We start from the raw sequence: 56133 nt of genomic DNA on the forward strand, positions 1-56133 counted from the left end.
GATGGAAAACGCACTGCGCGAGGCGAGGGCGTCGAAGTCGTGGGCGAAGTCATCCATGTCTGCCGAGGCGAGTTTCAAACGGCGCAGGAAGAAGTTGTAAATCAGTACCGCCGGTACGGCGACAGCGATACCGACGCCGGTGGCGATCAACGCGTGACCGATGGGACCGGCGACCGCTTCAAGGCTGGCCGAGCCTGTTTCGCCGATGCTTTTCAGCGCTTCCATGATTCCCCACACGGTGCCGAACAAACCAATGAACGGCGCGGTGCTGCCAATACTGGCGAGGATCGCCTGACCGTTTTCCAGGGAGCGACGTTCCTTCTGGATCTGCTGGCGCAGGTTGCGTTCCAGGCGATCCGAACGGTTGATGGTGTGCGCCAATTGCTGGGTGGTACGCGGCGAATCTTCCACCAGCAGCGCTTCGAAACCGCTGCTGGCGATACGCGCCAGCGCGCCCGGATACTGGCTGGCGTGTTCGGCGGCGGTGAGCAGATCCGGCGCGCCCCAGAAGGCTTTGCTGAATTGTTTGTTCTGCGCTTTCTGCCGCAGGTACTGCGCCGACTTGACCAGCAGGATCGCCCAGCTGACCACGGAAAACAGCACCAGACCCCAGAGCACGCCGGGGACAATCATCGAAGACAAATCGTTCATGGTGACACCTCGCTTGCGTTATTCGGTTGTGCGTTGATTGAGCGTTCGGTTATTGCGGCAATTTGAAATCGATGGTCTGGGTGGCGAAGCCGTCAATCGGCGTATCACCGCGTTTGGCCGGAATAAATTTCCAGTTCTTCACGGCGGCAACAGCAGCATCATCCAGTTGCGGTTTGCCGCTGGATTTGGTCACCGTCACCGTGCCGGCGCGGCCGTTGGCGAGTACCTGAATGCGCAGCACCACGCTGCCTTCCCAGTTGCGCCGCAGTGCTAGCGACGGGTATTCCGGCGGCGGGTTGCCAAGGCTGGCGAGACCGGAAATCGCTGCCGACTCCTTGACCGGACCCGGCGCGGCGGCAGGAGCCGGTGGCGCGCTCGGGGTGGCCGGGGCAGCAGGAGCCGCCGGTTGTGCCGGCGCCGGTGGCGCTTTCGGTGGCTCGACCTTTTTCACCGGTTTCGGCTTCTCGACCGGTTTCGGTTTTTCGATCGGCTTGGGTTTCTCCACCGGTTTCGGCGGTGGTTTGACCGCATCCTCGTCTTCCACCGGTTGTTCCGGTTCCGGCGGAGGAGGCGGTGGTGGCGGTTCCGGTGTGGGCGGTGCCGGTGGCGTCGGGCTGGTCAGCTCGACGGTCATTTCCGGAATCTGCGGTGGCGTTGGCAATGGCTCTGTTTTGGATTGCTGGAGAAACCACCAGGCGCCACCATGTATCAGTGCCGACACAGCGACCAGCAACACCATCTGCTGTTTATTCAGACCGCCGGGTTGCGAAGTGTTGGCTTTAAACGCCGGCCTGCCCGGAGGCGGCGGAATTGGCGCTTCCCGCAACGACCCCGGCAGGGTTCTGTGCTTTACCGCATCGTTCATTAAAGCTCCCTCGGGTTGATGAAGGGCAATAAGGTGCCGTCCGAACATCCAGGAGATGTTCGAGTGGGTGGGTGCAACTTTCTTCAAGGTGAGCAGAAGCCGATAGTTGAACTATCCGGTTAACAAGGCTTGTGCAAACTTACTGGCTTAGCGCCATCGACTTCGAGTGTTCATTAGCCATTCCCTGGTTGTTCTTCTATTACGCAAGACAACGGTCGGTGTCTCATGCTTGTTACACATAGCAACCGCTGTGCCACATGTTGCTGAAATGTAGAGTGCGTATTTCATGAGTGTTACCCATGTCGCATTTATATAAGTTTTACCCTTGTCGTGGTTTTTCCATGGCGCGCAGATTGCCGTTACTCCGGTCGAGGGAGCTTTTTCACAGGCGAGTCAGGCTGTGCGCCATATCACGCTGATCGGCGGGATAGAGCGGCGGCCTGGCTTGCGGCCAGGGCACTTGCTGGTGCGCGGCGGACCGAATTGGTGCGGGTCAATGTTTTAGCGGCTCACGGGGCATGTTCCTTGTTGTTGTTTAAATGAAATCACTGTTTGAACTACTGAATAGTTAAAAACTGTGGAGCAGTTTTGGTGCACTTGTAATGATGCTGAAAGTTATTGTTCGACAATCCTGCTGTCGTTCAATGCACACTGCGCTTGTGCAATAACTGTCCGAGTCTTATTTAAAAAATAAATAGCACGCTGCCGTCGGCCAATAACTCATTGCCGAACGCAGTGCGCTGTCGAAGTGTCAGGTAATAAAGTAAGTGTGAAGGCAGCCGGGACTGTTCGGATGAACTCGGCGGCGAACGGATAAATGCAAAGAGGCTGTGATGCGGCAGAGCGTTTGAAGATTCACGCGGTGAACTCCTGTTGCCAGCTCGGATACGCGAACTTTTGGTTCGGTATCGCACCTTACAAGAACGCGGATAACGTTCGATGATTGCTCTTGGTGCGGGATGGGCACCGCAAGCGCTGTTTTGCGAGGTTTGAATTCGCAAGTCGCGAGTGCATGGGAAAACCGTGCCAAAGCCGATACACAGGCAGATTATTTCTACATCCACGCTACAGCCATCTACCCTGTGGCAATGGTCTTTTCGGGGGGATTGGATATGTACCAGCTCTATGGGCACAGAAATTCAGGCGCGGCGGCCATCGAAGCGGCGCTGGAGCTGTGCCAGATCGCTTACCGTTTCATTGATGTCGAAGCCAGCACCGAAGCTGCCGAGGCGTTGGCGCAGCTCAATCCGCTCAAGCAGATACCGACCTTGCAACTGCCCGATGGCGGCGCCATCACCGAGAGCGCGGCGATCCTGATTCATCTGGGCCTGACGTTTCCCAAGTCCGGCCTGCTGCCGACCAAGGCGGATGACCGTGATCAGGCGATTCGCGGTCTGGTCTACATCGTCAGCAACTGTTATGCGGCGATCGGCGTCATCGATTATCCGGAGCGCTGGCTGCTGATGCCTGACGAAGCCTCGCGGCAGAATCTGGTGGCCGGAGCGCGTGAGCGATTGCATTGGAGTTGGGAGGTGTTTGCCGACCAGTTTTCTGCCGAGCTGTATCTGGATGACGAAACGCCGGGGGCACTGGATGTGCTGGCGGCAGTGGTGACGCGCTGGGCGGGCAGCCGCGAGCATTTGCGTCAGACGCGACCGGGGTTTTATGCGTGGTTGCAGCGGATTGACCGGCATCCGGTGCTGGCACCGGTCTTCGCCCGGCATTGGCCGTCCTGACCGACGATGATCGTTCCCACGCTCCGCGTGGTAATGCAGCCCGGGACGCTCTGCGTCCCAAAGCGTGACGCAGAGCGTCACAGGAGGTATTCCTTTGCTGCGCGTGGGAACGATCATGAGGAGGACGGGGATTATTCCCCGCGGATATACTGCTCCAGTTGCTTGATCAGCTCTGCCTGTTCGGCAATCGCTTCCTTGACCAGGTCACCGATCGACAGCAAACCGATCAGCTTGCCGTTCTCCACCACCGGCAAGTGGCGCAGGCGTTTGTCGGACATGATGCCCAGGCAGGTGTCGACAGTTTGGTGGGTGTCGACGGTGATCACGTTCGCCACCATGATGTCGCGCACCGGCGTGCCCACGGATGAGCGGCCATGCAGCACCAGTTTGCGTGCGTAATCGCGTTCACTGATGATGCCGACCACCTTATCGTCTTCGACCACCAGCAAGGCGCCGACGTTTTTCTCGGCCATCTTCATCAGCGCTTCGAGCACCATGTGATCAGGCTTGATCTGGTGCACTTCCTGATTTTTCTGATCTTTGAGCTTGAGCAGTTGGGCGACGGTCTTCATGGTGGTTACTCAGGTGTTGTCGTTGTTCTCCAAGCATCGTAGACGCAAGCGCGCAGGGCAAGGTGGCAAAGCGGCAGATAACACGCAAAAAACGTCATTCGCCGGTTTTTTCCGTGGTTGACGCCGATTTATCGCCAGGGTCATCCCACGCAATGCCGCGTAGAATGCCCCTCTGATTCAATTCCTGAGGTTGCAGTGGTGGATTTACCGCAGGGCTTCGTCCTGACCCGGCATTGGCGCGATACCCCGGCCGGCACCGAAGTCGAGTTCTGGCTGGCGACTGACGCCGGGCCGCGCCGTGTGCGTTTGCCGCATCAGCCGTCGGTGGCGTTTATCCCCGCTGAGCAGCGCGAAGCGGCCGAACGCCTGCTGCATGGCGAGAAGAATGTCGAACTGCGCCTGCTGGCCCTGCAGGATTTCGAGCATCGCCCGGTGCTCGGTCTGTATTGCCAGCAACACGGCCAATTGATGCGCCTGGAAACCGCGCTCAACCGCAATGGGGTCGACGTCTACGAAGCCGATGTACGCCCGCCGGAACGCTACCTGATGGAGCGCTTCATCACTGCGCCGGTGCAGTTCAGCGGCACGCCCGATGCCGACGGCGTGTTGTTCAACGCCCAGCTCAAACCTGACCCGGATTACCGACCGAAGCTGCGCCTGGTCTCGCTGGACATCGAGACTACCGAAACCGGCGAGCTGTACTCCATCGCGCTCGAAGGCTGTGGCGAGCGTCAGGTGTACATGCTAGGCGCGCCGAATGGCGACGACAGCATCGTCGATTTCGACCTCGAATACTGCGACTCGCGCACCATCATTCTGAAGAAGCTCAACGACTGGTTCGCCCGCCACGATCCCGACGCGATCATTGGCTGGAACGTTGTGCAGTTCGATTTGCGCATCCTCCACGAACACGCACGGCGCCTCGGCGTGCCGCTGAAGATCGGCCGTGGCGGCGAAGAGATGCAATGGCGCGAACATGGCAGCCGTAATCACTACTTCGCCTCGGCGGCGGGGCGGCTGATCATCGATGGCATCGAGTCGCTGCGTTCAGCGACCTGGAGCTTCCCGTCGTTCAGTCTGGAAAACGTCGCGCAGACCCTGCTCGGCGAAGGCAAGTCCATCGACAACCCGTACCAGCGCATGGACGAAATCAACCGCATGTTCGCCGAGGACAAACCGGCGCTGGCCAAGTACAACCTCAAGGACTGCGAACTGGTCACGCGGATCTTCGCCAAGACTGAATTGCTGACCTTTTTGCTCGAACGCGCCAGCGTCACCGGGCTGCCGGCCGATCGCAGCGGCGGCTCGGTGGCGGCGTTCACGCATCTGTACATGCCGTTGATGCATCGTCAGGGGTTTGTCGCGCCGAACCTCGGCACCAATCCCCCGCAGGCCAGCCCCGGCGGCTTCGTCATGGACTCACAGCCGGGCCTGTATGAATCGGTGCTGGTGCTCGATTACAAGAGCCTGTATCCGTCGATCATACGCACCTTTCTGATCGACCCGGTGGGCCTGATCGAAGGCCTGCAACACCCGGATGACGCCGATTCCGTGGCGGGTTTCCGTGGCGCACGTTTCTCGCGTACTCGCCATTGCCTGCCGGCGATCGTCTCACGTGTCGCCGAGGGTCGTGAGACCGCCAAGCGTGAGCACAACGCACCGTTGTCGCAAGCGCTGAAAATCATCATGAACGCCTTCTATGGCGTGCTCGGCTCCAGCGGTTGTCGCTTCTTCGATACGCGGCTGGCTTCATCGATCACCTTGCGTGGTCACGAGATCATGCTGCGCACGCGCAAGTTGATTGAAGAGCAGGGCCACGCGGTGATTTACGGCGACACTGACTCAACTTTCGTCTGGCTGCGTCGTCCGCACGGGCAGGAAGAGGCGGCGAACATCGGTCATGCACTGGTCAAGCACGTCAACGATTGGTGGCGCGAACATGTGCGGGAGGAGTACGGACTGGAAAGCGCCCTCGAACTGCAATTCGAAATTCACTACAAACGCTTCCTGATGCCGACCATTCGCGGTGCCGAGGAGGGCAGCAAGAAACGCTACGCCGGCCTCGTCACCCGCGCCGACGGCAGCGATGAAATGGTCTACAAAGGTCTGGAAACCGTGCGCACCGATTGGTCGCTGCTGGCCCGGCAATTTCAGCAGGAACTCTACGAGCGGATTTTCCAGCGCAAGCCCTATCAGGATTACGTGCGCGACTATGTGCGCAAAACCCTTGCCGGCGAATTCGATGATCGGCTGGTGTACCGCAAACGCCTGCGCCGCACCCTCGACGATTACGAACGCAACGTACCGCCGCATGTGCGTGCGGCGCGGCTGGCCGACGACTACAACGCCCAGCACGGGCGCCCACGGCAATACCAGAACGGCGGTTGGATCAGCTACGTCATCACCCTGGCCGGCCCGGAGCCTTTGGAAGTGCGCCGCGCCGCCATCGACTACGACCACTACATCACACGGCAACTGCAACCGGTGGCGGATGCGATTCTGCCGTTTGTCGACGACGATTTCTCAACCCTGATCGGGGGGCAACTGGGCCTGTTTTGAGTCGAGCAATTGCAGCGTCCATTCATCGAGAATGCCGTGAAAATAGCGCTCCAGCGCTTGAGTGAACACGCTGTCTTCAGCGGCAAACTGGGCGAACAGGGTCATCGAGGAATGAAACTTCAGGTCATCGGGATGGCCGAAAATCTCCGCGATCGAGCGCTGTTTCACCTTCAGCACTAACTGCGTGCAGGTACGCAGGCGCGCGCCGAGCAGCTCGTGGGCCAGATAGGCCCGGGCTTCTTCGGCTGAACCGATGGCGAAGCGCCGGGACATTTCACTGCCGCCCAGGCCGGCGAACTGCGGAAAGACAAACCACATCCAGTGGCTGCGCTTGCGGCCATCATCAAGTTCGCGTTGCACGCGCTCGAACACCGGGTCCTGGGCCTGGACAAAACGTTGCAGGTTGAACGGGTCGTACTGATCTGTGCTTCTCATCGCGAAGCCCTCGCCAGTCGGCGGCTCAGACCATGGCCAGCCGCTGCTTGCGTTGTGGCGCTTTAAAAACCTGGTCCAGCGCCGCCAGATCCCCGGCCTCCAGTTGCAGTTGCGCGGCTTGTGCATTGAGTTGCACGTGTTCCGGTCGCACAGCCTTGGGAATCGCAATCACACCATCCTGACGCAGAATCCACGCCAGCGAAACCTGTGCGGGGGTTACGCCATGACGAGCGGCAATCTCATTCAGCAGCGGTTCAGCCAGCATCGCGCCGCCTTGGCCAATCGGGCAGTAAGCCATCAGCGGCATGCGCTGGTGTTGGCACCACGGCAGCAGATCGAATTCGATACCGCGCTCTTCGAGGTTGTAGAGCACCTGATTGGTCGCGCAGACCGAACTGGAGAGTTCTTCGAGATCGTCGACATCGAAATTCGACACGCCCCAACGGCCGATCTTGCCGTCCTCGCACAGGCGTTCAAAGGCTTCGACGGTTTCTTCCAGCGGATACTGGCCGCGCCAATGCAACAGATAGAGGTCGATGTAATCGGTGTCGAGCCGCCGCAGACTGCGCTCGCAGGCCTGCGGGATGCCTTTGCGGCTGGCGTTGTGCGGGTAGACCTTGCTCACCAGAAACACCTGATCGCGCAGACCGGCAATGGCTTCGCCAACCACGCTTTCGGCGCCGCCCTCGGCGTACATTTCCGCCGTGTCGATCAGGGTCATGCCCAGCTCGATCCCCGTGCGCAGCGCCGCCACTTCACGCTTGTGCGCCGAGCGGTCTTCACCCATGCGCCAGGTGCCTTGGCCAATGATTGGAACCTGGACGCCGGCCAGTTCGAGGGTACGCATGCAAACCTCCTTGCTGAATGTGTCGATACCTTTTAGTGGGCAGCAGGATAGACCAGATCGTTCCCACGCTCTGCGTGGGAATGCAGCCCGGGACGCTCCGCGTCCCTTCGCGAGCTGGAACGCGGAGCGTCCCTTGAGGCATTCCTTTGCTGCGCGTGGGAACGATCAGGTACGGCGGGGCGAGTTATTTTGCGGAGAACTTCAACACCACGCTGTGGCTGTAAGCCTGCCCCGGATCAAGCCGAGTACTCGGGAAGTCCGGTTGATTCGGTGAATCCGGATAGTGCTGAGTCTCCAGGGTAAACGCGCCCCAGTGCGGATAGACCTTGCCACCCTTGCCCTTGACGGTGCCGTCGAGGAAGTTGCTGGTATAGAACTGCACACCCGGCTCCGTGGTGAACAACTGCAGCACACGACCGGACTGCGGGTCACTCACCTCAGTAGCAACTTTGCCGATATCGCCCCTGGTATCCAGCGCCCAGTTGAAATCAAACCCACCCTGTTTCGGCTCAGCGAATTTTAGCTGCGGATGATCCGCTTTGATGTGCGTGCCGATCTCCGTCGGTTTGCTGAAGTCCATCGGCGTGCCCGCCACGGGTGCCAGTTCGCCGGTCGGGATCAGTTTGGCGGTGACCGGGGTGTAATGGCTGGCGTGCAGGGTGGCGACCTGTTTGAGAATGTCGCCATTACCAGCGCCGGCGAGGTTGAAATAGCTGTGGTTGGTCAGGTTGAGCACGGTCGGTTTGTCGGTGCTGGCCTTGTAGTCGATGCGCAGCTCGTTGTTGTCGGTGAGGCGATAGGTCACCTCGGTGGTGAGGTTGCCGGGGAAACCCATTTCGCCGTCCGCCGACAGATAGGTCAGGGTCACGCCGACCGAATCCTTGTCCTTGGTTTCCTGGGCTTTCCAGACTTTCTTGTCGAAGCCCTGCGGGCCGCCGTGCAGCGCGTTGGTCTTATCGTTCTGCGGCACTTGATAGCGCTTGCCGTCGAGTTCGAAGGCACCTTCGGCGAGGCGATTGCCGAAGCGGCCGATGGTTGCGCCGAAGTAGGCGGTGCCTTTCTGGTAACCCTGGACATCATCGAAGCCGAGCACGACGTCGTCGAACTTGCCGTGCTTGTCGGCGACTTTCAGCGATTGCAGGGTCGCGCCGTAGGTGATGACGGTGGCTTGCATGCCGTGGCTGTTGCGCAGGATGTATTGCTCGACGGGCGTGCCGTCATTGGTTTTGCCGAAAGCTTTGTGTTCGGCGCTGAGGCCGGCCGCGTTGGCGGAAAGGGTGGCGATCATCAGGGACAGTCCGAGGCCGGAGAGCAGGTGACGGGATTGAAGCATGGTTGACCTTCCTTTTTGTTGTTGTTTTCAAAATGGCGCCGATGCCGTGTAGGAGCTGCCGAAGGCTGCGATCTTTTGATCTTGCTTCTAAACCCCAACGTCAAAAGATCGCAGCCTTCGGCAGCTCCTACAGGATAACTAGTCATGCTATTTGTGTGTGCAGTGAAGATTTATAGTTGATTAATCGTTTATTTCAACAATAAAGACAGACTAATTGGTTGGGCAGACATTGCCGAAGGTCGGCTGGTCGTGCGCACCACTGCACTTTTTCGCAATCGGCGGCTCTATCCATGGCCAGGATGCGGTGACTCCCGCCGCACAGGAATGTGCCTGTTCGAGATTTCATGCCGAGAGCTTTTGCCCTGATCGCCGCTTTTTTCCGCCGCCCGTGCCTGTTGCTGGCCTGTTTGTCGTCGCTGCTGTTCAGCGGTTGCAGTCACCAGGACGGCAATGGTTTCTTCAATCAGATGCGTGAAGGGAAGCCGCAGGAGTTCCTGCAGACCAGCGTCGACCGCATGGCCACGTTGGCGATGCGCGACAACCTCAGCAGCCTCTATCGCTTGCAAGCCAAGCTGTACCTGCGCAACCCGGACGAGCTGCGCAAGTCAGGGTTTCTCAACATCCATGCCGCTGTGAAGCAGGTGCGGATGGCCGTGGAGCAGCAACAGCCGTTGCCGGTGCTTGGCGGTCGAAAAGATTTGGCGGCGCTCAGCTATGCGATGAGTCCGGAGTTTCTCGGCGACCGTGTCGGCGCGTTCATCTATGCCATCGGCAGCATGCTGGTCACCGCCCATGGCAATCGCACTGAGTTCTACATGACCGATGCGATCAACCCGACGTTCGTTCACAACGCTGCACGCAATATCGAAAAAGCCACGTGGATTTTGTCCCAGCGGCAGAACAAGGAAGGGCAGCCGCTGCTGTTTTCCAATGAGATCTCGGAGGAGGGCAGCAACCTGAGCTTCGCCACCGAGTTCGGCAAAATCGTCGCGCGGCTGGACCTGATCACGCAGATGCTTGATGAGCGTTACCGGCGGATCGGCCTTAACTACGCGCAGAGTTTGTTGTTCCTGAATTTCTTGCCGGTGCAGTGAGTTCGGTTGGGGCGGTGATCATCAATGCAGCACAAAACCTGTGGGAGCTGGCTTGCCAGCGATGGCGGTGGGTCAGGCAAAACTATGTTGCCTGGCCTGGCCTCATCGCTGGCAAGCCAGCTCCCACAAGTTTTTGTGGTGTGCAGAGATTCAATGTGGGAGCGAGCCTGCTCGCGAAAGCGTTCCTTCAGGCGCTGAAGAGTTGACTGGTCCACCTCATTCGCGAGCAGGCTCGCTCCCACATTGATCAAATGGTGCGCCTATTTTTTGTATACAATCCGACGCCGCTATTGATCAAAATGGAGCCGCTCCCGTCATGACCGACCCTGCAAGCGCCGATTTCAGCCGCGTCGACCGCACCGCCCGTGCGGACAAACTACCCTATGCCGCGTTGCTGGCGTTCGCCATGACCGGGTTCATCGCCATTCTCACCGAGACCCTGCCCGCCGGGCTGCTGCCGCAAATCGGCGCCGGGCTCAACGTCAGTGAAGTACTCGCCGGGCAACTGGTGACGCTGTATGCACTGGGTTCGATTGTCGCGGCGATTCCGCTGACCGTCGCCACACGCGGCTGGCCGCGACGGCGGGTGTTATTGATGACGGTCGGCGGGTTTCTGTTGTTCAACACCGTCACCACGTTCTCCAGCCATTACGGTTTGACCCTCGCCTCGCGCTTTCTCGCCGGGATGGCGGCGGGGTTGTCGTGGGGGATCATGGCCGGGTATGCGCGCGGCATTGTGCCGGTGCATCAACAGGGTCGAGCACTGGCGATTGCCATGCTTGGCACCCCGGTGGCGCTGTCACTGGGCACGCCGGCGGGGACGTGGCTGGGCAATCTGATCGGCTGGCGTGCGTCGTTCGGGATCATGTCGGCGCTGGCTCTGGTGCTGGCCGCGTGGATCGTGATCGCCGTGCCGGATCGTCCGGGGCAGGCCAGTGACGAGCGTCTGCCGCTGCTCGAATCGATGCGCCTGCCGGGCGTGCGGCCCGTGTTGTTTGTGGTGCTGACGTGGATGCTCGGGCACAACATTCTCTACACCTACATTGCACCGTTTCTGATGCAGGCCGGGCTCGCCGATCGGGTCGATTTGGTGCTGCTGGTATTTGGCCTGTGTTCGCTGGTGGGGATCTGGATCATCGGCATGCTGGTGGATCGCTGGTTGCGCTGGCTGACGTTGATCAGCCTTGCGGTGTTTGCGTTGACCGCGCTGGTGTTGGCAGTGGCAGCGCCGTCACCGCTGATCATGTATGCCTGCATGGCAGTGTGGGGCCTGTCGTTTGGTGGCTCGGCCACGTTGCTGCTGACCTCGGCGGCGGACTCGGCCGGTGAACATGTCGATGTGGTGCAAGCCATGCTCACCACGTCCTGGAACGTAGCGATTGCCGGCGGCGGCTTGTTTGGCGGGTTGTTGCTGGATCGGGCGGGGGCAATGTCGTTTCCGTGGGCGCTGCTGATTCTGTCCCTCATCGCATTGGCCACGGTGTGGATCAACAAAAACCACAGCTTCAAACCGGGCCGAAGGGTGCACTGACCTATCAGCCACCCCATAACACCTGTGGGAGCGAGCCTGCTCGCGAAGACGTTGTGTCAGTCGATAAATGTGTCGGATGACCCACCGTATTCGCGAGCAGGCTCGCTCCCACAGTGATATGGGTTGGTGAGTTCGATATGGCATAACGATAGACCGCATCGATATATGTGGTTATAAGAAAAATCGCTATGCTGCGGGCCAGATTTTTCCTGTCGTTTTTCTGGACGGTTTAATGGAATTGGCAAATTTCGGCCTGGTGATTGCCGGGCTGGTGGTGGGTTTTATTGTCGGCATGACCGGTGTCGGCGGTGGTTCGTTGATGACGCCGATCCTGCTGTGGTTCGGCATCAACCCGGCAACGGCGGTGGGCACTGACCTGCTGTACGCCGCCATTACCAAATCCAGTGGCGTACTCGTCCATCGCAAAAACAAGAACATCGACTGGGCCATCACCGGTTGGCTGACCCTCGGCAGCGTGCCGGCGGTGGCTATGACCTTGTGGTTCCTCAGCACCCTGCACACCGCGCCGGACGCGATGAACGCCATCATCAAACAGGCATTGGGCTTCGTCCTGTTCGCCACGGCGCTGGCGATCTTCTTCAAGAAACGCTTGCTCGACTTCGCCCACAAACGCGCCGGCGGCAACTACAACCCGAGCGGTTCGCGCCTGAACGTGATGACTGTGATCACCGGTCTGATCCTCGGCACCATGGTCGCCCTGACCTCGATCGGTGCCGGCGCCCTCGGCACTGTCGCGCTGTTCATCCTCTATCCGCTGCTGCCGACCCGGCGTCTGGTCGGCACCGAAATCGCCCACGCCGTGCCGCTGACCCTGGTTGCAGGCCTCGGCCACGCGAGCATGGGCAACATGGATTGGGGCGTGCTGGGCTTTTTGCTGGTGGGTTCTCTGCCAGGCATCTGGCTCGGCAGCCACCTGACCGGACGCATCTCCGATGAAGTGCTGCGCCCGTGCCTGGCGACGATGCTGGTGCTGATCGGCTACAAACTGGCGTTCTGATCTGGCCCCGCCAAATACGGTCTCATGTAGGAGCTGCCGCAGGCTGCGATCTCTTGATGTTGTTTTTAAAGATCAAAAGATCGCAGCCTTCGGCAGCTCCTACGGGTGTTCTTACTGGCGGGTGGCGTATTTCATCACCGTCACCGGCAAATCGTCGTAGACCAGCTCTTCAACCACTTCCCAACCCAGTCGCGCATACAGCGACTGCGACGTGTCGGTGTACAGATACAACTCGGGCACGCCTAGCGCCGCCGCTTCTGCAACCACTCGATCGACCAGTTGCGAAGCAATCCCGCGACCGCGCTCCTCAGCCTTCACATAAACCCCCGCCAGCCATGGCGTCAGGTTCGGGCGCAGCTTCAGATCGCTTTCGATCAGCAGCGCGCCGCCCAGCAAACGTGAACCTTCAAGCGCCACCACCACGCTGGGCACTGCGCCTTTGCCGCAGGATTCGCGCATGTGTTCGATGCGGTGTTCGACGGTTTGCCCGGGGCGAAACTCGCCCCACTCCTTGAAGTTGAGCGTGGCCAGTTCTTCGATCAATTCGGGGTGATCGCACAGGTAATCGATGTGCATGCGGGTGAACTCCATTTCATGGGCAGAACTACCACCCTAATGCGGTCATAAAAGGTAATCAAATCCGCGTTGCGATCACCTCGGATATGTTGCGCAATGTCGCGCCTGTCCTAAGCTTCTGACTAGGCGGAAGATATTTGCCGGGTTGTCCCGGAACAATCGCCACGATGCGCAATCATTAGAGCGTGGATATCAAAAGGAGATGCGCATGCTCATCAGGTCATTGACCCTGACACTCTTGCTGGCGATTGCCGGCCCCTTGTTCGCCGCTGACAACGATTCGCCCATCGCCGGGGACATGGGCCGCGCCCGACCGCTGATCGTGATCGCACAAAGCACGGTCGACCCCGTGTGGGTAAGCCTGAAAAAGTCGCTGGAAGACCCCGCGAACAAAAAAGGCGTAGCCGACCGCAACATCAAGGTCTACACCATCCTCAACATGTCCGGCCAGCTCGACGGCAAGGACATGGGCCAGCAAGACACCATGGCGCTGATCCGCGCATTGAAACTTGGCGCCGGCGCGTTGCCCAAAGTGATTTTGGTGGGCAAAGATGGCGAGAAGAAACTGGAAAGCTCCGGGGACGAATCGAAGTCGGTGGATTTGAAGAAGATCTTTGACACCATTGATGCCATGCCAATGGCTGAGAAGGAAGCGGCCGCTGCGGCTCAGGCGCCAGTTGCTGCCGAGCCTGAACCGGCCAAAGGTACGAAAGGCGCAAAGCCGACCAAGCCTGCAAAACCGTCTAAGCCGCCGGAAATGCCGGATGATTGATGGCATGGCCTGATTAAAAAAAGGGCGACCTCAGCAGGTCGCCCATTTTTTGTCCGCGAAAAGATCGCAGCCTGCTGCAGCTCCTACAGGATCGGGTTTTTCACTCGGTCGATGTAGGAGCTGCCGCAGGCTGCGATCTTTTGATTTTCAGTCAGCAACAGCGCTAAGAATTGTATGGGCGATTTTCACCCGCTCAGGAATCGGGAAGTTCTTGTTCGCCATGATCACAATGCCAATATCCTTGCTCGGCACAAACGCCACGTAAGTCCCGAAGCCACCCGTCGAGCCGGTCTTGTTTATCAACACATCTTCCGGTTGCGGTTGCGGCGGATTCAGCCACTGCACCTTGTGCGCCTCCATGGCCATTTCCGTCGAGTTGCCGGCGAGCAAACGCTCGAGACTGATCGGGTAGCGGTACATTTCCCAACCCAGGCCTTGGGTCATATCGCCAACCGTGTAATAACCGGTGTGGGTATTGGCGATGGTTTTTTGCAGTACCGCTTCCAGCGTTTCAGGTTTCAGGTTGGCCTGCACGTAACGCAGCATGTCCACCGCGCTGGTTTTCACCCCGTAGGCCTGCGAATCCAGCGCACCGGGCGTGACGCGCACCGGTTTGCCGTTTTTGTCATAGCCCTGGGCATACAGGTCCATTTGCGCGGCCGGCACGCTGAGGTAGGTGTGCTGCAAACCGAGTTTCGGCAGCAGGGTTTGCGTCATTGCTTGGTCAAACGGCTGGCCGAGGCTTTTCGCGGCCAGATAACCGAACAACCCAAGGCTTGGATTTGAATACTGGCGATGGCTGCCGGCGGGATATACCGGTTTCCACTGTTGGAAATAGCCGAGCATCTTGTCAGGCGAATCCGCGTTGTCCGGAAATTGCAGTGGCAAGCCGCCGGCGCTGTAGGTGCCCAGTTGCAGCACGCTGATGTTGTCGAAGGTGCTGCCTTTCAGATCAGGCCAGAGCTGGCTGGCCTTGGTCGACAGGTCGAGTTTACCGGTCGCCAGGGCGTAACCGGCGAGGGTGGCGGTGAAGGTTTTGCTCACCGAGCCGATTTCGAACAAGGTGTTTTCGCTGACTTTTTGTCCGGTGTCTTTGCTGGCGACGCCGTAGTTAAAGTAATGCGCCTTGCCGTTGATGGTCAGCGCTACGGTGAGGCCGGGAACGTTCTGTTGCTGCATCACCGGCGTCACCGCTGCGTTGACCAGCGCTGACAGTTGCGCATCGTCGGGCACGGCGGCGAAGCAGGCACTGGTGCCGAAGAGCAGACCGAAAGCGGCGCAGGAAATGACGTTGCTCGATTGAATGGATGACATGAATGAACCACTCTCCATGAGTGTTGCTAGCGTTATCCCGCTACACTGCGGGCGATTTCTGTGTTGGGCGACTGATCAGCGCCGCCAATTTAGTCAGCGCGGCACCAATCGACAAACGACGAAAACTCGCACGAGCCATTAGAAAAATTTGGGGCTGGGCATGATTCGACCGCAATTGCCGCTGAATGCACTGCGCGCCTTTGAAGCATCGGCGCGTCATTTGAGCTTCACCCGCGCCGCCGTGGAACTGTGCGTCACCCAGGCTGCGGTCAGCCATCAGGTCAAAAGCCTGGAAGCGCAACTCAACGTCACGCTGTTCAAACGCCTGCCCCGTGGGCTGATGCTGACCAGTGAAGGCGAAACCTTGCTACCGGTGTTGAGCACCTCGTTCGATCACATCGCGCAGATTCTCGAACGTCTCGCCGGTGGACAGTACCGCGAAATGCTGACCGTCGGCGCGGTCGGTACGTTTGCCGTGGGTTGGCTGTTGCCGCGGCTGGCGGACTTCCGCGCGAAACATCCGCTCATAGATTTGCGGCTGTCGACGAACAACAATCGCGTGGATGTGGCGGCAGAAGGGCTGGATTACGCGATCCGCTTTGGCGCCGGGGCGTGGCATGGTATCGAAGCGACGCGGTTGCTTGAGGCACCGCTGTCGGTGTTGTGCGTGCCGGAAATCGCTCGGCAATTGCATTCGCCGGGGGACTTGCTGCAGCAGACGCTGCTGCGTTCCTATCGTACGGATGAATGGCCGGAGTGGTTTCAGGCTGCCGGGTTGGCGACTCAAGCGGCACCGCCGCAAAGCATCGTTTTCGACTCGTCGCTGGCGATGATGGAGGCGGCTTTGCAGGGCGGTGGGGTGGCATTGGCGCCGCCGCTGATGTTCGCCCGGCAACTGGCGGCGGAGGCGATTTGTCAGCCGTTTGCGATTGAGATTACGACGGGGAGTTACTGGTTGACGCGGTTGCAGTCGCGGCCTGAAACGGCGGCCATGACAGCGTTCAAAACCTGGCTTCTGCAAATCTCTGGTTAATGCAAAACCCTTGTAGGAGTGAGCCTGCTCGCGATAGCGGTGTCTCAGTCAACATTGATATCAACTGACACACCGCTATCGCGAGCAGGCTCACTCCTACAGGGACCGTGGTGGATTGGAGATCAGGTTCAGCGCACCAGACACGGCCGCTTGTTATCGAACTTCCACCCCGGAATCAGAAACTGCATCGCCACGCTGTCATCGCGTGCGCCGAGGCCCATGCCTTTATACAGTTCATGAGCCTTGGCCACCTGATCCATATCCAGCTCGACTCCCAGACCCGGTTTTTTAGGCACCTGCACCAGACCATCGATGATTTGCAGCGGCGCCTTGGTCAAACGTTGGCCGTCCTGCCAGATCCAGTGGGTGTCGATCGCGGTGATCTCGCCCGGCGCCGCAGCGGCGACATGGGTGAACATCGCCAGCGAGATGTCGAAGTGGTTGTTGGAGTGCGAGCCCCAGGTCAGCCCCCATTCATGGCACATCTGCGCCACGCGCACCGAACCTTGCATCGTCCAGAAATGCGGGTCAGCCAGCGGAATGTCTACCGACTGCAACTGGATCGCATGACCCATTTCACGCCAGTCAGTGGCGATCATGTTAGTGGCGGTTTTCAGCCCCGTGGCACGACGAAACTCGGCCATAACCTCTCGACCGGAATAACCGTTTTCCGCACCGCACGGGTCTTCGGCATAGGCGAGCACTTGATGCTGATCGCGGCACAAGCGAATGGCTTCTTTCAGTGACCAAGCGCCGTTCGGATCGAGGGTAATCCGCGCATCAGGAAAACGTTCGGCCAGCGCCGTCACCGCTTCAATTTCCGCATCGCCACTGAGCACGCCGCCCTTGAGCTTGAAGTCCTTGAAACCGTACTTCGCGTGGGCAGCTTCGGCGAGGCGCACCACGGCTTCGGCGCTCATGGCCTTCTCGTGACGCACGCGGAACCAGTCATTGTCGGCGTCCGGTTCGCTGCGATAGGCGAGGTCGGTTTCGCGCTGATCGCCAACGTAAAACAGATAACCGAGCATCTTCACTTCATCACGTTGCTGACCTTCGCCGAGCAGCGCCGCCACCGGTACATCGAGATGCTGACCGAGCAGATCGAGCAGCGCGGCTTCGAGGCCCGTCACCGCGTGGATGGTGATGCGCAGGTCAAAAGTCTGCAGACCACGACCGCCAGCATCGCGGTCGGCGAAGGTCTGGCGCACTTCATTGAGGATCTTCTGATACGTGCCGATCGGGCTGCCGACCACCAGGCTGCGCGCGTCTTCCAGGGTCTGGCGAATACGCTCGCCGCCGGGCACTTCTCCGACGCCGGTGTGGCCGGCGTTGTCCTTGAGGATGACGATATTGCGGGTGAAAAACGGCCCGTGAGCGCCGCTCAGATTGAGCAGCATGCCGTCGTGGCCGGCCACCGGGATGACTTGCATGTCGGTGATGATCGGGGCTTTGGCGGTGTCGTGTGCGGTCATGGTTTTTATCCTTCTTATTCGCAATCTTTAAAAATGGACGTCAGGCGTGCTTTGGCACGGCATCGGCGACGGCAATGTCAGCCGCAGGTTTCGGCGTGGTGCGCGCGAAGAAGACGATGATCGCGGCAATGATCGAGGTCGCGGCCAGGCCATAGAGGCCGCCCTGAATCGAGCCGGTGTGTTCTTCGAGCAGGCCGAAAGTGGTCGGCGCGACGAAGCCGCCGAGGTTGCCGACCGAGTTGATCAACGCGATCACCGCCGCCGCGATGCGTGCATCCAGATACGCCTGCGGAATCGGCCAGAACAGCGACGAAGCGGATTTGAAACCCAGCGCGGCAAAACAGATCGCGACGAAAGCGAAGATTGGCCCGCCGGTGGTGGACATGAACATCCCCGCAGCGGCGATCAACAGGGCGGTGGCGACCCACGCCTGTTGGTGTTTCCACTTGGCCGAGAACGAGGCGAAAGCGTACATGCCGATGATCGACAGCAACCACGGAATCGAGTTGAACAGGCCGACCTGGAAGTCGCTCATCTCGCCCATTTTCTTGATGATGCTCGGCAGCCAGAAGGTTGCCGCGTAGATCGTCAGTTGAATGAAGAAGTAGATCAGGCAGAACAGAATGATCTGGCGGTCCTTGAGCAGCTTGCCCATCGATGGCCGGATTGGCGTCGCGGCTTCGCGGGCCTTCTGTTCAGCATCGATGGCGTTGACCAATGCATCCTGTTCGGCGCGGGTCAGCCATTTCGCGTCGTGGGGTTTGGCGTCGAGCCAGAACCAGACGAACACGCATAGTCCCACCGAGAACATCCCTTCAATGAAGTACATCCATTGCCAGCCGTGCATGCCTAGTCCGTTGATTTGCAGGAGCAGACCGGACAACGGGCCGGAGATCAACGAGGCCACGGCGGAGCCGCTGAGGAAGATCGCAATCGCCTTGCCGCGTTCGGCGCCGGGCAGCCAGCGGGTGAAGTAGTAGATCACCCCGGGAAAGAACCCTGCCTCGGCCACGCCGAGCAAAAAGCGCAGTACATAGAAGTGGGTTTCGTTCTGGATGAACGCCATACCGGCGGCGACCAGACCCCAGGTAAACATGATGCGGGTCAGCCAGATGCGTGCGCCGACTTTCTGCAGCAGCATGTTGGAGGGGACTTCGAACAGCGCGTAACCGATGAAGAACAGACCGGCGCCGAAGCCATAAGCGGCGGCACCAATACCGAGGTCATGTTCCATGTGAGTGCGGACGAAACCGATGTTCACTCGGTCAATGTAATTGACGATGAACATGATCACGAAAAGCGGCAGGACGTGGCGTTTCACTTTCGAGATGGCGGACGCGAGTGTCGAATCGACGCCCTCGTTCATCCCGGAGACGGAGGTTTTCACTTGGTTTTCTCCCACTGATTATTTTTATGCGGGGTAGGGCAGGTGCTGCGTTGTTGCTAGACATCATACAACTGAGAAATTTTGTCCTACAAGTAGGGTTGGCCGATTATTTTTCTCTGGGATGCCGGTTTTTTATGCTTTTTTGCGTTAATGATCAATGTTTACTGGGTTTTTAAGGCGTAGAACATCGCGTCACCCCCAGGGCGACACGGTTCTGTTTGTCAGGAGTGTTTGAAGGTATTTCCGTTTATTTGAGTGTTGTCATACAAGTTGAGCCGCTAGACTCAATTTCGTCATCCCCGCAGGATGCTACGATCCACAAGCCCCGATCACCGGAACCGATCATGCAAGAAGACCTCGACGCTCCCGCCCGTAAACGTGCGCACAACCTCGCCCATGACCTGGTGGAGAAGCTCACGCAAAGCATACTGCTCGGCCAACTGTCGCCCGGCGACAAGCTGCCGTCAGAGAATTCCATCGTTCAGGAACACGGTGTCAGCCGCACGGTGGTGCGCGAGGCGATTTCCAAGTTGCAGGCCTCCGGGCTGGTGGAGACGCGCCACGGCATCGGCACCTTTGTCATCGAGCGTGTTGCGGAGCAGGGCTTACGCCTCAATGTCGACACGGCGCTCGGTGTGCGCAGCATTCTCGAACTGCGTCTGGGCCTGGAAACCCAAGCGGCGGCGCTGGCGGCGCAGCGGCGCACGGAGGCGCAAGTGCTGCAGATGCGCCAGGCGCTGGATGACTATCAGCGTCTGCTGGACAACAACGACAGTTGCGTCGAAGCGGATCGGCGCTTTCATCTGCTGATTGCCGAGGCCACCGGCAATGTTTGCTTCAGCGAGATCATGCAGCACCTGGGCAGCGCGATGATTCCGCGTCACCGGCTCAACGCCGCCGAGCGCGGTGCGGCGGATCTGAGCAAACTTGGGCAACTGGCTCATCTGGAGCACGAGGCGATTCTGAATGCGATCAAGCGTCAGGATGCGGACGCCGCGCGCGCGGCCATGTGGCTGCATCTGACCAACAGCCGCGACCGGTTTTCCGCGCGGGGTTGATGGCCGTTGGTCTGTTCGATAGCACGCCGTGCAAAGGGCTGATTCCAAGTTGAACGGCCCGGATATTCCGGACCTCCTGAGTGAGGTGCGTCATGGCTAACGATTTGCTGTTTCAGGGTGGCGTGCTGCCCACCGATTCGACCCGGCCGCTGCCCGGTACCGATGAACCGACACTGGCTGATCACGACTCACCGATGGGAATGCCCCCGGGGCGCGATCCATTGAGTGACGCCGACCGGCCGGATGATTGGAAAGATCCGGGAGCGGACGATGAGGGGGTGCCGCCGGCGGATGAGCCGACGCCGTTGTCGGATGATCGGCGCTGAGACTTGGTTTTTATGTTGAGTTTGCTGGCCTCATCGCGAGCGATTATGGATTCAGCCAAGCTGAACGATCGAGTCGATTATGGATTCGGCCAAGTCCAATGTTCTTGATTAAGTGTCGGTTATGGATTCACCGACGTAATTTCAGGTCGGTGAACTTCTCCAATATCCCCCAATCGGTCCCCTCTCCCTCTGGGAGAGGGCTAGGGTGAGGGCCTTCTCAGGCATCACGCAGATCCCGCATCAACAACCCAAACCGCAAATCCACTGCATCCGGAATCGGCAGATACACCGTGTGCCCATCCCCCGGTGCCACCTCGATCGCTTCTTCTTTAGCGTTCTGCAACTTATGCAGATCAAAATGGAAATTGCCCTTCGGCGTCATCAACTCCAGATGATCACCCAAGGCAAAGCGGTTCTTCACCTTGACCTCTGCCAACCGCCCACGCCGCTCGCCGGTCAACTCGCCAACGAACTGCTGACGCTCCGACACCGAACTGCCGTGTTGATAATTCTGGTACTCGTCATGCACATGCCGACGCAGAAATCCTTCGGTGTAGCCACGCTGTGCGAGTGATTCCAGATCCGTCATCAGGCTGCGATCAAATTCACGCCCGGCCAACGCATCATCAATCGCGCGGCGATACACCTGGGTGGTGCGCGCGCAATAGAAGTGCGATTTGGTCCGGCCTTCGATTTTCAGGGAATGCACGCCCATGCGCGTCAGGCGCTCGACGTGCTGCACCGCGCGCAGGTCCTTGGCGTTCATGATGTAGGTGCCGTGTTCGTCCTCGAACGCTGGCATCAATTCATCGGGGCGATTGGCTTCCTGCAGCAGGAACACCTGATCGGTGGGCGTGCCCAGCCCCAGCGTTGGCTCTGGCTGGAAGGTCTGGACGATCTCGCCGAGCTGGTTTTCGGTGGCCTCTTGCGCTGAGTATTTCCAGCGGCAAGCATTGGTGCAGGTGCCCTGATTGGCATCGCGCTTATTCATGTAACCCGACAACAGACAGCGCCCGGAATAGGCCATGCACAGCGCGCCGTGGACGAACACTTCCAGTTCCATGCCCGGCACCTGCTCACGGATTTCGCCGATTTCCTCCAGCGACAATTCTCGCGACAGGATGATCCGGCTCAAACCCATCTGCTGCCAGAACTCGACGCTCGCCCAGTTCACCGTATTGGCCTGCACCGACAGGTGAATCGGCATCTGCGGGAAATGTCGTCGCACGAGCATGATCAATCCCGGGTCGGACATGATCAGTGCGTCGGGGGCCATGTCGATGACCGGTGCCAGATCCTTGAGGAAGGTCTTCAACTTGGCGTTGTGCGGGGCGATGTTGACCACCACGTAAAAGCGTTTGCCTTGCGCCTGCGCTTCACGAATCCCCAGCGCCAGATTGGCGTGATCGAACTCGTTGTTGCGCACCCGCAGACTGTAACGCGGCTGGCCGGCGTAGACCGCATCGGCGCCGTAAGCGAAGGCGTAACGCATGTTTTTCAGGGTGCCAGCGGGGGCGAGCAGTTCGGGGGCGGCGAGGGTAGGGATCATGGCGGTGTCGGTCGCAAAAGCGCGGCAGGGTAAGGCGGATTCGGGCGCGGCTTATTGATCTGGATCTACGCTTTGCACTGAGCGCGTTTTGTTGTGGGTGAACGAGCTCGATAAGCGGCTAACGCTGATCCGCAACTATGCTCCATGAATAAAGATGGCACTCGTGCAGGCCGCGGTTGACTAAGCATCGGGGCGTGCATGACGCCTGACTGACATGGATCGGACATGAACGAAAAAAGCCTTCAATTCAAATCCCTCACCGTGCTGCTGTTGCTGGTCACGGTGGCGTTTATCTGGATCCTCTTGCCGTTCTACGGCGCGGTGTTCTGGGCGGTGATTCTCGGCATTGTGTTTGCGCCGATGCAACGCCGGCTGCAGGCGAAATTCGGCTGGCAGCGCAACCTGACGTCCCTGTGTACCTTGTCGGTCTGCCTGGTGATCGCGATTCTGCCGGTGATCATCCTCAGTGTGCTGCTGGTGCAGGAAGGCGCGGCGGTCTACAAGAACATCGAAAGCGGCGAACTGGACATCGCTGCGTATCTGGCGCAATTCAAGCACAGCCTGCCGCCATACTTTCAGCATTTGCTCGACCGTTTCGGCATGGGCGAGCTCAATGGCCTGCGCGAGAAAATCGTCAAATCGGCGATGCAGGGTAGCCAGGTGCTGGCCAGTCAGGCGTTCAGTTTTGGCCAGGGCACATTCGAATTCGTGGTGAGTTTTTTCATCATGCTGTATCTGCTGTTTTTCTTTCTGCGTGACGGCGCCGAGCTGGCGCGCAAGGTGCGCACCGCCGTGCCACTGGAGGAAGGCCACAAGCGGCGCTTGCAGTTGAAATTCAACCGCGTGGTACGCGCGACGGTGAAGGGCAATCTGGTGGTCGCGGTGACGCAGGGCGCATTGGGCGGGGCGATTTTCTGGTTTCTCGACATCCCCAGCGCGCTGCTGTGGGCAGTGTTGATGGGGTTTTTGTCGTTGCTGCCAGCGGTCGGCGCGGGGATTGTCTGGGCGCCGGTGGCGGTGTATTTCCTGCTCAGCGGGATGATCTGGCAGGGCGTGGTGTTGGGCTTGTTCGGGGTCTTCGTGATCGGTTTGGTGGACAACGTGCTGCGGCCGATTCTGGTGGGCAAGGACACCAAAATGCCCGACTACATGATTCTGATCTCGACCCTTGGCGGCCTGGCAGTCTTCGGTCTCAACGGCTTTGTGATCGGGCCGCTGATCGCGGCATTGTTCATGTCGAGCTGGGCGCTGTTCGCCGAGACCAAGCCCAAAGTGCAACTGCCTTAAGCGTGAAACGGCGCGCTGACGATCTTCTGCGACAGTGCCTGCGCAGCAGGCAAGGAAGTCAGCGGGCCGCTGATCGCTTCGCCGTCACGCATCAGATACCAGCAGGCGAGCAGGCCCGTGGCCCTGAGCGAAGCGGGGACGGCGCTGCCGATAACGGACATGATTTGAACCTGAGCCATGACGAGTACCTCCATCTATCAATGGAGCTACCTTAGAGATTCGCCGGTTCTACGGACAATCAACGCTTTCGATAGTGGTCATTGATGCCGTTGAGGCTTCAGTCGACCACTTGATCAAGCATGTGCATGACTTCGCGCTCGTTGAGCAAACCTTTGTGCACGAGGTTTTCCGCCAGCAGCGAAAGGAACTTGGCGCAACGATGGCCTTCCAGGTGCTTGAGTTCGGTCAGCGCGCTGTACACCTTGCTGGAGGTGCACAGGCCGACGATGCGGTGCGGGTTTTGCGTTGGCATACAGTCGTCCTTGTTGTTATCAACCTGTTGTTTACGGACGGATTCAGATTGCGGTTCCGTCATGACAAATAAGTGACCGTTTTATGGAAAAGTACACAACGGTCAAACAATCATGCCGACTTTAGCCGGTGAAACTGTCCTCACAGCGACCTTGGCGAGATTTTTTCAGACGCTGGCCGACCAACGGTCATAAAAAAGCCCCGCTGTAAAAGCAGGGCTTTGTTTTTTGGTTACCAGCGTGGACCGCCATAGTAGCCATGTGGCCGACCGTAATAACCGCGAGGCGGGCCGTAATAGACGGGGGCCTGTTGAATGTACACCGGCTGCTGCACATACACCGGTGCTGGCTGGTAGTAGACCGGTGGTGGCGGCTGCTGCACGTAGACCGGTTGCGGCTGCACATAAACTGGCTGTTGCTGCACATATACCGGCCGATCCTGGTTGATCAGCGCCGAGCCGATGATGGCCGAGCCGACGATCGCGCCAAACACCGCAGGGCCTTGCCAGCCGTGGCCACCACCGGCTTCTGCCTGACCTGTGACAGCAAGTGCGCCAATCAACAAGGCCAGAATGGGGAGTTTACGAATCATGATAAATCCTCGGTTCTTCGACCCGGCGGCAGGGCCTGCACCAGGCCCACAGTTGTCGCGGGGATACTTCTAAGACAGCGAAATTCTGAAAATCAGCACAGCCGCTGGGTAAATTTTGTGTAAGGTCTGTACCGGCTTCTTTACCGTGACGCTTGATGGTCCCGGAACACGTTTAATACAGGCCTCTATGATCATTCAGAAGCCGATGGGCTGGCTAATCCCGTTTATCCGAAAGTGCGTTTGAAGGAGAAGTTTCATGCAGATGAACCCGAACAAAGACACCCAATTGTGCATGTCCCTGTCGGGGCGCCCGGGTAACTTCGGTCTGCGTTTTCATAACCATTTGTATGAGCAGTTGGGCCTGAACTTCTATTACAAGGCTTTCAGCAGCCAGGACCTGACCGGCGCGGTGGGCGGTATTCGCGCGTTGGGCATCCGTGGTTGCGGCGTGTCGATGCCGTTCAAGGAAGCGTGCATTGCGCTGGTCGATGAACTGGATGCATCGGCAGCGGCGATCCAGTCGATCAATACCATCGTCAACACCCACGGCCATCTCAAGGCTTTCAACACTGATTACATCGCTGTGGCGCAGTTACTGGAAACCCACGCGGTGCCCAAGGCATCGACCTTCGCCCTGCGCGGCAGCGGCGGCATGGCCAAGGCGGTGGCCAGCGCCCTGCGTGACGGTGGTTATAAAAACGGTTTGATCGTTGCGCGCAATGAGCGGGCAGGGCGTGCGTTGGCGGATTCGCTGGGCTATCGCTGGCAGGCTGAACTGGGTGATGAACGCCCGCAGATGCTGATCAATGTGACGCCAGTGGGCATGGACGGCGGGCCGGAAGCGGGGCAGTTGGCGTTTGAGCCTCAAGTTATTGCTGCGGCTGAGACGGTATTTGATGTGGTCGCGATTCCGTCGGAGACGCCGCTGATCGTGCGCGGCCGGGCCGAGGGTAAAAAGGTCATTACCGGGCTTGAGGTAATTGCGATTCAGGCGCTGGAGCAGTTTGTGCTGTACACCGGCGTGCGCCCGACTGAAGAGCAGTTTGCGGCGGCGGTGGCGTTTGCCCGGAGCTGATTGAGTGTTGTGGTGGCAGGGCGGGCCTCTTCGCGAGCAGGCTCGCTCCTACAGTTGGAAAGCGTTCACCCTGTAGGAGTGAGCCTGCTCGCGATGGCCTCACTACGGATTCAGATCTGAACATTGCCTATACTGCCTCCCCAGCAAGCACAGACTTGCTCCCAATAAAAACCGTGACCGAGGCTCCCATGCATCCGCCCATCCTCAACCTGCATCAGGTCGAACTCGAACCCCTGCCCGAAGCCCTGGCCCCGGAAGGCGAAACCGCCGGGCGCTATCAACAGCGCATGGCGCGGATTGGCCAGCAACTGGGTTCGCAGAAACTCGGTTATCGCCTGTATGCCTTGCCACCGGGCATGCGCGGCAGCCCGTTTCACAGCCATCGGGTCAACGAAGAGATGTTTTACGTGGTGGCCGGGGAGGGCGAGGTGCGTCTGGGCGCCGAGCGTTTCCCGATCCGCGAAGGCGACGTGATCGCTTGCCCGCCGGGTGGGCCGGAAAAGGCGCATCAGATCATCAATACCAGCTCGGGCGAATTGCGCTATCTGGCGGTGAGCACCCAGCAGCAGCCCGATATTTGCGAATACCCGGATTCGAACAAGTACGTGGTGATGGATAACTTCAAGGTCGATGCTGAGGGCAATGCCTCAGGCTTTGTCGCAGTGGCACGGCAGGCGGATGGCGTGGATTACTGGGATGGTGAATAACACGCAGATCCCTTGTAGGAGTGAGCCTGCTCGCGATAGCGGTGAGTCATCCAAAAATGATGTGACTGACACACCGCTATCGCGAGCAGGCTCACTCCTACATTGGTTTTGTGTGATTATTCGAGGCGGGCCAGGCGTTCTTCCAGCGCAGCGATTCGCGCTTCTAGCTCTTCGATACGCTCAACCGAAACGCCACTGCTTGCACCGCGATCCTGCGGACTCTGCCGCGCTGCCATAATTGCCTCGCTATCCGCCGGATCACCCAACGCATGGGTATAACGGTCTTCGCGCTGCCCGGCCTGACGCGGAATCAACACGGCCAAACCCCGCGCAATCAAACGTTCGAGCTGATGCACCACCTGTTCGGCGTCTTCGAAATCATGCATGCGCCCGCTGCGGGTCAGCAGCTCATTGACGGTTTGCGGGCCGCGCAGAAACATCAGTCCGCTGAGAATCACCTGCGCTGGCACCAGTTCCAGCGCCTTGTCGACTTTGTGTTCCCAGCGGTCGGCGCGACTGCCCATCACCAGCCTGGCGAAACCGCGACCTTCCAGCGCCCGCAAACTCTGGCCGACCTGACCCTGGCTCAGGTTCATCACCGGTTCGCGGCTGGTTTTCTGATTGCAGGCCAACACCAGCGCATTGAGAGTCAGCGGATAGGTTTCCGGGCTGGTTGCCTGTTTCTCGATCAGCGAGCCGAGAATACGGATTTCCGTTGCGTTGAGCCGTGGTTCGTCGAAGCTGGATTCTGTCTCTGTGGTCATCGCGCGTTCCCTCTGCAGTCGAAGGCGCCTAGCCTAATCCTTGCCAAACAAAAGGCAAGCCGTGTGGTCATCAAGCATGGCTATAATCGCCTCCTTGTTCCACCCAGCCACCACACGAGACTGCCATGACCATTTCCCTGTACGCCGCATCCGTCCCGGTTTTTCAACAAATGCTCAACGCCCTGAGCGATGTCCTGAAAAAGGCTGAAGCCCACGCCACCGAGAAAAACATCGATCCGAACGCTTTCCTGCAGGCCCGTCTGTACCCGGACATGTTCCCGCTGACCCGCCAGGTGCAGATCGCCGTTGACTTCGCCAAAGGTGTTTCCTCGCGTCTGGCTGAAGTCGAAGTGCCTAAGTACGACGATACCGAAACCACCTTCGCCGAGCTGCAAGCCCTGATTGCCAAGGTGCTGGCCTACATTGGCGAGATCAAGCCAGAGCAGATCGATGGCAAGGAAGGCATCGAAATAGTTACTCGTCCGGGTACGCCGAAAGAGAAGCGCTTCAGTGGTCAGGCTTACCTGCTGACTTACGGTCTGCCGCAGTTCTTCTTCCACGTCACTACCACCTATGCGCTGCTGCGTCATAACGGGGTTGAAGTGGGCAAGCGTGATTACATGGGCGCGTTCTAAAACGTCAAAGCCCTCATCGGAACGCCGCCCGCCTAGCCCTCTCCCAGAGGGAGAGGGGACTGACCGAGTTGTTTGTTCTAGATACGCCGACCTGATCTATCGAGTCGAACTCAGGTTTGAGCAGCACTCGGTCTGCCCCCTTTCCCCCTCGCCCCCTTGGGGAGAGAGGGTTGGGGTGAGGGGGAAAAGATCTCAGCCACAAAAAAGCCCGCCAAGGTTCACACCATGGCGGGCTTTTCATTACAGCGTCTGTTACGCCGTACGTTGGGCTTTTGCTTCCTCACCCAGGCACGCCGCAGCGGTAAACAGCACATCAGTCGACGAGTTCAGCGCCGTCTCTGCCGAATCCTGCAGCACCCCGATTATGAAACCGACTGCCACCACTTGCATGGCGATTTCGCTTGGAATACCGAACAGGCTGCACGCCAGCGGAATCAACAGCAACGAACCACCCGCCACGCCCGAAGCGCCACAGGCGCAAATGGCGGCGACAACGCTGAGCAGAATCGCCGTAGGAATATCCACGGCAATACCCAGCGTATGCACGGCCGCCAGGGTCAGCACGGTGATGGTGATCGCCGCACCGGCCATGTTGATGGTCGCGCCCAGCGGGATCGACACCGAATAGGTGTCTTCATGCAGACCCAGACGCTTGCTCAATTCCAGATTGACCGGAATGTTTGCCGCCGAGCTGCGGGTGAAGAATGCGGTGATGCCACTTTCACGCAGGCATTTGAGAGTCAGCGGATACGGGTTGCGACGCAGTTTCCAGAACACGATCAGCGGGTTCATCACCAGTGCCACGAACAGCATGCAGCCGAGCAGCACGGCCAGCAGGTGCGCGTAACCGATCAGCGCACCGAAACCGGAGGTGGCCAGTGTCGATGCCACCAGACCGAAAATGCCCAGCGGTGCGAAGCGAATCACCACGCGCACGATCACCGTCACGCCATTGGACAGATCACCCAGCACTTCACGGGTGGTGTCGCCGGCATGACGAATCGCGATGCCCATGCCGATCGCCCACGCCAGGATGCCAATGAAGTTGGCGTTCATCAGTGCGCTGACCGGATTATCGACCACGCTCAACAACAGGCTTTGCAGCACTTCGCCGATACCGCCCGGCGCCGTCACCGAAACGTTGTCGGTCGACAGCACAAGGTGCGATGGGAACGCCATGCTCGCAACCACGGCCACGACCGCCGCCGCAAAAGTGCCCAGCAAATAGAGGAACAGGATCGGGCGGATATGGGTTTCCTGGCCGTGCTTGTGGTTGGCAATCGAGGCCATCACCAGCACGAACACCAGAATCGGTGCGACGGCTTTCAACGCTGAAACAAACACTTTGCCGATGAACGCCGTGCCTTTCGCCGCTTCCGGGGCAAACAGCGCCAGGGCAATACCGGCGATCAGGCCGATGAGGATCTGCGTGACCAGGCTGAGGTTCTTGAGGCGTTGCAGTAGAGAAGGGGATGAAGCGGTCATAGCGGCATCTCTGATTTTTTATAGGGTGCAAGGTTGCGTAAAGCGATGGCAAAACAGGGGCAGACCACCGCCACGAACCGAAAGTGTTGACGCGACATCAACGCCAATAAACCGGTCGTTGAGCAGGTTGTACGTTTTTCAGGGCGCGGACTTTATCACAGCGTAGGCCTTATCCTTCAGGCATGTGACGATCTGCCACCGGATCAGGCAACAAAGTCGGCAGGTTTGTGCAAGTCAGCCCGGACACACTCTGTTAAGATTGCACATCCTTATTTTCAAATTTCGCCAGCGGGCCTTCGGGTCAACGCTGGTGTCGTCGTTTTGCTGGAGTTGCGCATGCTGTTGCCCATTCTTCTGTTGTCTGCCGCCGGGTTCACGGTGCTGACCACGGAATTCGTCATCGTCGGCCTGTTGCCGGCGATTGCCCGAGACCTCGAAGTCACCATCCCGCAGGCCGGGTTGCTGGTGACTTTATTCGCTTTTAACGTGGCGATGTTCGGGCCTTTCCTGACCGCGTATTTCGCCCGTTTCGAGCGGCGCAAGCTGTTTATCAGCATCTTGATCATGTTTGGCCTGGCCAATACCGTGGCGGCGCTGGCGCCGAACATCTGGGTGATGGCGATTGCCCGGTTGATCCCGGCGCTCGGGCTGCCGGTGTTCTGGGCCTTGGCCAGTGAGACCGCAGTGGACATCGTCGGCCCGGATTTCGCCGGTCGCGCGATCGCCAAGATCGGTTTCGGCATTGTCTGCGCCACGGTGTTCGGCATCCCGGTTGGCACGTTGATTTCCGATGCGTTCGGCTGGCGCAGTGCCTTTGGCATTCTGGCGGTGATCGCTTTTGCCAAAGCCTTGTTGCTGTTTGTTTATCTGCCGAAAACCAGCCTGCACCAACATCAGGTCAGCTTCCGCTCGCAGTTCAAGATTCTGCGCAGCCCGTTGATGATCGGCCACATCGTGCTGTCGATCCTGGTGTTCAGCGGCATGTTTACCGCTTACACGTATCTGGCCGACATTCTTGAGCGCCTCGCCGGGTTCAACGGCACCGTGGTCGGTTGGTGCCTGATGGCTTTCGGTGCAGTCGGGCTGATCGGCAACTCCCTGGGCGGTCGTGCGGTGGATCGCCATCCGCTGGGGGCGTCGGTGTTGTTCTGTGCGTTCATGATTGCCGGCATGGTCTCGCTGGTACCGAACATTCATTCGCCGCTGGGGCTGGCGGTGGCTATGGGGATCTGGGGCGTGACTCAGGCTGCGTTGTTCCTGGTCAGCCATGTGCGCCTGATGAAAGCCGCGCCGGAAGCGCCAGCTTTTGCTGCTTCGTTGAATATCGCCGGGGCCAATCTGGGGATCGGCCTGGGCGCCATCGTCGGTGGCCGGGTGATCGACAGCGCGGGTCTGGGCTTCCTCGGGTTTGCCGCCGCCGGGTTCATTTTGCTGTCGGTGTTCCTCGCCATGGTGCTGATGACGCTCAAGCCGCGCGAAATGTGCGCCGAGGCTTCATAACGCAGTAAACAGCTCGCGTCGGGCACCTTCGGTAATCGCAACGATGCCGGGGTGCTTGACCTTGCGCTCTACCGAGATGGCATAGAACGACTCGGTCACTGCGTCGGTCTGGCCAATCAGCTCGACGCCGCACTGGCGCTTCACTTCATCGGCAATCACGCTTGGACCGATAAAAATCCCGCTGCCGGATTGGCCGAACGCCTGCATCAACGCACTGTCATCAAACTCGCCGACGATTTGCGGCTGGATCTGCTGCTCGGCAAACCAGCGCTGCAAGCGGCTGCGCACCACGGTTTCCGGTCCGGGAATCAACAGAGGCGCACCGTGCAGGCTGCGCGGGAAATCCTGACCGTATCTGGCTGCCAGTTCCGGGGTGGCGAAGAAACTGATTCCGCACTCACCGAGCTTCTGGCTGTAGCCCTTGATGTCGAGGTGCGAGGGCATCGGGCTGTCGGAGATCACCAGATCCAGGCGCTGGATCGCCAGATCGGCGAGCAAACGTTCGAGTTTGTCTTCGCGACAGGTAATGCGCAGAGGCTCGTTCAGCTCCATGGTTGGCGCGATCAGGCGATAGACAATTGATTTAGGCACCACGTCAGCCACGCCGACGCGGAATAGGATCTGCTGCTCGTTGGGCTGGGCACGCAGCATCAGTTCCAGTTCGCCGCCGAGCTGGAACATCTGCTCGGCGTAGGGCAGGGCTTGTCGCCCGGCTTCGGTCAATTCGAGTTGCCGGCCGACGCGTCTGAATAACTCGATGCCATACGTCTGTTCGAGCAGTGATATCTGCCCGCTGATGGTCTGTGGCGTCAGGTTCAGTTGCTCGCAGGCGCGCACGATGCTGCCGGTCTTGGCCACAACCCAGAAGTAATGCAGTTGGCGGTAGTTGAGCATGAGTGTCATCACTTCGTGAAAACCGAAGTATAGCCGCTAAAAATACGAATTTTCCTGAAGTGTTTGTCTCCCTAGAATGCCCAGCCATCCACGGCCGGTCTGTGAGCCTGTCTGTTCATTCGAAGGAAACCTTATGAAATACACAATCCCAGCATTGATGTTTACGTCTTTACTGCTTATGGCCGGTTGCGATCAGGCCGAGAAAAGCGCCCAGCAACTGATGGGCAAAGCGGCCGAAAGCGCCAAGCAAGCGATTGACGACACCCATAAAGCCGCTGAGCAGGCACTCAGTGATGCCACCGGCGGGTTGATCGAGAAAAAAGAAACACCGGAAAAAGACGCGGAAAACTCCGAATCTTCCTCCAAGACCATCTAATTCGTCTTACACAGAGTCAGGACTGACCCATGGAATATCTGTTACAGCTCGCCGCCAGCCCCACCGCTTGGGTTGCTTTGGCCACATTGGTGGTGATGGAAATCGTGCTCGGCATCGATAACCTGATCTTTATCTCGATCCTGACCAACAAATTGCCCAAGCAGTACCAGCAGAAAGCACGCCGTATCGGTATCGGCATGGCGTTGATCCTGCGTCTGGCACTGTTGAGCACCATCGCCTTCATCGTGCAGTTGACCGCACCTGTGATCGAGATCCTGGGCCAGGCCTTCTCCTGGAAGGACATGATCCTGATTGCCGGTGGTCTGTTCCTGGTCTGGAAGGCTACGACCGAGATCCATCACAGCATGGACCCGGCGCCGGAAGATCCGAAGTCGGCGACCTCGACAGTCACTTTGGGTTTTGCCGCGGCTATCGGCCAGATCCTGATGCTCGACATGGTGTTCTCGATCGACAGCATCATTACTGCGGTCGGTATGACCGAACACTTGCCGATCATGATCATCGCGGTGGTGGTGTCGGTGCTGGTGATGCTGTTTGCTGCTGAACCGCTAGCCAAGTTCATCAACGACAACCCGACGGTGGTGATGCTGGCTCTGGGCTTCCTGATCATGATCGGCATGACGCTGATCGCCGAAGGCTTCGGCGCCCACGTACCGAAAGGTTACGTGTATGCAGCGATGGCGTTCTCGGCAGCGATTGAAGTGCTGAACATGATGTCGCGCAGGGCTAGGCAGAAGAAGCTGGCTGAGCAGGCGTAACCGCTGAAAGTGAAAAGCCGCCTGAACTCTTTGAGGTCGGGCGGCTTTTTTTCGATTCGAGATTTTCAGTGTGGAATAGAGCCAGCCCCTCACCCCAGCCCTCTCCCGAGGGAGAGGGAGCCGATTTGTGGAGTGTTTTAGTCTTTAGTTCGGCTCGATATTTCAGGTCGGTGTAACTCGAGAAAACAACTCGATCAGTCCCCTCTCCCTCGGGGAGAGGGCTAGGGTGAGGGGCTTTTGCCTTTGCTGTTCAATTTCAATGTGCGGCCGCGTGACGCACTCGGTGCTTCTCGGCTTTCTCAACCGCAGCAGGCTGAACCGGATGGTGATGATGGCGCCGCGAAACCCGCAGCACCCCCCACAACATGGCAGCGGCCACGGCCAGCCAGCCGGCAATCAACATTACGATGGTCATGGTCAGGCTCATCAGTGCCTCCTCTTCGCCCTGCATCGGGCCCACACTTTTTCAATTCGCTCTGTTTCAGTGACAGTCTAGACAATGGGGTGTTTCAGACTATTGACCAAAGGTCGATTGCGACCAATCAGTTTGCTCTATGCAATCGATGGGTCTGCCGCTTAAGGCTATACCGCAGCCGGGCGCGGCCCTATGATCGCAGGCGTTGCCGGAACACGATGACCGGCGTCTGAACAGAGAGTGATGATGGTGCAGGTATTTTCTCGAATTCGTGCGGCGCTAGTGGTGGCGGGTTGTGCGGCCGTGTTGGCCGGATGTGCAGGTACTGTGGCGCCTGAGGTCAAGCGTCTGCCGGAGCGGGTCGAACTCAGTGGCACGTTCTATCGCGGCGAAGCCAATCAGAGCGGCCCGCAAGTGTTGGCCAGCCTGTTGTCGCAGCAGGGCATCGTGATCACTCCGGGGTTGCTCGAGAAACCTCTGCACTTGCCGGGTGCCGAAGACAAATTGCAACGGAACCTGCAAAACCTCGCCCGCGAGTACGGCATGGTGGTTTACCCGCTGGACAGCAACCTGCCCGCACTGTTGACCCAAGTGGCGGCAGGCTATCCGGTGATGGTGCGCTTCAGCGAGGGGGCAGCATTCTGGGCCGAGCCGCGTTACGCAATCCTGTCCGGTTACGACCGCAACAAACAGAAGGTCTTGCTGCGTGCCGGCATGAACCGTCGCGAACTGATGAGTTTCAGCTCCTTTGAGTCGGCACTGGAAAAATCCGGTGGCTGGGCCGTGCTGATCCAGAAACCGTCGCAGATCCCGGCAGCCGTTGACCGTCAGCGCTGGCTCAAAGCAGCCGATGAACTGGCCCAGGCCGGTCAGGAAAACGAAGCGGCGCAGGCGCGCAAGGCGCTGGCAGCCCACTGAGTTCCCGTTCGTCATTTGCCGGGCACGACTGCGCCCGGCAAGCCTCCTACGAATAGAACCCGTTTTCTGCGGGTGAATCAGGAGGCGAACATGGCAGATTCCCCATCCCCGAAAGGGCCGCATTCGACCGAGCACTCGTCGGGTCATGATCTGGGTTTCGACCCGGACTCGCCGGACGTCGACGATCCGCAAGTCGATCCGGTTGGCCCGGCCAAGGCGCCGAAAGACGTGAAACCCGGTGAAGACCACAAGACACCGGCCAAACCTTATGACCCGTTAGCCAATCTGAAACCTTGATGCGAGGTGCGTATGAGTACTGACTCAAGCTTCGATGACCAAAAACCGGACAGCGTGCCCACGACGCCGGAGCCGGAGATTGATCCGGTGCTGGATCCGGACAGCCCGCTGCGCGATCCGATGGCCCGACCTAATGTCATGACGCCGGAACATTCGCGGGATCCAAGTGCAGGCGATGGCATTCCTGATGACGACAAGATGCCGCTGCCCAATGACTGAAACACAGGCGAAAAAAAAAGCCCCGAGGATTCGGGGCTTTTTCTTGCGCGCTCGGGTTACTTGGACGCTTCAACCACACCGCTCTGGCGTGACTTAAGGTTTTTCTCGGCCTTGTATTGTTGCGCCACCGCAGGAACGTTGGCGCTCTTACCGGTTTCCACCCAACTGCGAATACGGCTGGCATCGGCGAAGTGGGTGTATTTGCCGAAGGCGTCGAGAATGACCAGCGCGACCGGACGGTTACCCATCTTCGTCACCAGCACCAGGCAGTGACCGGCAGGATTGGTGAAACCGGTTTTGGTGATCTTGATGTCCCAGTCGGCCTTGTTCACCAGGTGGTCGGTATTGCGGAAACCCAGGGTGTAGTTAGGTTTGCGGAAAGACACGGTCTTTTCCTTGGTGGTGGTGAGTTCGCTGAGGAGCGGGTACTTATGCGCGGCCACCAGCAGCTTGCTCAGGTCGCGGGCGGTGGAAACGTTACGCTCCGACAGGCCTGTCGGTTCGACAAAGTGCGTACTGGTCATGCCCAGTGCCTTGGCTTTCGCGTTCATGGCCGCGATAAAGGCCGCGTAACCTCCCGGATAGTGGTGAGCGAGGCTGGCGGCCGCGCGGTTCTCCGAAGACATCAAGGCGATCAGCAGCATCTCGCGACGCGGCAGCTCACTCTTGAGTTTGACTCGAGAGAACACACCCCTCATTTCCGGTGTGTTGCTGATATCGACATTGATCCATTCGTCCATGTTCTGCCGGGCTTCAACCACTACCAATCCAGTCATGAGCTTGCTGACAGAAGCGATCGGCACGATCACGTCAGGGTTGCTGGAGTAGATGACTTTGTTGGTCTGCATATCCATGAGCAGTGCGCTGCCGGAGGCGATCTTCAGGCTCGAAGCGTCACGTGGGGCAGCGGTGGTTTCCGCAGCGTTGATCGTTGGCGTGATGAATGTGCCTGTAAAAGCAAAAAACAGGCTCAGAATCGAAAGACGAATTTTCACGCGGGCGAACTCATAAAGGTTGGATATTCCGTTAGTTTGTAACGGGTTATTTCTTCAAAGCGTCGCATTCTAGGAGTATGGCTGAAGATCTGTCGATGGTTGTTTGAATGACCTGAAAAACTCGTGAAAAGGCCTGTAAAAAGAGGGGTTTCCGGCGAACGGTTACAGTTTTTTCTCAGGCATGAAAAAACCCGCACGAGGCGGGTTTTTCTTAGTGCTGAAAGTACCACTCAGGCGTGCAGGGTTTCTGCCGCGTAGAGCGTGTTTTCCAGCAGGCAGGCACGGGTCATCGGGCCTACGCCACCCGGCACTGGAGTGATCCAGCCAGCGCGGGGCAGGGCGGTTTCGTAGACGACGTCGCCGACCAGTTTGCCGTCGTCCTGACGGTTGATGCCGACGTCGATCACGATCGCGCCTTCCTTGATCCACTCGCCTTTGACCAGGCCCGGCTTGCCGGCGGCCACCACCACCAGATCGGCACGACCAACGTGGCCGGCCAGATCCTTGGTGAAACGGTGAGTCACGGTCACGGTGCAGCCGGCCAACAACAACTCCATTGCCATCGGGCGACCGACGATGTTGGAGGCGCCGACGACCACTGCGTCCATGCCATAAAGGTCAGCGCCAGTGCTTTCCAGCAGCGTCATGATGCCTTTAGGTGTGCAGGGACGCAGCAGCGGAATGCGCTGGGCCAGGCGGCCGACGTTATAAGGATGGAAGCCGTCGACGTCTTTGTCCGGGCGAATGCGCTCCAGCAATTTGGAGGCATCCAGGTGCTCGGGCAGCGGCAGCTGAAGCAGGATGCCGTCGATTGCAGGGTCGTCGTTGAGGCGATCGATCAGATCGGTCAGCGCGTCTTGCGTGGTGTCGGAGGGCAGGTCGTAGGCTTGAGAGAGGAAGCCAACCTCTTCACAGTCTTTACGCTTGTGCGAGACATAAACCTGAGAGGCAGGATCGCTGCCGACCAGGATCACCGCGAGGCCGGGAGTGCGCAGGCCTTGCTGGCGACGCTCGGCAACTCGTTGGGCGATCTGCTGGCGCAGGCTGGCGGCGATCGATTTGCCGTCGATTAGTTGTGCAGTCATTGCGCGTGATTAACCATCGAGAGGGGAAAAAATGAGAACGCATTCTCGCATGTCGAGCGGTGAGGGCAAAGGCGCTTGGTCAGCAAATTCCTCTAACTCCTTTAATTAAATGAATTTTTTTCAAAAAGGATTTGACGACCTTCGGAGCGCTCTATACTATTCGTCGCACTTGTCGGGCACAGCCTAGCACTGGTTAAGAAGGTGAAGCGGAATCAAGGTTCTGCAACACTGGAAAGCACTTAGTTTGTAGTCCTTTAAGAGTACAGATTAATAAGGCGCCCGTAGCTCAGCTGGATAGAGCATCCGCCTTCTAAGCGGATGGTCGCAGGTTCGAGTCCTGCCGGGTGCGCCATTAGGCAGCTTTGGCACAAGTAACGCGATATGGTGGGCGTAGCTCAGTTGGTAGAGCACGGGATTGTGACTCCCGTTGTCGTGGGTTCGATCCCCATCGTCCACCCCATATTTCGAAAGGCGCCAGATGTAACAGTCTGGCGCCTTTGCTTTAAAAGCTTCATCGCGGATGTGGTGGAATTGGTAGACACACTGGATTTAGGTTCCAGCGCCGCGAGGCGTAAGAGTTCGAGTCTCTTCATCCGCACCAATTAAAGCTTCATTCATGTCTTCGGGCTGGTGAGGTTTCAACAAAGAAGTTGTTTGGCTTTTTTGTTACGCAATATGGTGGGCGTAGCTCAGTTGGTAGAGCACGGGATTGTGACTCCCGTTGTCGTGGGTTCGATCCCCATCGTCCACCCCATATTTCGAAAGGCGCCAGATTTAACAGTCTGGCGCCTTTTTTGTTTTAGCGGTTCTGAAAAGCGGCGATTGCCGGTTTCGGGGCGCAGGGGCAGGGCGCTTCGTCGTATTTATGTTGCTCGATGATGCTGTGCTGCTCGCCGGACTTGCTTGCAGGTTTGGCCGTCAGGGACTGATTGGCAGCCTCTTCTATATATAGAAGCGGTTGGCGCAGAGCCCTGGCGTGATTGGTTGTATTCGCCTGTGGGACGCGCTGCATCCGTGCATCGATCCCTATAAATTGCCTGCTGTTTTTTTACCCGTTTTCAGTAGGGTGACTTCTTGAGTTTGACCCACTAGAATGCATGCCCTTGATTCTGGGGTCGGAAACGGCCGGCTAACGTCTGTGCAACGAGGAATATCCATGCAAGTTTCTGTTGAAAATACTACTGCTCTTGAGCGCCGCATGAGCGTCACCGTGCCGGCTGAGCGCATTGAGAGCCAGGTCAACAAGCGTCTGCAGCAGACTGCCCAAAAGGCCAAGATTGCTGGCTTCCGTCCAGGCAAAGTGCCAATGAGCGAAATCAAGCGCCGTTTCGGTGCTGATGCTCGTCAGGAAGCCGTAGGCGACGTGATCCAGTCCTCCTTCTACGAAGCTGTGGTTGAGCAGAAGCTGAACCCGGCAGGTTCGCCATCGATCGAGCCTAAGTCGCTCGAAGCGGGCAAAGACCTGGAATACGTTGCTGTATTCGAAGTGTTCCCTGAGTTCACCGTTGCCGGTTTCGACGGCATCACCGTTGAGCGCCTGAGCGCTGACGTAGCTGACGCTGACCTGGACAAGATGCTCGACATCCTGCGCAAGCAGAACACCCGTTTTGAAGTGGCCGATCGCGCTGCCCAGAACGAAGACCAGCTGAACATCGATTTCGTTGGCAAGGTTGACGGCGAAGTGTTTGCTGGCGGTTCCGCCAAAGGCACTCAGCTGGTGCTGGGTTCCGGCCGCATGATCCCGGGCTTCGAAGAAGGTCTGGTTGGCGCTAAAGCTGGCGAAGAGCGCGTTCTGAATCTGACCTTCCCAGAGGACTATCAGAACCTGGACCTGGCTGGCAAAACCGCCGAGTTCACCGTTACTGTCAACACTGTTTCCGAGCCTAAGCTGCCAGAGCTGAACGAAGAGTTCTTCGCTCAATTCGGCATCAAGGAAAGCGGCATCGACGGTTTCCGCACCGAGGTTCGCAAGAACATGGAGCGTGAACTGCGTCAGGCGATCAAATCCAAGGTCAAGAATCAGGTAATGGACGGTCTGCTGGCCACCAACCCGATCGAAGTGCCTAAGGCGCTGCTGTCCAACGAAGTTGACCGTCTGCGTGTGCAGGCTGTTCAGCAGTTCGGTGGCAACATCAAGCCTGATCAACTGCCGGCCGAGCTGTTCGAAGAGCAAGCCAAGCGCCGCGTCGTGCTGGGTCTGATCGTTGCTGAAGTGGTCAAGCAATTCGACCTGAAGCCTGACGAAGCTCGCGTTCGCGAAATGATTCAGGAAATGGCTTCCGCTTACCAGGAGCCTGAGCAGGTTGTGTCGTGGTACTACAAAAACGAGCAGCAGCTGAACGAAGTGCGTTCGGTTGTGCTGGAAGAGCAAGTTGTGGATACTGTTCTGCAGAAAGCTAGTGTGACCGACAAAGCGGTCTCTTACGAAGAAGCAGTCAAGCCGGTAGAAGCTCCAAAAGCCGACTGATTGATTCCGCGTTAAGAAGTACACACCATAAGCCAGCTCTCGAGCTGGCTTATGCGTATTCAAGACATAACTATTTGGGAGCGACTGCAGAGCATGTTCCGTAATTCTTATATTCAGCAGAATTCTGATATCCAGGCCGCCGGCGGCCTGGTCCCGATGGTTGTCGAGCAATCTGCTCGTGGCGAACGCGCCTATGACATCTATTCGCGCCTGCTCAAGGAGCGAGTGATCTTTCTGGTTGGTCCGGTAGAGGACTACATGGCCAACCTGATCTGTGCGCAACTGCTGTTCCTTGAAGCGGAAAACCCGGACAAGGACATCCATCTCTACATCAACTCCCCGGGCGGTTCGGTGACTGCAGGCATGTCGATCTACGACACCATGCAGTTCATCAAACCGAACGTGTCGACCACCTGCATCGGCCAGGCCTGCAGCATGGGCGCATTCCTGCTGACCGCAGGTGCCCCGGGCAAGCGTTTCTGCCTGCCGAACTCGCGCGTGATGATTCACCAGCCACTGGGCGGTTTCCAGGGCCAGGCGTCGGACATCGAAATCCACGCCAAGGAAATCCTCTTCATTCGCGAGCGTCTGAACACGCTGATGGCCAAACACAGCGGGCGTACTCTGGAAGAAATCGAGCGCGATACCAATCGCGACAACTTCATGAGTGCAGAAGCTGCGAAGGAATATGGCCTGATCGACGAAGTGATCAACCAGCGCCCAGCTTAAAATAAGCAGCTCAAAATAGGCTTGGTCGGCTTGTCTGATCAGCGGCGGGCTTGAAAAAGCCCGCAATAGCCTTCATCTTGTGTTGCAAGCCTATCGGATTTGGATCGAACGAATGACTGACACCCGCAACGGCGAGGACAACGGCAAGCTGCTCTATTGCTCCTTCTGTGGCAAAAGCCAGCATGAAGTGCGCAAATTGATTGCCGGCCCCTCGGTCTTTATCTGCGACGAGTGCGTCGACCTGTGCAATGACATCATCCGCGAGGAGGTGCAGGAAGCCCAGGCCGAGAGCAGCGCGCATAAATTGCCTTCGCCTAAAGAAATCAGCGGCATCCTTGATCAGTACGTCATTGGTCAGGAGCGTGCGAAAAAGGTTTTGGCCGTAGCGGTGTACAACCACTACAAGCGCCTGAACCAGCGTGACAAGAAAGCTGACGACGTCGAACTCGGCAAGAGCAACATCCTGCTGATCGGCCCGACAGGCTCCGGTAAAACCCTGCTGGCCGAAACACTGGCCCGCTTGCTGAACGTTCCGTTCACCATTGCCGACGCAACCACCCTCACCGAGGCGGGTTACGTGGGTGAAGATGTCGAGAACATCATTCAGAAGCTGCTGCAGAAGTGCGATTACGACGTAGAGAAAGCCCAGATGGGTATTGTCTACATCGACGAAATCGACAAGATTTCCCGCAAGTCCGACAACCCGTCGATCACCCGGGACGTTTCCGGTGAAGGCGTGCAACAGGCCTTGCTGAAGTTGATCGAAGGCACGGTTGCTTCCGTACCGCCGCAAGGTGGCCGCAAGCACCCGCAGCAGGAATTCCTGCAGGTCGACACCCGTAACATCCTGTTCATCTGCGGTGGTGCGTTCTCTGGTCTGGAGAAGGTTATTCAAAACCGTTCCACCAAGGGCGGCATCGGCTTCAACGCAGAAGTACGCAGCAAGGAAGAAGGCAAGAAAGTCGGTGAATCCCTGCGTGAAGTCGAGCCTGACGATCTGGTCAAGTTCGGTCTGATCCCGGAATTCGTCGGTCGTCTGCCGGTCCTCGCGACGCTGGACGAGCTGGATGAGGCTGCGCTGATGCAGATCCTCACCGAGCCGAAAAATGCTCTGACCAAGCAGTATGCCAAGCTGTTCGAGATGGAAGGCGTGGATCTGGAATTCCGGACCGACGCACTGAAATCGGTCGCCAAGCGTGCCCTGGAACGTAAAACCGGTGCTCGTGGTCTGCGCTCGATTCTCGAAGGTGTACTGCTCGACACGATGTATGAAATCCCCTCGCAGTCCGAGGTGAGCAAAGTCGTGATCGATGAAAGCGTGATCGAAGGCAAGTCCAAGCCACTGTATATCTACGAAAACAGTGAGCCGACGGCCAAGGCAGCGCCGGACGCTTAAGCGTCCAGTCTGCTGGAATAAAGAAGGGGCCTTCGGGCCTCTTTTTTTTTATGTCATTTTTTACATCCGCTTTGTGCTTGTTTTTTTTCAAGGCAGCCCCCATCTTGGTTTCAAGCTCAATTCCATCTGATTACGGCCATATGGCCGCCGTAGAGGCGAAATCATGAAGACAACCATCGAATTGCCTCTCCTGCCATTGCGTGATGTCGTGGTTTATCCGCACATGGTTATCCCGCTGTTCGTGGGGCGCGAGAAATCCATCGAAGCCCTCGAGGCCGCGATGACGGGCGACAAGCAGATCCTGCTGCTGGCCCAGAGAAACCCGGCTGACGACGATCCCGGTGAAGACGCTCTCTATCGCGTAGGTACCATCGCCACTGTTCTACAGCTTCTCAAGCTGCCTGACGGCACCGTCAAGGTTCTGGTCGAGGGTGAGCAGCGTGGCACCGTCGAACGCTTCAGCGAGGTCGACGGCCATTGCCGTGCCGAAGTCTCGCTGATCGAAGAAGTCGACGCTGCCGAGCGCGAATCCGAAGTGTTCGTGCGCACACTGCTGTCGCAGTTCGAACAATATGTACAGTTGGGCAAGAAGGTCCCGGCTGAAGTCCTGTCGTCGCTCAACAGCATCGATGAGCCGGGTCGCCTGGTCGACACCATGGCGGCGCACATGGCGCTGAAAATCGAGCAGAAGCAGGAAATCCTCGAAATCATCGATTTGTCGGCCCGGGTCGAGCACGTTCTGGCGTTGCTGGATGCCGAGATCGATCTGCTGCAAGTCGAAAAACGCATTCGTGGCCGCGTCAAAAAGCAAATGGAGCGCAGTCAGCGCGAGTACTACCTGAATGAGCAGATGAAGGCCATTCAGAAAGAGCTCGGCGACAGCGACGAAGGCCACAACGAAATCGAAGACCTCAAGAAGCGTATCGACGCTGCCGGTCTGCCGAAAGACGCGTTAGCCAAAGCCACTGCCGAGCTCAACAAGCTCAAGCAAATGTCGCCGATGTCCGCTGAGGCCACCGTGGTGCGCTCGTACATCGACTGGCTGGTGCAAGTGCCGTGGAAGGCCCAGAGCAAGGTACGTCTGGACCTGGCGCGCGCAGAAGACATTCTCGACGCCGATCACTACGGCCTCGAAGAGGTCAAGGAACGTATCCTTGAATACCTCGCCGTGCAAAAGCGCGTGAAGAAAATCCGTGGCCCGGTGTTGTGCCTGGTCGGTCCTCCGGGCGTGGGTAAAACCTCGCTGGCGGAGTCGATTGCCCATGCCACCAACCGCAAATTCGTGCGCATGGCCCTCGGTGGCGTGCGTGATGAAGCGGAAATTCGTGGTCACCGTCGGACTTACATCGGTTCGATGCCAGGAAGATTGATTCAAAAGATGACAAAAGTGGGTGTGCGCAACCCGCTGTTCTTGCTCGATGAAATCGACAAAATGGGCAGCGACATGCGTGGCGACCCGGCGTCGGCGTTGCTGGAAGTGCTCGATCCGGAGCAGAACCACAACTTCAACGACCATTATCTGGAAGTCGATTACGACCTCTCGGATGTGATGTTCCTGTGCACCTCGAACTCGATGAACATCCCGCCGGCGCTGCTCGACCGGATGGAAGTGATCCGTCTGCCGGGCTACACCGAAGACGAAAAGATCAACATCGCCGTCAAATACCTCTCGCCAAAGCAGATCGCCGCTAACGGTCTGAAAAAGGGCGAGCTGGAATTCGACGCTGAAGCGATCCGCGACATCATCCGTTACTACACCCGTGAAGCCGGTGTGCGTGGCCTCGAACGTCAGATCGCCAAGGTCTGCCGCAAGGCCGTTAAAGAGCACGCACTGGAAAAACGCTTCTCGGTGAAAGTGACAGCTGACTTGCTGGAACACTTCCTAGGTGTACGCAAATTCCGATACGGTCTGGCCGAGCAACAGGATCAGATCGGTCAGGTCACCGGCCTTGCCTGGACTCAGGTTGGCGGTGAATTGCTGACCATCGAAGCCGCGGTTGTGCCGGGTAAGGGTCAGTTGATCAAAACCGGTTCGCTGGGCGATGTGATGGTCGAATCGATCACTGCCGCGCTCACTGTAGTGCGTAGCCGGGCCAAGAGCCTGGGCATTCCTCTGGACTTCCACGAGAAGCGCGACACGCACATCCACATGCCGGAAGGGGCGACGCCGAAAGACGGTCCTAGCGCCGGTGTAGGCATGTGTACGGCGCTGGTGTCGGCATTGACCGGCATTCCGGTGCGCGCTGATGTCGCCATGACCGGTGAAATCACGCTGCGTGGCCAAGTGCTGGCGATTGGCGGTCTGAAGGAAAAACTGCTGGCGGCTCACCGCGGCGGAATCAAGATCGTGATTATTCCAGAAGAGAACGTACGTGATCTGAAGGAGATTCCTGACAATATCAAGCAGGATCTGCAGATTAAACCGGTTAAATGGATTGACGAGGTCCTGCAAATTGCGCTGCAATACGCGCCGGAGCCCTTGCCGGATGTGGCTCCCGAGATAGTTGCCAAGGACGAAAAACGTGAGTCTGACTCTAAGGAAAGAATTAGCACGCATTAATACGCTTTTGCCTGGGGGGCTTCCTTGACAGTTTTTTAGAGCCCTTGTTATAAAGCGGCTCTTAAGTGTCTGTAGGCCATTCAGCACTCGTTTTTGCTTTCACCAAAAAACTTAGAATCATCTCAAAATAGATATAAGGGGACTTAGAGTGAACAAGTCGGAACTGATTGATGCTATCGCTGCATCCGCTGATATCCCGAAAGCTGCTGCTGGCCGTGCGCTGGACGCTGTAATCGAATCCGTCACTGGCGCTCTGAAGGCTGGCGACTCCGTTGTTCTGGTTGGTTTCGGTACTTTCTCCGTGACGGACCGTCCGGCTCGTACCGGTCGTAACCCTCAAACCGGCAAGACTCTGGAAATCCCGGCTGCCAAGAAGCCAGGTTTCAAAGCCGGTAAAGCACTGAAAGAAGCTGTTAACTAAGTTTTCAGGTTTTTACCCATCCGGGTCGGGGTCATGCCTGACTTGGCAGCGGAGCGGTAGAACAGGTAGCTGAAACAGTTGTCTGTAACGCCGGGATCGAGGGTTCGAGCCCTGTCCGCTCCGCCAGTTACGAGAAGGCGCATCCTCGGATGCGCCTTTCTTCTATCCGGATTCTACCCACGCTCCACGGTTGCCTAATTTTGAAGTTCAACCGTTTCTGGGGGACGCATGCTGCAGAATATCAGGGACAATTCACAAGGCTGGATTGCCAAGACCATTATCGGGGTCATCGTTGCACTGATGGCTCTGACCGGTTTCGACGCCATTTTCCAGGCCACGACTCACAAGAATGAGGCGGCCAAGGTCAACGGTGATGAAATCAGCCAGAACGAGCTGAGCCAGGCCGTTGATATGCAACGCCGTCAGCTGATGCAACAGCTGGGCAAGGACTTCGATGCTTCCTTGCTCGACGAAAAAATGCTGCGCGAATCGGCCCTCAAGGGTCTGATCGATCGCAAGCTGCTGCTGCAAGGTGCAGAGCAAGCGAAATTCGCTTTCTCCGAAGGCGCACTGGACCAAGTGATCCTGCAGACACCTGAATTCCAGGTGGACGGCAAGTTCAGCTCCGAGCGTTTCGACCAGGTGATCCGTCAACTGGGTTACAGCCGTATGCAATTCCGCCAGATGCTGGCTCAGGAAATGCTGATCGGCCAACTGCGCGCCGGTGTGGCGGGCAGTGGTTTCGTCACTGACGCCGAAGTGCTGGCATTTGCCCGTCTGGAAAAACAGACCCGCGATTTCGCGACCCTGAACGTCAAGGCTGACCCGGCGGCGGTCAAACTGACCGACGACGAGGTCAAGGCTTACTACGACGAGCACGCCAAGGAGTTCATGACTCCGGATCAAGTGATCATCGATTACGTAGAACTGAAGAAGTCTTCGTTCTTCGATCAGGTTGCCGTCAAGGACGAAGACCTGCAGGCGGCGTATCAGAAAGAGATCGCCAACCTGTCGGAACAGCGTCGTGCCGCGCACATTCTGATCGAAGTGAACGACAAGACCACCGAGGCTCAGGCCAAAGCGAAGATTGAAGACGTCCAGGCGCGTCTGGCCAAGGGCGAGAAGTTTGAAGCGCTGGCCAAAGAGTTCTCGCAGGATCCGGGTTCGGCCAACAATGGCGGCGACCTCGGTTATGCAGGCCCTGGCGTTTACGATCCGGCGTTCGAAAAAGCCTTGTACTCCTTGTCGAAAGACCAGGTGTCCGAGCCGATTCGTACCGACTTCGGTTATCACTTGATCAAGCTGTTGGGTGTGGAAGCGCCTGAAGTGCCGACCCTGGCCAGCCTGAAAGACAAGCTCACCCGCGAGCTGAAAGCCGCTCAGGTCGAGCAGCGTTTTGTCGAGGCGACCAAGCAACTGGAAGACTCCGCATTCGAAGCGTCTGACCTGGCTCAGCCAGCGGCAGATCTGAAGCTGACCGTGCACACCTCCAAGCCATTCGGCCGTGAAGGTGGCGAAGGTGTTGCGGCGAACCGCGCCGTGGTTACTGCTGCGTTCAGCACCGAAGTGATCGACGAAGGTGCCAATAGCACCGCCATCGAGCTGGATCCGGAAACCGTGATCGTGCTGCGTTCCAAGGAACACCTCAAGCCTGCGCAACTGCCGCTGGAAAACGTGAGTGCGGCGATCCGCACCCAGTTGACCAAAGAGCACGCCAGCGCGGCTGCCAAGACCAAGGCCGAGAAGCTGATCGCGGATCTGCGCGATGGCAAGGCGCCGTTGGACAAGGCGGTTGATGGTCAGAACTGGAAAGCCACTGAAGCGGCCACCCGTGGTCAGGAAGGTGTTGATCCGGCGGTGCTGCAAGCGTTGTTCCGTATGCCGAAGCCGGCTGCGAAGGACAAGCCGACGTTCACCAGCGTGACGTTGCCGGATGGCAGTCTGATGATCGTGCGTCTGAATGGTGTTAACGAAGCGGCTGCGCCGACGGATGAAGAGAAGGTTCAGTACCGTCGTTTCCTTGCTTCGCGTGAGGGGCAGCAGGACTTTGCTGCTTATCGCAAGCAGTTGGAAGCTCAGGCTGACATCAAGCGGTTTTGATGGTTGACTGAGATGTGATGAGAGCCCCGGCCTGAATAGGTCGGGGCTTTTTTTTAGGCTTTGGGTAGTGGCGGCCTTTGGGCCGGCCATGTTCTTGGGGTTTTGGGTGAATATCCGTTGCTGCGGGTGTTGCCGCTGGCGGTTTCGCCCTTACGGCGAGTCCCTTTGGCAAACGCCCCAAAGGAACCAAAGGTCTTTGCCCTGACGTTCGGCCCACTCGCTAAAGCTCGGGGTTCCTTCGCTCCGGGATTGATCCGGGCGCAGCGTCTCCGGTTTGCTTCGCTGCACCTACTCCCGCTGTGTTTGGCTTCGCCAAACGGTCGCTGCGCTCCCACGCCCGGATCAAGCCCTCCACTCAGCCTGCCGACGGGCCTTCAGATCAAGATCAAAAGCTGCAGCCGAGCTAACGCTCATCCTGTGAGTGGTGAGGAGCAAAAGCCGCATGCGTTCTGCTGTTGCTCTTCTGTGTGCGAGCCTGCTCGCGAAGGCGGCCTGACAGCCGACCTGTTTTTTGCGGATGTACTCATTCCAATTGTAGGAGTGAGCCTGCTCGCGAAGGCGGTCTGACAGCCGACCTGTTTTTTGCGGATGTACTCATTCCAATTGTAGGAGCGAGCCTGCTCGCGAAGGCGGCCTGACAGCCGACCTGTTTTTTGCGGATGTACTCATTCCAATTGTAGGAGCGAGCCTGCTCGCGAAGGCGGCCTGACATCCGACCTGTTTTTTGCGGATGTACTCATTCCAATTGTAGGAGTGAGCCTGCTCGCGAAGGCGGCCTGACAGCCGACCTGTTTTTTGCGGATGTACTCATTCCAATTGTAGGAGCGAGCCTGCTCGCGAAGGTGGCCTGACAGCCGACCTGTTTTTTGCGGATGTACTCATTCCAATTGTAGGAGCGAGCCTGCTCGCGAAGGCGGCCTGCCAATCGACCCATTTCCCGCAGACCGGAGCTAATTCAGCCGGGCATCCGATCTCATCCGGCTCTTGGAAAACCATGACCCCGAGCTTTGACCGCCACATACAAAGTCAACACCAACAATCCAGCAACAATCCACGGGAATACCCCCACCCCGGGGTTTCCCAGCAACAAACCACCCACCAATCCCCCTCCAGCTATCCCGACATTCCACAGGGTAACCAGCATCGATTGCGCCGTATCGGCAGCCTCTTTCGCCGTTTTCGCCGAGGCGGTTTGCAGCAGCGATGGCATGGCGCCAAACGCCAGTCCCCAGATGGCGGTGGCTATGTAAATGACGTTGGGCGAGTCGCGCCACAGGCCCAGTGCTATCGCGGACAGCATGAACAACCCGGCACTGATCAACACCAGTTCGCGCAGCCAGCGGTCAATCAGGCTGCCGACGATCCATAAGCTCAACACTGAAGCGAGGCCGAATGCCAGCAGCACGCGGTCGACATTGGTGTCCAGCCCGGACGGTTGCAGGAACGGCGCGATGTAGGTGTACAACAAGTTGTGCGCGACGACGTAGGTGAGGGTGACCAATAACACGGATCGCACGCCAGGCAAGGTCAATACCTGACGCAGTGGCAGGCGGTTTCCCACGCGTTCGCCGGCGAAATCCGGTACTTGCCAGCGTACCCAGATCACCAGCACAACGGTCAGCGCGGTCATGATGGCGAAGCTCAGACGCCAGCCGACCAGGGTGCCGAGCAGGGTGCCTGCGGGTATTCCCAGCGACAGCGCAAGCGGCGCGCCGAGCATGGCCACGGTAATGGCGCGACCTTGCAGGTGTGGGGCGACCATGCGGCTCGCGTATCCCGCCAGCAGTGCCCAAAGCAAACCGGCAAATACCCCGGCGATAAAGCGTGCGATCAGGGTCAGCCAGTACCACTCCGACAGGGCGGTGATGCTGTTGGCGATGGCAAAGCCGCCGATAGCGGACAGCAAAAGTGGTCTGCGGCGCCAGCCGCGGGTGGCGATCGTCAGGGGAATTGCAGCGAGTATCGAACCGATCGCGTACAGCGTGACCAATTGGCCGATCAGCGCCTGGGAAACGTTCAGGCTGCTGCTCATCTGCGGCAACAGGCCGGCAGGCATGGCTTCGGTCATGACCGTGATGAATCCGGCGGTGGCCAGTGCCAGTAGCGCGCCGAGGGGGAGTCGCTCGCGGCGGTCGACGGGGCGTTCAAGTGTGGGGCAATCGAGTTGTGCGTCGTTCATGAGCCGGCATCCATGTGCAGAGTTGACGAGGAGCACAGGGTAGGGCGCTGCACATCGGCGAAAAACGGGTTAAGGTTCCGAACATATCGGACACGGATGTCAGCAATGGGAGATTGGTATGGATAGCCTGGGCGGTATTTCGGTGTTTGTTCAGGTCGCCGAGACCCGCAGTTTTACCGAAGCTGGTCGGCTGCAAGGGGTGTCATCGTCGGCGGTGGGCAAAAGTATTGCGCGACTGGAAGCGCGACTGGGTGTGCGGCTGTTTCAACGCACCACCCGCAGCGTCACGCTGACCAGTGAAGGTGCGCTGTTTCTTGAGCGGTGTCGCAAGATTCTCGCGGAAGTCGAGGCGGCGGAGTTTGAGTTGTGTGACGCCGCTGCCAAACCCCACGGCAAGTTACGCATCAGCCTGCCGCAGGTGCATGGCCTAGTGATGCCGGTGATGAACGAGTTCATGGCGTTGTACCCGCAGATTGAACTGGATCTGGACTTGACTGATCGCATGGTCGATGTGGTTGAAGAAGGCTTCGACGCGGTGATCCGCACCGGCAAACCACGAGACTCCCGACTGATGGCGCGAGCGTTGGGCGAGTTTCATATGGTGCTAGTGGCCAGTCCGGCGTATCTGGAGCAGCGCGGGGAGCCGCAAAAGCCCGGCGATCTAGCGGCTCACGCGTGCCTTCGGCATACGTTTCATGCCACTGGCAAACTGGAAACCTGGCCGCTGATCCGCGTGGAAGGCGCCGCAGAGGCGACGTTGCCGACACGGTTGGTCAGCACGTCGATTGAGGCGGTGAGCCACGCGGCGCTGGCCGGCATGGGCATTGCCTGTCTGCCGGATTTCATGACCCGGGAGGCCGAGGCTCAAGGCCGTTTGCGTCGCGTGCTTGATACGCATCTGGAACACACCGGACAGTTCTGGGTCCTATGGCCATCCAGTCGCCACGCCACGGCAAAGTTGCGCGTGTTCATCGATCATCTGGCATTGCGACTTTTTCCCGCAACTGAAGGTCGATAGAGTTGTAACTGCTTTAAGACACTAATCCATGCGCCGCCGGGGCGTGATCTGTTGCACAATACGCCCCGGACTGTTTTCTCTCAGGATGTTCAATGTTGATTTCCACTCCCATGCGTGTTGTCGGGTTGGCGCTGTTGTTGACCGCTGTTGCCGGCTGTTCGAAAGACAAGCCGATGTATGAGCATGAGAACTTCGATGACTCCGGTACGTTTTCGCGCAATTACCCGGTGACCGACGCGGTCAGCTGCGAAGCGGCGCGCCGTGCATTGCTCAGCCAGGGCTACATCATCACCAGCAGTGACCCGAAACTGGTCAGTGGCCACAAGAGCTTCCAGCAAACCGGCGACACCCACATGGAGATCAGCTTCAACGTGGTCTGTGCCGATGACGGCAGTGCCGGGCACCATGCGACGATGTTTGCCAACGCCCTGCAGGATCGCTACGCGCTGAAGAAGACCAACAACTCGGCCAGCCTCGGCGTGGGGGTGTTGGGCTCGGTGTCGATGCCGATCGGCTCGTCCGACGATTCGATGGTCAAAGTCGCCAGCGAAACGGTGACGTCGCAGAAGTTTTACGAGCGATTCTTTACGTTGGTGGAATTGTTCCTGCCGGCGGAAGCAAAGAAAGCTGCGCACATTGAAGAGAAGCCGAAGGCTGACCTGGGTGTACCTGAGGCGAAGGCTGCTCCGGCAGCGCTGGCGCCAACGCCAGTGCCGACTCCAACGCCTGCGCCCGCCGCAACCCCTGCGCCTGCAGCGGAGCCCGCTCCCGCACCTGCCGAGACCGCACCCGTGACGTCTGAACCGGTTGCGCCACCGGCAGAGGCCGCGCCGATCACTCCGGCGCCGAGTGCAGAACCGGCACCGGCGACCGAAACCATCACGCCACCGGCCAACCCGGATATCCCGCCGCCATCCGAGCCGATTCCGGCGATGCCTGCGTCCGGCCAATAATCCAGCCTCACCGCACACCCTGTGGGAGCGAGCCTGCTCGCGAAGACGGACCTTCAGTCACCTATGTGCTGAAGGGGCCGAGGCCTTCGCGAGCAGGCTCGCTCCCACAGTGGTTTTTGGTGCACTTAAAATCTAGTTACATTCCCCTGACAAAAATCCTGCGATAAATTCCTGACCACCTGCTACGTTTTATTCATGAAGGCCGGGTTTCACTTTTCCTTCATACGAGCACGTTAAGCTCGAGGCACTGGGCATTTGCTCAGGCCCATTCAAAAGAGCAGCAGGGGATTACACGATGGATGAATATCAAGAAGAGCTGCTCGAATACCAGGCCTTTGAACTGGACCCACCCGAGCCAGCCGAAGACGCCACCGAGCTTTAACTTGCAGCTGCGTTTATGCCGTCTTGCGGTGACTGCGGCGGAATTCGCCGGGCGTCTGACTGCTCCAGCGTTTGAAGGCGCGCTGGAACGCCTCGGCTGAAGCAAAACCCAGCAGGTAAGCGATTTCACCGAATGCCAGTTCGGTATCGCGGATGTAAGTCATCGCCAGGTCCCGGCGAGTGTCATTGAGGATTGCGCGAAACTGCGTACCTTCCTCGGCCAGTTTGCGCCGCAACGTCCAGGTCGGCAACTTCAGGCGTGCCGCCACTTCTTCCAGGTCGGGTTCCCGGCCACCATTGAGCAACGGCCCCAACAGTTGAGTGATGCGTTCGCGCAGGCTGCGGGTGCGAGTCAATTGCTCCAGCTCACGTTCACACAATTGCAGCAGATGCCGCCAGGTACTCGGGCAATGCTCGGGATTGCGCTGTGCGAGGCTGTTCAGGCTCAGGCGCAGTTGATTGCCCTCGGCGCTGAACTGGATCGGGCAATCCCCCAGCAAGTCGTACGCCTCGCGGTAATCCGGCTCATCGAATTCGATTTCAATGCGTTCGGCGCGCAGCGGTTCGCGGCTGACACTGGAGAGCTGATGCAGCCATCCGGCAATGATCGAGTCCACGACAAAACGGTTATAGGCGTTGTACGGGCTGATCGAATAGAAACGCAGCCACGCGCCATGGGCATCTTCGTGGAAACTGGACTGACCGCGATAGTTGGAACCGTACAACGCCTCGAAACGGATCAGGCAGCGCGCGGCTTCTCGCACGGTCGGCGCTTGTGCGGCGGTGACGCCGGCCAGCCCGGCCTGACTCAGGCGACTGAGCTGACCCATGCGCAAGCCCAGCGCCGGGTCACCGGTCAACTGAATCGCCGCGTGGCCCAGGCGCATATAGCGCGGAATCGACAAACGCGCCCCGGCCTCGGCCAGTCGCGCGGCGTCCAGACCATATTGCTCCAGCAACGGCTGCGGATCCGCCCCATGACTGCGCACGGCGTCGGCGAGGCTGTGAACGAAGCCCACCGACAGGTCCCCGAGGCGCATCGGCAGGGGCTTCATGGCTTACAACCAGATGTTCAACAAACGCGCGCCACGGGCATCGCCATCGGCGAACTGCTGACCGTTGCTGCTGAGGAAACTCTGACCGGCACTGGCCTTGTCCCAGAACTGCCCGCGCAGGAACACACTGATGCCGGCAATCGCTCGACTGCTCGGTGGTTGTGCGGTCAGTGTCAGCCGATGCCAGGCTTGTCCTTCGGTGACTTCACCGGGTTTGAGGCTGACCGACCCCGGTGTGCTTGAACCTTTGTAACCGCGCCATGGCTGATTCCACGCACCTTGACCGAATACCTGCGCCGGTACCGCGATCAATTGTGCGTTTTGCTCGTCGAGTTTGCGGTAATTGTCGGGGTACCAACTGTCGCTGCCAATCAATACGCCAAGGCGTCCGGCCGGGGTGTCGACCACGTTGAGCGCGTGTTTGTCTGCGCTTTCGAGCACTTCGCGCTGATCGAATACCGGGTGCATCTGCCGTTGCGGCTGGCCCAGCGGCACGCCATCGCGGCCGAACACCACGCTGCTGTTGAACAGGGCACCGCTACCGGGTTTGAGCTGGCCATCGCGAACGCTGGGTTCCGGTAATACGATCGAGCCGGCCACCAGGGTCACGTGAAATTCTTTGGCCAGACCACCGAACAGCGCCTGGTAATCCTTGGCCATCGCCTTGGCTTTCATCCGCAGGTACGCGTCGTTGAGGCGGTCGCTGCCGTTGGCGCTGAGCCAGGCGCGGGCGAACAGCAAGGGATTGCTCGCCGCCAGCCAGTTCATCGCCTCGGCGAGGGTCGGGGCCTGATACAGCTCGTCTTTCTCGCCGCTGAGCAGCAGCCAGGTGCCGACGTTCTCCGGCAACACCACGACGGTTTTGTCGTTCAGCAGGCCTTGATCCTGGGCTTGCTGCAGATAGGCTGCGAGTTTGCGGTGCAAGCGCTCGGGGTTTTGATAATCGGTGGGAAACAGCTCGGGCTGGATGCCCAGCAGATTGCCACGATCGGCGGGGATGCCCTGATCGACCGCCACTTTAATGCGTAAGTCCGACAGGTAATGGCCCGCCGGCCGGTCCGCCGCCCACATGGCGTAGGTGGTCAGGGCGGCGACGAGGGCCATGGAGAAGAACAGGTACAAAAGTTTGCGCATGAAAACCAACAGCTACCGGGTACAGGGTATGGCGACTAGGGTAGGGCCCATGGACCTGATTGCCAAGGGGTGCTGCGCATTTGGATCAATAAGTTGTCAGTTACGGTCATTGAGTGACAGCGATGCGCCTCTTAGTCTGTCGAACATGACTGACGGGAGCCGCAGAGCGCCCGCAACTTTTCCGTGATCGCTCGTTGTGGAGTTACCGATGACCGCCGCTCATTACCCGCACCTGTTGGCCCCGCTGGACCTGGGATTCACCACGCTGCGCAACCGCACCTTGATGGGTTCGATGCACACCGGTTTGGAAGAAAAACCGGGCGGTTTCGAGCGCATGGCGGCGTACTTCGCCGAACGTGCCCGTGGCGGCGTTGGCCTGATGGTCACTGGCGGTATCGGCCCGAACGACGAGGGCGGCGTGTACTCCGGGGCGGCCAAGCTGACCACCGAGGAAGAAGCGCTCAAGCACCGCATCGTCACCCGCGCGGTGCACGACGCGGGCGGCAAGATCTGCATGCAGATCCTCCACGCCGGGCGTTATGCCTACAGCCCGAAACAAGTCGCGCCGAGCGCGATTCAGGCACCAATCAACCCGTTCAAGCCCAAAGAGCTGGACGAGGAAGGCATCGAGAAGCAGATCAGCGATTTCGTCACCTGTTCGGTATTGGCGCAGACCGCCGAATACGACGGCGTCGAGATCATGGGCTCGGAAGGTTATTTCATTAACCAGTTCCTCGCCGCGCACACCAACCACCGCACCGACCGCTGGGGCGGCAGCTACGAAAACCGTATGCGCCTGCCGGTGGAAATCGTTCGTCGCGTGCGTGAAGCGGTCGGCCCGAACTTCATCATCATTTTCCGTCTGTCGATGCTCGACCTGGTCGAGGGCGGCAGCACCTGGGACGAGATCGTCACCCTGGCCAAAGCCATCGAGCAGGCCGGCGCAACCATCATCAACACCGGCATCGGCTGGCACGAAGCGCGGATCCCGACCATCGCCACCAAAGTGCCGCGTGCGGCATTCAGCAAGGTCACGGCCAAGCTGCGCGGTTCGGTGAAGATTCCGCTGATCACCACCAACCGCATCAACACCCCGGAAATCGCCGAGCAGATTCTGGCTGAAGGCGATGCCGATATGGTCTCGATGGCGCGGCCGTTCCTCGCCGATCCGGACTTCGTCAACAAGGCCGCTGAAGGCCGCGCTGACGAAATCAACACCTGCATCGGTTGCAATCAGGCGTGCCTCGATCACACCTTCGGCGGCAAGCTGACCAGTTGCCTGGTCAACCCGCGTGCCTGCCACGAAACCGAACTCAATTATCTGCCGGTGCAGCAGATCAAGAAAATCGCTGTGGTTGGCGCCGGCCCTGCCGGTTTGTCCGCCGCGACCGTGGCGGCTGAGCGTGGCCATCAGGTGACGTTGTTCGATTCGGCCAGCGAAATCGGCGGTCAGTTCAACATCGCCAAACGCGTGCCGGGCAAGGAAGAATTCTTCGAAACCCTGCGCTACTTCAAACGCAAGTTGCAGACCACGAATGTCGAGGTGTGCCTGAACACCCGCGTCGATGTCGCGAAACTGGTGGAAGGCGGTTACGACGAGATCATCCTCGCCACTGGCATTGCACCGCGCGTGCCGGCAATTCCGGGTGTCGAGAATGCCAAGGTGCTGAGCTACCTGGACGTGATCCTTGAGCGCAAGCCGGTCGGTAAACGCGTAGCGGTGATTGGCGCCGGTGGTATCGGTTTCGACGTCTCGGAATTCCTCGTTCACCAAGGCGTGGCCACCAGCCAGGATCGCGCCGCGTTCTGGAAAGAGTGGGGCATCGATACGCAACTGGAGGCCCGTGGGGGTGTGGCCGGGATCAAAGCCGCACCGCACGCGCCGGCCCGCGAAGTGTTTCTGTTGCAGCGCAAGAAAACCAAGGTCGGTGATGGTCTGGGTAAAACCACTGGCTGGATTCACCGTACCGGTCTGAAGAACAAGCAGGTGCAAATGCTCAACAGCGTTGAATACCTGAGCATCGATGACCAAGGCCTGCATATCCGCATCGGTGAAACCGGCGAGCCGCAAGTGCTGGCGGTGGACAACATCGTGATTTGCGCGGGGCAGGATCCGCTGCGTGAATTGCATGACGGTCTGGTGGAAGCGGGGCAGAACGTGCACCTGATCGGCGGTGCGGATGTCGCGGCTGAGCTGGATGCCAAACGCGCGATCAACCAAGGCTCGCGCCTCGCTGCTGAACTTTAAGCTCCACCGCTGAACCTGTGGGAGCGAGCCTGCTCGCGAAAACGGTGTGTCAACCGATGCAAATGTCGATTGATACGACGCCTTCGCGAGCAGGCTCGCTCCCACAGGTTTTGTGTCATTTACACATACAGTGAGCCTGCTCGCGATGGCGGCTTGTGAGCGACTAGAATGCTGGCTCTGTCCAGATCGAATCGTCGCCCATGCTTTTGCCTCCCACCGATTGGCTACCCCAAGCCCCTCTCGAACACCTTCACCTCGACTGGCTCGCAACCGCCGGCATTGAAATGGCCATCCTGCGCCTCGACCAGATCGACCCGCTGATCAGCGGCAACAAATGGTTCAAACTCGTCGAACACCTCAAAGCCGCCGACCGTATGGGTGCCGAGGGCATCATCAGTCTCGGTGGTGCGCATTCCAATCATCTGCACGCGTTGGCAGCGGCGGGGCAACGGCTCGGGTTCAAAACCGTGGGGCTGTTGCGCGGGCATGCGCAGGAAACTCCCACGGTGCTGGATCTGCAGGCGTGCGGCATGCAATTGCATTGGTTGGGTTATGACGGTTATCGCGCGCGCAACGAGCCGGGATTCTGGCAACCCTGGCACGAGCAATACCCCAATCTGCAAGCGGTTCCCGAGGGTGGAGGTGGACTTGCAGGGGCGCTCGGTTGTGCAGCCATCAAGGAACAGGCGCAAGCGCAATTGCCTACGCTGGGCTGGAGCGACTATCACGGTTGGTGGCTGGCCTGCGGCACCGGGACGACACTCGCCGGACTGGTCCTCGCCGAGGCGGGTGCGCACCGAGTCTATGGCGCGTTGGCAGTCCCTGAGGATCACGGCGTGGCGCCGCAGGTCGAGTCGATTATGCGGTCAGC

At 58.7% G+C, this 56133-nt stretch carries 52 protein-coding genes and 4 tRNA genes (2 of these 56 running past the window's edge); 33 read left to right on the top strand and 23 right to left on the bottom strand.

What is annotated here, in order from left to right; translation table 11 throughout:
- Both CKW14_RS01060 and CKW14_RS01065 read right to left on the bottom strand, forming a co-directional pair.
- Window positions 1-633 carry the 5' portion of a MotA/TolQ/ExbB proton channel family protein gene (locus CKW14_RS01060; RefSeq protein ID WP_371857721.1) on the bottom strand. 54 nt of this gene lie to the left of the window's left edge, so the window shows 633 of its 687 coding nt (coding positions 1-633); the start codon lies at window positions 631-633; its stop codon lies off the left edge, out of view.
- A gap of 67 nt (window positions 634-700) precedes the next feature.
- Entirely contained in the window at window positions 701-1516 is an 816-nt protein-coding gene (locus tag CKW14_RS01065; RefSeq protein WP_095124433.1) for an energy transducer TonB, read from the bottom strand.
- 1112 nt (window positions 1517-2628) lie between these two features.
- On the opposite strand from CKW14_RS01065, the gene CKW14_RS01070 reads away from it, so the two are divergent.
- Window positions 2629-3252 carry a glutathione S-transferase gene (locus tag CKW14_RS01070; protein ID WP_095124434.1) on the top strand — a complete coding sequence of 208 codons (624 nt, stop codon included), beginning with the start codon at window positions 2629-2631 and terminating at the stop codon, window positions 3250-3252.
- A 131-nt stretch (window positions 3253-3383) separates the two neighbouring features.
- Here CKW14_RS01070 and CKW14_RS01075 read toward each other — a convergent pair whose 3' ends face one another.
- Window positions 3384-3824: a CBS domain-containing protein gene (locus CKW14_RS01075; protein WP_008084932.1), complete on the bottom strand. Its 441-nt coding sequence runs from the start codon at window positions 3822-3824 to the stop codon at window positions 3384-3386.
- A gap of 198 nt (window positions 3825-4022) precedes the next feature.
- Here CKW14_RS01075 and CKW14_RS01080 point away from each other — a divergent pair, with 198 nt between their 5' ends.
- Window positions 4023-6383 (top strand): DNA polymerase II, encoded by a 2361-nt coding sequence (locus CKW14_RS01080; RefSeq protein WP_176471235.1) that lies wholly within the window; start codon window positions 4023-4025, stop codon window positions 6381-6383.
- On the opposite strand, the gene CKW14_RS01085 is transcribed toward CKW14_RS01080, so the two are convergent.
- The 3 genes from CKW14_RS01085 to CKW14_RS01095 all read right to left on the bottom strand — a co-directional run bounded on the left by CKW14_RS01085 (window position 6348) and on the right by CKW14_RS01095 (window position 8998).
- Window positions 6348-6818: a DUF1810 domain-containing protein gene (locus CKW14_RS01085; RefSeq protein ID WP_095124436.1), complete on the bottom strand. Its 471-nt coding sequence runs from the start codon at window positions 6816-6818 to the stop codon at window positions 6348-6350. The genes CKW14_RS01080 and CKW14_RS01085 overlap by 36 nt on opposite strands.
- A gap of 25 nt (window positions 6819-6843) precedes the next feature.
- The gene (locus tag CKW14_RS01090) at window positions 6844-7665 is read right to left on the bottom strand and encodes an aldo/keto reductase (protein ID WP_095124437.1); all 822 of its coding nucleotides are present in this window, start codon (window positions 7663-7665) and stop codon (window positions 6844-6846) included.
- 184 nt (window positions 7666-7849) lie between these two features.
- The gene (locus CKW14_RS01095) at window positions 7850-8998 is read right to left on the bottom strand and encodes an aldose epimerase family protein (RefSeq protein WP_095124438.1); all 1149 of its coding nucleotides are present in this window, start codon (window positions 8996-8998) and stop codon (window positions 7850-7852) included.
- Between the two features lie 344 nt (window positions 8999-9342).
- Here CKW14_RS01095 and CKW14_RS01100 point away from each other — a divergent pair, with 344 nt between their 5' ends.
- The 3 genes from CKW14_RS01100 to CKW14_RS01110 all read left to right on the top strand — a co-directional run bounded on the left by CKW14_RS01100 (window position 9343) and on the right by CKW14_RS01110 (window position 12641).
- Window positions 9343-10092 (top strand): hypothetical protein, encoded by a 750-nt coding sequence (locus tag CKW14_RS01100; protein WP_095051023.1) that lies wholly within the window; start codon window positions 9343-9345, stop codon window positions 10090-10092.
- 316 nt (window positions 10093-10408) lie between these two features.
- On the top strand, window positions 10409-11623 hold the full coding sequence (locus tag CKW14_RS01105) for an MFS transporter (protein WP_095050841.1): 1215 nt from the start codon (window positions 10409-10411) through the stop codon (window positions 11621-11623).
- A gap of 232 nt (window positions 11624-11855) precedes the next feature.
- Complete coding sequence (locus CKW14_RS01110) at window positions 11856-12641, top strand: sulfite exporter TauE/SafE family protein (protein WP_034154648.1); 786 nt, start codon at window positions 11856-11858, stop codon at window positions 12639-12641.
- Between the two features lie 111 nt (window positions 12642-12752).
- Here CKW14_RS01110 and CKW14_RS01115 read toward each other — a convergent pair whose 3' ends face one another.
- Complete coding sequence (locus tag CKW14_RS01115; RefSeq protein ID WP_095050840.1) at window positions 12753-13217, bottom strand: GNAT family N-acetyltransferase; 465 nt, start codon at window positions 13215-13217, stop codon at window positions 12753-12755.
- A 208-nt stretch (window positions 13218-13425) separates the two neighbouring features.
- On the opposite strand from CKW14_RS01115, the gene CKW14_RS01120 reads away from it, so the two are divergent.
- Window positions 13426-13989: a DUF4174 domain-containing protein gene (locus tag CKW14_RS01120; protein WP_095050839.1), complete on the top strand. Its 564-nt coding sequence runs from the start codon at window positions 13426-13428 to the stop codon at window positions 13987-13989.
- Window positions 13990-14136: 147 nt separating this feature from the next.
- On the opposite strand, the gene ampC is transcribed toward CKW14_RS01120, so the two are convergent.
- Window positions 14137-15303, bottom strand: a complete 1167-nt coding sequence (gene ampC / locus CKW14_RS01125) for a class C beta-lactamase (RefSeq protein ID WP_095124439.1) — start codon at window positions 15301-15303, stop codon at window positions 14137-14139.
- A gap of 160 nt (window positions 15304-15463) precedes the next feature.
- On the opposite strand from ampC, the gene CKW14_RS01130 reads away from it, so the two are divergent.
- Window positions 15464-16336 (top strand): LysR family transcriptional regulator, encoded by an 873-nt coding sequence (locus CKW14_RS01130; RefSeq protein ID WP_095050837.1) that lies wholly within the window; start codon window positions 15464-15466, stop codon window positions 16334-16336.
- Between the two features lie 128 nt (window positions 16337-16464).
- Here CKW14_RS01130 and gudD read toward each other — a convergent pair whose 3' ends face one another.
- Together gudD and CKW14_RS01140 are read right to left on the bottom strand one after the other, a co-directional pair.
- Window positions 16465-17808 (bottom strand): glucarate dehydratase, encoded by a 1344-nt coding sequence (gudD, locus tag CKW14_RS01135; RefSeq protein WP_095124440.1) that lies wholly within the window; start codon window positions 17806-17808, stop codon window positions 16465-16467.
- Between the two features lie 40 nt (window positions 17809-17848).
- Window positions 17849-19195 (bottom strand): MFS transporter, encoded by a 1347-nt coding sequence (locus tag CKW14_RS01140; protein WP_095124441.1) that lies wholly within the window; start codon window positions 19193-19195, stop codon window positions 17849-17851.
- A gap of 344 nt (window positions 19196-19539) precedes the next feature.
- Here CKW14_RS01140 and CKW14_RS01145 point away from each other — a divergent pair, with 344 nt between their 5' ends.
- Together CKW14_RS01145 and CKW14_RS01150 are read left to right on the top strand one after the other, a co-directional pair.
- Entirely contained in the window at window positions 19540-20253 is a 714-nt protein-coding gene (locus CKW14_RS01145; RefSeq protein WP_093433993.1) for a FadR/GntR family transcriptional regulator, read from the top strand.
- 92 nt (window positions 20254-20345) lie between these two features.
- Entirely contained in the window at window positions 20346-20579 is a 234-nt protein-coding gene (locus CKW14_RS01150) for a hypothetical protein (RefSeq protein WP_095124442.1), read from the top strand.
- A 217-nt stretch (window positions 20580-20796) separates the two neighbouring features.
- Here CKW14_RS01150 and yegQ read toward each other — a convergent pair whose 3' ends face one another.
- Window positions 20797-22128, bottom strand: a complete 1332-nt coding sequence (gene yegQ, locus CKW14_RS01155) for a tRNA 5-hydroxyuridine modification protein YegQ (protein ID WP_095124443.1) — start codon at window positions 22126-22128, stop codon at window positions 20797-20799.
- Between the two features lie 225 nt (window positions 22129-22353).
- Here yegQ and CKW14_RS01160 point away from each other — a divergent pair, with 225 nt between their 5' ends.
- On the top strand, window positions 22354-23415 hold the full coding sequence (locus tag CKW14_RS01160; RefSeq protein WP_093434002.1) for an AI-2E family transporter: 1062 nt from the start codon (window positions 22354-22356) through the stop codon (window positions 23413-23415).
- Here the strand turns inward: CKW14_RS01160 and CKW14_RS01165 are convergent.
- The 3 genes from CKW14_RS01165 to CKW14_RS01175 form a co-directional block, all read right to left on the bottom strand.
- Entirely contained in the window at window positions 23412-23594 is a 183-nt protein-coding gene (locus CKW14_RS01165; protein WP_095050832.1) for a hypothetical protein, read from the bottom strand. The genes CKW14_RS01160 and CKW14_RS01165 overlap by 4 nt on opposite strands.
- 98 nt (window positions 23595-23692) lie before the next feature.
- On the bottom strand, window positions 23693-23887 hold the full coding sequence (locus tag CKW14_RS01170) for a hypothetical protein (RefSeq protein ID WP_016984641.1): 195 nt from the start codon (window positions 23885-23887) through the stop codon (window positions 23693-23695).
- Between the two features lie 230 nt (window positions 23888-24117).
- Window positions 24118-24477, bottom strand: coding sequence for a hypothetical protein (locus CKW14_RS01175; RefSeq protein ID WP_007917357.1), 360 nt, complete (start codon window positions 24475-24477; stop codon window positions 24118-24120).
- Between the two features lie 256 nt (window positions 24478-24733).
- On the opposite strand from CKW14_RS01175, the gene CKW14_RS01180 reads away from it, so the two are divergent.
- Window positions 24734-25552, top strand: a complete 819-nt coding sequence (locus CKW14_RS01180; protein WP_095124444.1) for a shikimate 5-dehydrogenase — start codon at window positions 24734-24736, stop codon at window positions 25550-25552.
- A 188-nt stretch (window positions 25553-25740) separates the two neighbouring features.
- Window positions 25741-26259, top strand: a complete 519-nt coding sequence (locus tag CKW14_RS01185) for a cupin domain-containing protein (protein ID WP_095124445.1) — start codon at window positions 25741-25743, stop codon at window positions 26257-26259.
- 116 nt (window positions 26260-26375) lie between these two features.
- Here CKW14_RS01185 and CKW14_RS01190 read toward each other — a convergent pair whose 3' ends face one another.
- A complete protein-coding gene (locus tag CKW14_RS01190) occupies window positions 26376-27023 on the bottom strand; it encodes a YceH family protein (protein ID WP_095124446.1) in 648 nt (215 codons plus the stop codon).
- Between the two features lie 125 nt (window positions 27024-27148).
- Here CKW14_RS01190 and CKW14_RS01195 point away from each other — a divergent pair, with 125 nt between their 5' ends.
- Complete coding sequence (locus tag CKW14_RS01195; protein WP_034154670.1) at window positions 27149-27658, top strand: DUF1993 family protein; 510 nt, start codon at window positions 27149-27151, stop codon at window positions 27656-27658.
- Window positions 27659-27910: 252 nt separating this feature from the next.
- Here CKW14_RS01195 and sstT read toward each other — a convergent pair whose 3' ends face one another.
- Window positions 27911-29143 (bottom strand): serine/threonine transporter SstT, encoded by a 1233-nt coding sequence (sstT, locus tag CKW14_RS01200; protein WP_095050828.1) that lies wholly within the window; start codon window positions 29141-29143, stop codon window positions 27911-27913.
- Window positions 29144-29479: 336 nt separating this feature from the next.
- Here sstT and CKW14_RS01205 point away from each other — a divergent pair, with 336 nt between their 5' ends.
- Window positions 29480-30643, top strand: a complete 1164-nt coding sequence (locus CKW14_RS01205; protein ID WP_095124447.1) for an MFS transporter — start codon at window positions 29480-29482, stop codon at window positions 30641-30643.
- Here CKW14_RS01205 and nhaR read toward each other — a convergent pair.
- Window positions 30638-31537: a transcriptional activator NhaR gene (gene nhaR, locus CKW14_RS01210; protein ID WP_095050826.1), complete on the bottom strand. Its 900-nt coding sequence runs from the start codon at window positions 31535-31537 to the stop codon at window positions 30638-30640. The genes CKW14_RS01205 and nhaR overlap by 6 nt on opposite strands.
- A 133-nt stretch (window positions 31538-31670) precedes the next feature.
- Between nhaR and CKW14_RS01215 the strand changes: the two genes are divergently transcribed.
- On the top strand, window positions 31671-31913 hold the full coding sequence (locus CKW14_RS01215) for a hypothetical protein (protein WP_095050825.1): 243 nt from the start codon (window positions 31671-31673) through the stop codon (window positions 31911-31913).
- Between the two features lie 29 nt (window positions 31914-31942).
- Window positions 31943-32692, top strand: a complete 750-nt coding sequence (locus tag CKW14_RS01220; protein WP_007917342.1) for a TerC family protein — start codon at window positions 31943-31945, stop codon at window positions 32690-32692.
- 256 nt (window positions 32693-32948) lie between these two features.
- Here the strand turns inward: CKW14_RS01220 and CKW14_RS29895 are convergent, their stop codons facing one another.
- Window positions 32949-33119, bottom strand: coding sequence for a hypothetical protein (locus CKW14_RS29895; protein WP_176471236.1), 171 nt, complete (start codon window positions 33117-33119; stop codon window positions 32949-32951).
- Between the two features lie 234 nt (window positions 33120-33353).
- Here CKW14_RS29895 and CKW14_RS01230 point away from each other — a divergent pair, with 234 nt between their 5' ends.
- The 3 genes from CKW14_RS01230 (at window position 33354) to CKW14_RS01240 (ending at window position 34541) form a co-directional block, all read left to right on the top strand.
- Entirely contained in the window at window positions 33354-34025 is a 672-nt protein-coding gene (locus tag CKW14_RS01230; RefSeq protein ID WP_095050823.1) for a peptidase C39 family protein, read from the top strand.
- Window positions 34026-34115: 90 nt separating this feature from the next.
- A complete protein-coding gene (locus CKW14_RS01235; RefSeq protein ID WP_095050822.1) occupies window positions 34116-34322 on the top strand; it encodes a DUF6021 family protein in 207 nt (68 codons plus the stop codon).
- 12 nt (window positions 34323-34334) lie between these two features.
- On the top strand, window positions 34335-34541 hold the full coding sequence (locus CKW14_RS01240; RefSeq protein WP_095050821.1) for a hypothetical protein: 207 nt from the start codon (window positions 34335-34337) through the stop codon (window positions 34539-34541).
- A 56-nt stretch (window positions 34542-34597) separates the two neighbouring features.
- Here CKW14_RS01240 and pbpG read toward each other — a convergent pair whose 3' ends face one another.
- A complete protein-coding gene (gene pbpG / locus CKW14_RS01245) occupies window positions 34598-35536 on the bottom strand; it encodes a D-alanyl-D-alanine endopeptidase (protein ID WP_095050820.1) in 939 nt (312 codons plus the stop codon).
- 230 nt (window positions 35537-35766) lie between these two features.
- The gene (gene folD, locus CKW14_RS01250) at window positions 35767-36621 is read right to left on the bottom strand and encodes a bifunctional methylenetetrahydrofolate dehydrogenase/methenyltetrahydrofolate cyclohydrolase FolD (RefSeq protein ID WP_038362797.1); all 855 of its coding nucleotides are present in this window, start codon (window positions 36619-36621) and stop codon (window positions 35767-35769) included.
- 275 nt (window positions 36622-36896) lie between these two features.
- Here folD and CKW14_RS01255 point away from each other — a divergent pair.
- The 10 genes from CKW14_RS01255 (at window position 36897) to CKW14_RS01305 (ending at window position 46294) form a co-directional block, all read left to right on the top strand.
- Window positions 36897-36973: transfer RNA gene (locus CKW14_RS01255), tRNA-Arg, on the top strand.
- A gap of 32 nt (window positions 36974-37005) precedes the next feature.
- Window positions 37006-37081: transfer RNA gene (locus CKW14_RS01260), tRNA-His, on the top strand.
- 56 nt (window positions 37082-37137) lie between these two features.
- A tRNA-Leu gene (locus CKW14_RS01265) sits at window positions 37138-37222 on the top strand.
- 77 nt (window positions 37223-37299) lie between these two features.
- Window positions 37300-37375, top strand: a tRNA-His gene (locus CKW14_RS01270).
- Window positions 37376-37777: 402 nt separating this feature from the next.
- Entirely contained in the window at window positions 37778-39088 is a 1311-nt protein-coding gene (tig, locus tag CKW14_RS01280; RefSeq protein ID WP_095050817.1) for a trigger factor, read from the top strand.
- 93 nt (window positions 39089-39181) lie between these two features.
- The gene (gene clpP, locus CKW14_RS01285) at window positions 39182-39817 is read left to right on the top strand and encodes an ATP-dependent Clp endopeptidase proteolytic subunit ClpP (RefSeq protein WP_007951559.1); all 636 of its coding nucleotides are present in this window, start codon (window positions 39182-39184) and stop codon (window positions 39815-39817) included.
- Between the two features lie 112 nt (window positions 39818-39929).
- Window positions 39930-41213, top strand: coding sequence for an ATP-dependent Clp protease ATP-binding subunit ClpX (clpX, locus tag CKW14_RS01290; RefSeq protein WP_003223632.1), 1284 nt, complete (start codon window positions 39930-39932; stop codon window positions 41211-41213).
- A gap of 163 nt (window positions 41214-41376) precedes the next feature.
- Window positions 41377-43773 carry an endopeptidase La gene (gene lon / locus CKW14_RS01295; protein WP_007917325.1) on the top strand — a complete coding sequence of 799 codons (2397 nt, stop codon included), beginning with the start codon at window positions 41377-41379 and terminating at the stop codon, window positions 43771-43773.
- Between the two features lie 148 nt (window positions 43774-43921).
- Window positions 43922-44194, top strand: coding sequence for an HU family DNA-binding protein (locus CKW14_RS01300; RefSeq protein WP_003183171.1), 273 nt, complete (start codon window positions 43922-43924; stop codon window positions 44192-44194).
- A 228-nt stretch (window positions 44195-44422) separates the two neighbouring features.
- Window positions 44423-46294 carry a SurA N-terminal domain-containing protein gene (locus tag CKW14_RS01305; protein WP_095050815.1) on the top strand — a complete coding sequence of 624 codons (1872 nt, stop codon included), beginning with the start codon at window positions 44423-44425 and terminating at the stop codon, window positions 46292-46294.
- Window positions 46295-47267: 973 nt separating this feature from the next.
- Here the strand turns inward: CKW14_RS01305 and CKW14_RS01310 are convergent.
- Window positions 47268-48473 carry an MFS transporter gene (locus CKW14_RS01310; protein ID WP_095124449.1) on the bottom strand — a complete coding sequence of 402 codons (1206 nt, stop codon included), beginning with the start codon at window positions 48471-48473 and terminating at the stop codon, window positions 47268-47270.
- Between the two features lie 118 nt (window positions 48474-48591).
- On the opposite strand from CKW14_RS01310, the gene CKW14_RS01315 reads away from it, so the two are divergent.
- A complete protein-coding gene (locus CKW14_RS01315) occupies window positions 48592-49491 on the top strand; it encodes a LysR family transcriptional regulator (protein WP_095050813.1) in 900 nt (299 codons plus the stop codon).
- Between the two features lie 92 nt (window positions 49492-49583).
- Entirely contained in the window at window positions 49584-50444 is an 861-nt protein-coding gene (locus CKW14_RS01320) for a DUF2242 domain-containing protein (protein ID WP_095124450.1), read from the top strand.
- A gap of 395 nt (window positions 50445-50839) precedes the next feature.
- Here the strand turns inward: CKW14_RS01320 and CKW14_RS01325 are convergent, their stop codons facing one another.
- The gene (locus CKW14_RS01325) at window positions 50840-51880 is read right to left on the bottom strand and encodes an AraC family transcriptional regulator (protein WP_095124451.1); all 1041 of its coding nucleotides are present in this window, start codon (window positions 51878-51880) and stop codon (window positions 50840-50842) included.
- Between the two features lie 3 nt (window positions 51881-51883).
- Complete coding sequence (locus CKW14_RS01330; protein ID WP_095124452.1) at window positions 51884-53014, bottom strand: carbon-nitrogen hydrolase family protein; 1131 nt, start codon at window positions 53012-53014, stop codon at window positions 51884-51886.
- Window positions 53015-53222: 208 nt separating this feature from the next.
- Between CKW14_RS01330 and CKW14_RS01335 the strand changes: the two genes are divergently transcribed.
- A complete protein-coding gene (locus tag CKW14_RS01335) occupies window positions 53223-55262 on the top strand; it encodes an NADPH-dependent 2,4-dienoyl-CoA reductase (RefSeq protein ID WP_093434064.1) in 2040 nt (679 codons plus the stop codon).
- A 200-nt stretch (window positions 55263-55462) separates the two neighbouring features.
- Window positions 55463-56133, top strand: partial view of a 1-aminocyclopropane-1-carboxylate deaminase/D-cysteine desulfhydrase gene (locus CKW14_RS01340; RefSeq protein WP_095124453.1) — the 5' portion only. The gene runs 256 nt beyond the window's last position; 671 of the gene's 927 nt are visible here — the first part of the coding sequence; it begins with the start codon at window positions 55463-55465; the stop codon falls past the right edge of the window.

This window comes from Pseudomonas sp. Irchel s3a12, assembly GCF_900187485.1.
GTDB classification, from domain to species: domain Bacteria; phylum Pseudomonadota; class Gammaproteobacteria; order Pseudomonadales; family Pseudomonadaceae; genus Aquipseudomonas; species Aquipseudomonas neuropathica.

What these genes read in the sequence shown, in the direction of transcription:
- CKW14_RS01065 (WP_095124433.1), bottom strand. Translation starts at nt 1,516, where the DNA reads ATGAACGATGCGGTAAAGCACAGAACCCTGCCGGGGTCGTTGCGGGAA.
- CKW14_RS01070 (WP_095124434.1), top strand. Translation starts at nt 2,629, where the DNA reads ATGTACCAGCTCTATGGGCACAGAAATTCAGGCGCGGCGGCCATCGAA.
- CKW14_RS01075 (WP_008084932.1), bottom strand. Translation starts at nt 3,824, where the DNA reads ATGAAGACCGTCGCCCAACTGCTCAAGCTCAAAGATCAGAAAAATCAG.
- CKW14_RS01085 (WP_095124436.1), bottom strand. Translation starts at nt 6,818, where the DNA reads ATGAGAAGCACAGATCAGTACGACCCGTTCAACCTGCAACGTTTTGTC.
- CKW14_RS01090 (WP_095124437.1), bottom strand. Translation starts at nt 7,665, where the DNA reads ATGCGTACCCTCGAACTGGCCGGCGTCCAGGTTCCAATCATTGGCCAA.
- CKW14_RS01095 (WP_095124438.1), bottom strand. Translation starts at nt 8,998, where the DNA reads ATGCTTCAATCCCGTCACCTGCTCTCCGGCCTCGGACTGTCCCTGATG.
- CKW14_RS01100 (WP_095051023.1), top strand. Translation starts at nt 9,343, where the DNA reads ATGCCGAGAGCTTTTGCCCTGATCGCCGCTTTTTTCCGCCGCCCGTGC.
- CKW14_RS01105 (WP_095050841.1), top strand. Translation starts at nt 10,409, where the DNA reads ATGACCGACCCTGCAAGCGCCGATTTCAGCCGCGTCGACCGCACCGCC.
- CKW14_RS01110 (WP_034154648.1), top strand. Translation starts at nt 11,856, where the DNA reads ATGGAATTGGCAAATTTCGGCCTGGTGATTGCCGGGCTGGTGGTGGGT.
- CKW14_RS01115 (WP_095050840.1), bottom strand. Translation starts at nt 13,217, where the DNA reads ATGCACATCGATTACCTGTGCGATCACCCCGAATTGATCGAAGAACTG.
- CKW14_RS01120 (WP_095050839.1), top strand. Translation starts at nt 13,426, where the DNA reads ATGCTCATCAGGTCATTGACCCTGACACTCTTGCTGGCGATTGCCGGC.
- ampC (WP_095124439.1), bottom strand. Translation starts at nt 15,303, where the DNA reads ATGTCATCCATTCAATCGAGCAACGTCATTTCCTGCGCCGCTTTCGGT.
- CKW14_RS01130 (WP_095050837.1), top strand. Translation starts at nt 15,464, where the DNA reads ATGATTCGACCGCAATTGCCGCTGAATGCACTGCGCGCCTTTGAAGCA.
- gudD (WP_095124440.1), bottom strand. Translation starts at nt 17,808, where the DNA reads ATGACCGCACACGACACCGCCAAAGCCCCGATCATCACCGACATGCAA.
- CKW14_RS01145 (WP_093433993.1), top strand. Translation starts at nt 19,540, where the DNA reads ATGCAAGAAGACCTCGACGCTCCCGCCCGTAAACGTGCGCACAACCTC.
- CKW14_RS01150 (WP_095124442.1), top strand. Translation starts at nt 20,346, where the DNA reads ATGGCTAACGATTTGCTGTTTCAGGGTGGCGTGCTGCCCACCGATTCG.
- yegQ (WP_095124443.1), bottom strand. Translation starts at nt 22,128, where the DNA reads ATGATCCCTACCCTCGCCGCCCCCGAACTGCTCGCCCCCGCTGGCACC.
- CKW14_RS01160 (WP_093434002.1), top strand. Translation starts at nt 22,354, where the DNA reads ATGAACGAAAAAAGCCTTCAATTCAAATCCCTCACCGTGCTGCTGTTG.
- CKW14_RS01165 (WP_095050832.1), bottom strand. Translation starts at nt 23,594, where the DNA reads ATGGCTCAGGTTCAAATCATGTCCGTTATCGGCAGCGCCGTCCCCGCT.
- CKW14_RS01170 (WP_016984641.1), bottom strand. Translation starts at nt 23,887, where the DNA reads ATGCCAACGCAAAACCCGCACCGCATCGTCGGCCTGTGCACCTCCAGC.
- CKW14_RS01175 (WP_007917357.1), bottom strand. Translation starts at nt 24,477, where the DNA reads ATGATTCGTAAACTCCCCATTCTGGCCTTGTTGATTGGCGCACTTGCT.
- CKW14_RS01180 (WP_095124444.1), top strand. Translation starts at nt 24,734, where the DNA reads ATGCAGATGAACCCGAACAAAGACACCCAATTGTGCATGTCCCTGTCG.
- CKW14_RS01185 (WP_095124445.1), top strand. Translation starts at nt 25,741, where the DNA reads ATGCATCCGCCCATCCTCAACCTGCATCAGGTCGAACTCGAACCCCTG.
- CKW14_RS01190 (WP_095124446.1), bottom strand. Translation starts at nt 27,023, where the DNA reads ATGACCACAGAGACAGAATCCAGCTTCGACGAACCACGGCTCAACGCA.
- CKW14_RS01195 (WP_034154670.1), top strand. Translation starts at nt 27,149, where the DNA reads ATGACCATTTCCCTGTACGCCGCATCCGTCCCGGTTTTTCAACAAATG.
- sstT (WP_095050828.1), bottom strand. Translation starts at nt 29,143, where the DNA reads ATGACCGCTTCATCCCCTTCTCTACTGCAACGCCTCAAGAACCTCAGC.
- CKW14_RS01205 (WP_095124447.1), top strand. Translation starts at nt 29,480, where the DNA reads ATGCTGTTGCCCATTCTTCTGTTGTCTGCCGCCGGGTTCACGGTGCTG.
- nhaR (WP_095050826.1), bottom strand. Translation starts at nt 31,537, where the DNA reads ATGCTCAACTACCGCCAACTGCATTACTTCTGGGTTGTGGCCAAGACC.
- CKW14_RS01215 (WP_095050825.1), top strand. Translation starts at nt 31,671, where the DNA reads ATGAAATACACAATCCCAGCATTGATGTTTACGTCTTTACTGCTTATG.
- CKW14_RS01220 (WP_007917342.1), top strand. Translation starts at nt 31,943, where the DNA reads ATGGAATATCTGTTACAGCTCGCCGCCAGCCCCACCGCTTGGGTTGCT.
- CKW14_RS29895 (WP_176471236.1), bottom strand. Translation starts at nt 33,119, where the DNA reads ATGAGCCTGACCATGACCATCGTAATGTTGATTGCCGGCTGGCTGGCC.
- CKW14_RS01230 (WP_095050823.1), top strand. Translation starts at nt 33,354, where the DNA reads ATGGTGCAGGTATTTTCTCGAATTCGTGCGGCGCTAGTGGTGGCGGGT.
- CKW14_RS01235 (WP_095050822.1), top strand. Translation starts at nt 34,116, where the DNA reads ATGGCAGATTCCCCATCCCCGAAAGGGCCGCATTCGACCGAGCACTCG.
- CKW14_RS01240 (WP_095050821.1), top strand. Translation starts at nt 34,335, where the DNA reads ATGAGTACTGACTCAAGCTTCGATGACCAAAAACCGGACAGCGTGCCC.
- folD (WP_038362797.1), bottom strand. Translation starts at nt 36,621, where the DNA reads ATGACTGCACAACTAATCGACGGCAAATCGATCGCCGCCAGCCTGCGC.
- tig (WP_095050817.1), top strand. Translation starts at nt 37,778, where the DNA reads ATGCAAGTTTCTGTTGAAAATACTACTGCTCTTGAGCGCCGCATGAGC.
- clpP (WP_007951559.1), top strand. Translation starts at nt 39,182, where the DNA reads ATGTTCCGTAATTCTTATATTCAGCAGAATTCTGATATCCAGGCCGCC.
- clpX (WP_003223632.1), top strand. Translation starts at nt 39,930, where the DNA reads ATGACTGACACCCGCAACGGCGAGGACAACGGCAAGCTGCTCTATTGC.
- lon (WP_007917325.1), top strand. Translation starts at nt 41,377, where the DNA reads ATGAAGACAACCATCGAATTGCCTCTCCTGCCATTGCGTGATGTCGTG.
- CKW14_RS01305 (WP_095050815.1), top strand. Translation starts at nt 44,423, where the DNA reads ATGCTGCAGAATATCAGGGACAATTCACAAGGCTGGATTGCCAAGACC.
- CKW14_RS01310 (WP_095124449.1), bottom strand. Translation starts at nt 48,473, where the DNA reads ATGAACGACGCACAACTCGATTGCCCCACACTTGAACGCCCCGTCGAC.
- CKW14_RS01315 (WP_095050813.1), top strand. Translation starts at nt 48,592, where the DNA reads ATGGATAGCCTGGGCGGTATTTCGGTGTTTGTTCAGGTCGCCGAGACC.
- CKW14_RS01320 (WP_095124450.1), top strand. Translation starts at nt 49,584, where the DNA reads ATGTTGATTTCCACTCCCATGCGTGTTGTCGGGTTGGCGCTGTTGTTG.
- CKW14_RS01325 (WP_095124451.1), bottom strand. Translation starts at nt 51,880, where the DNA reads ATGAAGCCCCTGCCGATGCGCCTCGGGGACCTGTCGGTGGGCTTCGTT.
- CKW14_RS01330 (WP_095124452.1), bottom strand. Translation starts at nt 53,014, where the DNA reads ATGCGCAAACTTTTGTACCTGTTCTTCTCCATGGCCCTCGTCGCCGCC.
- CKW14_RS01335 (WP_093434064.1), top strand. Translation starts at nt 53,223, where the DNA reads ATGACCGCCGCTCATTACCCGCACCTGTTGGCCCCGCTGGACCTGGGA.